The following is a 50,303-nucleotide window of genomic DNA, read 5'->3' on the forward strand; positions in this document are numbered from 1 at the left end:
CTAAGATCGTTATCCGCAAAACGGCGCGGCTGGCATCTTATTATCGCTCGCCTTGGATAGTACTTTATGTGCAAAGCAACAGCGAAAGCCTGGACAGGATAAAGCTGGACAAGCAGCGCCATCTGATCAATAATTTTAAACTTGCAACCGAATTAGGCGCCGAGGTTATTAAGCTGAAGAGCGACGCCATAACGCAAACCATTATGCAGGTTGCCGACGAAAAAGAAGTGACAACTATTTGCATCGGTAAACCACATTTAAATTTGTGGCAAGTTATACTGAGAACGGCTATCTTTAATGAACTACTAAATAAGATTGCCCGTACGGAAACTGATTTAGTTATATTATCATGAAAGTAAGAACAAAACTGCGGCTGGGATTCGGCTTTTTATTTTTAGTTGTACTGTTTTTTGGCGCAACGGCCTTGTTTTACATCCGCCAGATATCTGAGAATGCCAAGGGCATCTTAAAAAATAACTATGAGTCGTTAAGTTTCGCGCGTGAGATGCGCACCATATTAGACGAGAGCGATCTGCCGCTTAATGCGCCGGCCACGATAAAATTTGACCGCTACCTGCAACGCCAGGAAAACAATATCACCGAGCCTGGCGAGCGGCGTTTTACCGATAGTTTGCGGCAGGCTTTTGGTAAGTTGAAACGATCGGATGCAGATAGATTCAATACTGAGCAGGTAAGGGAAATAAGGCATTACCTGCGCGAAATTGAGCGGCTGAATATGCAAGCCATTGTCAGGAAAGACGATATTGCGCGGAAATCTGTAAGTCGAGCAACGCTTTTTTTGGGGTTGGTTGGTAGTTTTACCTTCCTTGTTCTTTTTAGTTTCAGCGTAAATTTTCCGGGCTTTATAGCCAACCCCTTACGGGCCTTGTTAGACGGGATTCGCGAAATTGGCCAGAAAAATTATAACAAACGCCTTCACTTTGATCATAACGATGAGTTTGCCGAGGTAGGTAACGCCTTTAACCTGATGGCTGCCAAACTTAACGAATGGGAAAACAGTAACCTTGCTATGGTGATATCTGAAAAACGCCGGATAGATACGATTATTGAGCAGATGCAGGATGCGATCATCGGGATAAACGAGAATGAAGAGGTGCTTTTTATGAACGATGCGGCACGGAAAACGTTGAATATACCGGCAGCTAACGTAATTGGCCAGAATGCAGGCCAGTTGTTAAAAAGTAACGACCTCCTGAAATCAATACTGCAAAACGATACATCTATAAAACCTTTTAAAATAGTGATCGACGGACGGGAGCTTTACTTCCAGCTGCAAAGCCGTGATATTATAGTGCCCAATTTGGTAGAAGGTACCGGTGCTTTACAGGTTGCAAACCGGTCGGCAGGTAAGGTGTACATTTTGCGCAACATTACCGAATTTAAAGAGCGCGATGAGGCTAAAACCAATTTTATTGCAACGATATCTCACGAATTAAAAACGCCTATTGCATCAATAAAAATGAGCCTTAAGTTGCTTGGCGATGAACGGGTAGGAACAATCAATGCCGAACAGCAACAACTGGTAACCCACATCCGGGAAGATAACGAACGCCTGCTGAAGATCACCAGCGAATTGCTGGAGTTATCACAGGTAGAAACAGGCAACATCCAGCTTAACTTTGTACCCGTTAACCCAGCGCAGATTGTTGATTACGCCCTAACTTCCATCAAGTTTCAGGCCGAGCAAAAGCAGGTGCAACTTAAGATTGTAAATGATAACAATTTGCCTCAAGTGCAGGTAGATATCGAAAAAACTGCCTGGGTACTGGTTAATTTTTTATCAAATGCTCTGCGTTACAGTGCCGAAAAATCCGAGATTATTATTCAACTGAGTTCTGCAAACGGTAAGGTGCAATTCTCGGTAAAGGATTTTGGAAGAGGAATTGATGAAACTTATCAAAAACGCCTATTCGACCGTTATTTCCAGGTGCCGACAGATGGGCAAAATAAGTCGGGTTCAGGATTGGGGCTGGCCATTTCTAAAGATTTTATTGAAGCACAAGGCGGCGACATCGGCGTTGAAAGTGAGATAGGGGCAGGCAGCCGGTTTTACTTTAACTTGCCAATAGTCCAGTAATAAGTAAGAGCGCTGCACATGTACTTTTAAAATTAATTTTGATAATCAGTAGTTAATAACAGGTTAACACGCGAATGCATTCTTTGCCGGTATGATAAAACGGCTATTGCTTTTGTTAATCCTTGTTAAATGTTTGCCCGCAATGGCCCAGTTTAACGGCGCCCAGCCTACTTATAAAGTTATCAGTGGCGATAATTGGGTAAAGGCGAAAAACTATTATCTGCTTACACTACTCCAGCAGGATAAACAGGTAGCTCAAATTGTATTTGCTGATGCAATACTGAATGATCTTGCCAAATCAAAAAGGCAATCGTTAAAAACATCGCTTACTGATTGTAAAGATGCCCTTTGCTTACCTGCTGTACTCAAATTCACTGATGACGAGATTAAAACGGTAAGTGACCGCCTTGCTGCCCTTTATAAAACCGGAAACGCATTAGATAAGCTGGTTAAAATGCATCTGATACCGGCAGGTACATATAATATGTATGCGGCCGAAACTCCTGTAAACCTTCTTGTTAAAGCCTGGCAACAGGATGCTGCGGCAATGAATCTTGCAATTAGTGTTTACGCCGAAGGCAAAAAGCCAAATTACCCGTTAATAGATTCAATCGGTTTCGAGGTGAAAAAACGTGGGTATTATACACTTATGTACGATTGCTCTGCCGAAGTTGCTGCGGTTGTTAACGGTAAATCTTTATTTTTCGAACCGACGCTACACGCAGCGCTTACTTATCTTGAAGTGAACGAACGCCTCAACGCCGGTGATTTTGAGCCTATGGGTACTACGGCCAATAAACTTGCGGTTTTGAGAGTGCCAACAGTAAAATGGAATAACTTTGCATACAGCCATATTGTAGTGCCCGGAGCAGGTCCGGATAATTTGACTACACCGTTAAGCGGTGAGGGCATGCTGCGCTGTAAAACTGCTGCACGCCAATACATGGCAGGCAAGGCACCATTTGTAGTAGTATCGGGCGGGAGCGTACATCCTTACAAAACCAGGTACAACGAGGCTATTGAGATGCGCACGTACCTGATCAACGTGCTGCACGTGCCGGCAAATGCGGTGATCATTGAACCGCATGCAAGGCATACTACTACCAATATGCGTAATGACGTCCGTTTGGTGTTCCGGTACGGAATGCCGTTTAATAAGCCAGGATTAATTGTAACCGACAAAAGCCAGAATGATGCAATTGTTAATATGGAAAAGCGCTGTATTAAAGAATTGGGTTATATGCCGTACAAATTAGGCAAACGCGTTTCTGAAACAGAACTTGAATTTTATCCGCTGATCGGCTCATTGCAGATAGATGCTGATGAGCCAATGGATCCCTAATATATCAACACTCCCGTCAAATGAAACCAAAGCATATTTTATTGATGCTATCAGCAGTTGTGGTACTATCTGCATTTGCTAAAAAGGAATTCGCCGTAACACTTGACCACGAGTTCACTGTAGATTCGTTAGGCGCCTGCCAGGGCGTATCCCGCCAGGGCAACCGCATTTTTCTATACGGCGACCGGGAGGTCGGAATGATACGGGAATTTAGATTGCAAAAGGACAGCTTAGTTTATACAAACAAGGAATATAAGCTTACGCTGAATAATGAGGATGTTATTGGGCACCCAACTGGAATTGCCTATAACGGCCGCGGTCCGGTTTTTATTGGTAATTCCATCCGGTTAAATAAAGAGGGAACACTTTGGAAAGCGGTGATATACCGGGTTAACTGGGCGGGGTTGCTTAAAACCAAGACACTTGATGGCAACCTGCTAAATACCATAGAAGATGACGCCTGCATCCAGGGAACGCGCCCGGAGTATGTTAAATACAATAACAAATGGTATGTTGCTACGGCAGATTACGGCAACAAAGCCAACGAAGTTCGATTGTATGATCCTGAGAAGCTGGCTAATTGCAAAAAGACTTCTGATCCCGGTGTGCTGTATAAAAAATTCACCTGCTCGCCATGGGTGCAAAATTTACATTGGGTGGCCGATAAAGGCGTCTTAGTGCTGATTCAAAACCAGATAGAAGGTCGTAAGTGGCGTTTCACTTATGTCGATCTCAAAAGATCAATTGAAGCAGGCACGATGCAGGTGACAGCACAAGCAGATATAAACAGCCGTGCCGACGAGCTGGAGGGATTTACATTCTTAAACGGTCATAAAGGTATTGCAGTGACGTCGTCCCGTAAAAATAATGTTAATTACACCAATACCATTTGGTAAACTTTGTTTACAATAGTTTAACTCAACCCTACTCTTCTTAATGAAAAGTTAATTTACTTGAGCATTTCGCTTAAGGTATTGCCGATACCTTTGTTGCCATTATAGTAAAAAAGCCCGCCGGGTGTTACTATATAAATAGTTTATGGTCGGTTTTTTTAACATCTGTTTATTTTAATTGCCTATGTAGCACTTCAACACTCTTTTAACACGAAAACCGGCGACTGCGCTAACAATTATCCGGTTTCGTGATGTTGTCAATCAACCATTTCCAGTTTCTTCAACAATCAATTTTTAAAAGTATGAATAAAAAGATTACCTCAGATCTTTTGAAGCGGGCTTTTAGTAGTATCAGCTTTGCTATACTATTGATCCTGTCACTCTCCGTCCAGGCTGCAAAGCCATTGGCCACGTTTGCATCGTTCGCTACTGTTACAGGTGTGGTAACCGATGAAAATAACCTGCCTTTACCTGGCGTTACCGTAAGGGTAAAGAATACAACTAACGCCACAAGTACCGATGCGACAGGCCGTTATACGCTTAATGCAGATAAAGGTTCTGTATTAGTATTTAGTTTTTTGGGTTATCTAACCCAAGAGTTTACAGCAGGCAGCGGTCCGCTTAATGTTAAAATGAAACCTCAGTACAACATGCTTAACGAGGTTGTTGCCATTGGTTATCAAACCATGCGCAAAAGCGATGTTACAGGAGCAATATCAAGCGTTAAGGCATCTGAATTAAACCTTGCAGCGCCAACCCTTGGGCAGGCGCTTGTAGGTAAAGTAGCGGGTGTGCAGGTGTCGCAAACCAGCGGTGCACCTTATCAAAGCACCAAGATCCGTGTACGCGGTGTAGGCTCATTTAACGCAAGTTCAGATCCGTTATACGTTATCGATGGTTATCCGGCTAATAACGATGTTTATATTAACCCGGATGATGTTGAATCTGTTGACATTTTAAAAGATGCTGCATCGGCAGCCATCTACGGATCTCGTGCTTCGGGTGGTGTTGTATTGATCACTACCAAACGTGGTAAAGAAGGTGCCGGTAAATTTGAATATGATGTGCAAATGGGAAGCGACCAGCTGGCACACAAAGTTAAGCTGCTGAATTCTGATGATTTTGCCCAATTGGTAATCGACGGACGCAACAACGCCTACCACGACCTTTGGGAAAATACCGGCCACGTTTGGAACGATGCCATGTATTCTGACGTTAATGCAACCCGCGTTACCAACGTAGGTAACGCAGGTAGCGTACAAATCCCTACTTACATTTATAACTTTCCAACTCAAAGCCTAATCCATCAAACCGTAAATACCGATTGGCAGGACGAGTTGTATCAGAATGCATTCTTTCAAAAACACACGCTTTCATTCTCTGGCGGCAGCAACGGTACCCGTTACTATTTAAGCGGCGGTTACCAGAACCAGAAAGGTATCATCGTGTCATCAGGACAGGAACGTTATAACTTCAGGGGTAATGTCGAGTCGGATGTGAACAAAAAGCTGCACATCAGTGCTAATATGGCATATACATCAAACTTTAACCGCGAAATACAAGAGGGTAGGTTTGATCACGGGCCGATATTGGGTGCGCTTATCTATATGCCGTACTTTCCGGCCTATAATGAAGATGGTTCACTGGCAACCAACAGAGCGGCGGCAGAGTCGGCTGCGTATGGCTACCAGAGCATAGAAAATCCGGTAGCGCTGGCTACCCGCACCAAGATCAGCAGAAAAGGTTACCGGACAAACATCAATGGAGCCATTAGCTACAAGATCATTGACGACCTTACTTTTAAAGCAAACCTTGGTACGAACACTTATACCGAAAAGTATGATTATTACTTGCCAACAAGTTTAAGTAACGGCGCTAACCCTCCCGGCTCACCCCAATCAATCGCAGCTGCTACGGCTACCGCCCAAAACACTACCATTGTTGATCAGCTGGCAGAGTTTACCCTTAACTACAATAAAACTTTTGGCAAGCACCGTATAGATGCACTTGGTGGTTACACTATTCAAAAGAACATGCGCGATGCTATTAGCGTTACTGCCAGAGGTTTTCAGAATGATAATATTCCAGAAATTACCGGAAAGGGTGCCGATGCTACCAATTTTATATTGAACGGCGGCCCTACAGGCAAATCGAACTTTACCTTATTATCGTACTTTGGCCGTGTTGGATACAACTACGGTGGTAAATATTATTTAACCGGTTCATTCCGTGCTGATGGTTCGTCGCGTTTTGGCCCGCAAAATAAATACGGTTACTTCCCATCTGTTGCCGCCGGCTGGACAGTGTCTGAAGAGCCTTTTTATCATAACCTGCTTGGCGAGCAATCTACCCTTAAGGTTCGCGCAAGCTGGGGCTTAAGCGGCAACTATAACATTGGTAACTATGGTTATCTGCAAACACTGGCAAGCCCAACAGGCGTAGTGTTTGGTAGCAATAGCGCTGTGTTATCTGCAACTTACGCCAACGGTATCACTGATGAGAAATTAAGCTGGGAATCAACCTCACAATATAACGTAGGTTTAGATATCGGCTTATTTAAAGGTCGTCTATCGGTTATCGCCAACTACTATTTAAGTAACTCTTACGATTTGCTTTATAACCAACCGATATCGGCAATATCAGGTAGTACTACCATTCTTACCAACCTGCGTAATTCCGAGATCCGGAACAAGGGTTTCGATTTTCAGTTGGATGGTCGTGCCATCAATGCAAAAGATTTTACACTTAATCTGAGCGGTAACATTTCTATCAATCGTAACAAAGTGACTAAGCTTAGCGGTAATAATACCATTATCATTAACGGTGCCGAGCGTTCTTACTTAACCAATATTACGCAACAAGGCCAGCCAGTTGGTATGTTCTACGGTTTTAAGGTAGCAGGTTTTGTTACCCCAGAGAATATTAGCAAAGTTGCACCGTCAAGCGCACAATCTAACCCGCTGCATGTAGGTGATCTATATTTTGAAGATACCAACGGCGACGGCAAGGTAACCGATGCCGATAAAACGATCATAGGCAACCCGTATCCGGATTTTACATACGGTTTTGCAGTGAACGCTACTTACAAAAAGTTTGACGTAGGTGCATCGTTCAACGGTTCGCAGGGCAACAGTGTGTTAGATGGCCAGGATTACTATCTGTACAACATGGAAGGCTCCGGCAACCAGTATGCTGATGTTGTTAACCGCTACCGCAACGCTGCCAACCCGGGCAACAGTACAGTATTCCGTGCTTCACGTGCAGGTACGCAAAGTAACAGCACCCGCTTGTCTACCTTCTACCTTCAGGATGGTTCGTTCCTGCGTTGTAACAACATTACCCTGGGTTATACTTTACCAAAATTACTTATCGGTAAGTTGGGGTTAAGCAATGCCCGTATCTATGGCAGCGTAGTTAACGCCTTTACCATTACTAAGTACAAAGGCTACAACCCCGAGGTTGATTATAACTTTAGCAGCGGCGCATCAAACAGTACCCAACCGCCCAACCTTGCCCCTGGTATAGATTACGGTGTATATCCGTTGGTACGTTCATTTAACCTGGGTATCAGAGCAGCCTTTTAATAATTTAATATTAACAAGATGAAAAAGAAAATAATATTGATTGCAAGCGTTGCGCTTTTAGCTTCTGCGATGCCATCATGCAAAAAGGATTTTTTAGAACAAACAGACCCTAATGCTATTGAATTAGGAACCAGTTTCCGGTCGGCTGATGATGTATTGGCCGCTGTTAATGGTATCTATCAGTCGTTACGCAGCAGCAATAACATTGGCGAGAACAGTGGTTTATGGACAGACGAACGCTCTGACGATACCGGCCGTAATGACAACCAGTCTAACGCGGGTGAGCCTTTTCAGTTTGGCGACTTTTCGATATTGCCAAGCAATACTTATTTAAAAAGCCACTGGGTATCACTATACAGCACTATTTCAAGGGCCAACGTTGTTTTGGCAAATATTGATCGCGTAACTTTTGCTGATGCCAATGTAAAGCAGCAATACGCTGCCGAAGCCAAGTTTTTACGCGCAGTTATGTACTTTGAATTGGTTAGGACCTGGGGTGATGTGCCTTTGGTTACCACACAGTTTAAATCTGCCGACGAAGTGAGCCAAAATACCTTCCGCGAGAAACAGGCGCTTGTTTACGCCCAGATTGTTGCTGATTTGAAAGACGCTTTGGCAAGTAACTTGCCAAACCTGCAAACAGGTGCGGGCATCGGCCGTGCGTCAAAAGCAGCCATTAACGCTACGCTTGGCCAGGTATATCTTACTATGGCTACCACTCAAGACCAGGCTTCACGCACCGCTAACCTTAACGATGCTAAAACCTACCTTACTGCTGCTTACGGCATGCGTACTTTCGGGTCGTTAACAACGGTACCTTATACCGATGTATTTGATGTTACCAAGAAAGCAACATGCCCTGAAATTATCTGGCAGATTGTAAACAAACAGGGCGATCCAACCTACAGTTCGTCTATCGCTGCAAACAACCAGGCAAAAGGAGAAACCATTAATTCACTTAAACCAGCATCAGGTTCAGGTGGTAATGTAACGCCTGATCTGATCAAGGAATACGAAACCGGCGATCCGCGTATGGCGTTTTCGGTTAAATTTGCCAACGATGCAATCGTTAAAGATTACTTTATTACCAAATTCAGGGATGCAAGTTCAGGCGCGTCAAACCTGGGTTATGGCGGTAATGATTGGATCCTGATCCGTTATGCAGATGTAATGCTGATGCTTGCCGAAGTAAACAACTACCTGGGCGACCGTACAGGCGCTATCACTTTGCTTGATCAGGTGCGTAACAGGGCAGGCTTGTCAACTTACGCCGCTACCATAGCTGCCAACCCAACATACGCTGCAAAATATGCCGACCTTCGTTTAGCGATTTTGCATGAGCGTAGGGTAGAGCTTGCATTTGAGCATCACCGTTGGTTTGACCTGCTGCGTACATTCAGTACAGACGAACTGGTTGCTTACTTTAGGGCAAAAAGCCAGGCAGATTTCGGTATACCTAAGCTTGCAAATTTCACTACTAAAGACAGGTATTTCCCAATTCCGTTTGATGAGGTTAAGCTAAATCCGGAAAAGATGTATCAAAATACAGGTTACTAATAGCACATTTAAAGGAGGAAGCAATTCCTCCTTTACTTTTATACAGAGGAATGAAAAAGATAATTACTTATTTACTGCCGTTATTGCTTACTTTGAATGCCAACGCGCAAACAAAGGTGATGGTTGCTGCCCATCGTGGCGATTGGCGTAACGCGCCCGAAAACTCGTTGCGCGCCTTTCAATATGCGGCGGCCATGGGTGTTGATATAGTTGAACTTGACTTAAATAAAACCAAAGATGGTGAGATCGTGATTATGCATGACCAAACCGTTGACCGAACTACCAACGGTAAAGGCAAACCGTCCGATTATACGTTAGAAGAGATCAAAAAATTCGGCTTAAGAAACGGTTTAGGCAGGGTTACCCGTAACAATATTCCAACTTTTAAAGAAGTTATGCTTGCGTTAAAGGGCAAGCCGGTAATGGTTAACCTGGACAAAAGCTATCCTTACTACCTGGAGGCGTTTGCTATCTTAAAAGAAACCGGCACCTTAAAACAGGCTATATTCAAGGCCGAGGCGACTTACGCTCAACTAAAAGAAAAATATCCTTCACTTATCGATAGTATCATCTATATGCCTATCGTGAACCTGGATAAGCCCGATGCCAGACAAATCATTAAAGATTATCAGCAGCGTATGAAACCTTTCGGGTTCGAGCTCAATTTTAAAACGGATACGTCTTTCATATTTAAAAATCCAAAGCTGATAACCGGTACGGGTTCTAAAATTTGGCTCAACTCGTTATGGGCCTCTCTTAACGCCGGCCATGACGATGATTTAGCAGTGGAAGAGGGTAACAAAAAAGATAGCTGGGACTGGCTCATCAACCACGGGGCGATGGTACTGCAAACCGATAGGCCAAAAGAATTGCTACAGTACCTTAAAACCAAAAGGCTGCACCAATAACATATGTTTGAGTTGCCGGCCATCATTTACCGGCAACTTAATTAATTTTGGTTATGCAATTTTTTGCTGACCCGCAACATCTGCATCGGTCTTAAACAGCTTAACCACTTTGCGCCTTACCGCTAACGACGGCGCATATAGGTTATCGGCCATTTCACGGCCGACATTTTTGCGCAGTTTGTTTCTTAAGGCAGCGCGCATGTGTATCCTCACTTTGTTTTTATGCGTTTCACCATCTTCCTTTACTTTGGCCAACAATCGTAAAGACAGCATAGCGAGCAAACCGCCGATGATGAAAAAGTAGTTCCAACCTTGCAGGTTAAGTATATGGATGTTAGATTCACCTTTTGCATCCTTAAGTTGCAAGTTCCAAAGCAGTTGGTGATCGGCAAAAAAATCGGCTAGCAATCCGCCTATCATGGGTGCAATGGTTGAAAAGAATGCCACAAACATATTTTTAGCTGATATATAAACAATGGCCTCATTTTTTGGTGCCAGTTTAATACCAATATTGCTCAGTGCCAGGTTAATACCAGCAGTTGATAACCCGCTTACAACATGGATAGCCACTAAGATGCTAATAGTTGCAAGTTGTGATGAAGGCATAGCTGTGAACGCAAAGGCAAGGATGCAGGCGATGTAAAGCGGCCCGCAAATGTTTATGATGGTTTTATTGCTAAACCGGTCGCTATAATTACCCCAAAGTTTAAGGAATGCAATGCTGCTTAACTGGCTGATAATTGCTAATCCTATTACATAAGATAAAGGTAAGCCAATTGTTTTGAGCATAAAAACAGCAAAAAACGGTGTGGCCAAATTTAAGGCAAATGCCCAGAGGGAGTTAAATACCAGCAGGTTCCTGAAATTTTTGTTTTTTAGTGATTTGCCAAAAAGGATAAATACTTTACCGTCCATTACGGCAGGTTCAGGCTCGGGTGTACGCAACAATAAAAATACGCTCAACATCCCCAGTACGCCACCAGCTAAAAATAGCGTCGTGTAAGCGGTAATTTCATGAGCCGGATAATTCGTTTTTACATAATCGATACTAAGCGCAGTGGCCAGGCTTAAGGTTACGTTAAGCGTTTGCGCCATGCGGCTGCGTTTACTGAAAAAGCTGCCCAGCCGTTCGCCGGGAATTAGATCTTTCATCCATGAATTCCAGCTGGCGCCTGCAATATCACCGAAAATGTGCTGAAAAAAGAGTAATACCAATAAAACCTGTATGGTAGTGGTGCCGCTAAACATTAAGGGGATAACGCCGATAGCAATAAGAGGCAGGCGAGCTAACAGGTTAAAAACGGAGGTAATTAGCTTACGGTTATTGAACCGCTGTACCAGCCATATAGATGCCAGTTGAAATATTGTTGTGAAGGTAGGTAGGGCGACAAGCAATCCTAGCTGAAAGTTAGTTGCGCCCATGTGAATGGCCATCGCAGTTAAAAAAGTGCCGCTGGTAAAAACAACCATAGCCTCTGCCGATAGGCCATCGGCAATCACGTAATTAAGGCCTCTGTTTAACTGGTTGTTGGTAATTTTTGATGAAGGACGTAAATTCATAATAATCTGCAGCTAATATTAACTGCACGGACTTTGCATTTAAAAAATAGTTTAACTAGGGTAGAGGTTGTTAACCCCCGCTTAAACTTTGCAAAATACTTGCCGTTGCATTAGCCTACAGAAATTAGGTATAAAGTACTGGTAAACAATTGATTACACGATAACTAAACTAAGCTTCTTTGAGGTAGTGTAGAAGCGTGCGGCACAAACTTCCGCAGTTTGTGGAAACGGTTGACCATTTTATCTAAACAGTATGTTAGATGGTTGTTGTTGTCATTTAAATGCACTATATATAATTAACATACAATTTAGTGTTAACAGAAGTAGACAGCGTATAGCGTTATGAAGTATGCCAAATAATGAAATTTTTATGAAATTCTTAAAAGTTGGTTCGTTTTAACCGTAGTAATTATAAATCTTATAAAGATATTAAGTTATTTATTAGTTAAGGAACGTTTGGCGTTGTTGTTGCTTTTACTGGGATGATCATTTATCTCACACATGCAAAACAGACTTAAGATTTTTACCTGGCATATCCATGGTAGCTACCTTTATTATCTATCTCAGGGCAATTACGACATATATATTCCAATAAAGGCCGAAAAAACTGAAGGTTACTACGGTCGTGGCGAAACCTTTCCATTTGGTGACAATGTAATTGAAATTCCGGCTAATGATGTACGCAACCAGGAATTCGACATTATCCTTTTTCAAACGAATAACAACTATCTGATTGATCAGCATGAAATCTTATCTGAGCAACAAAAAGAACTGCCTAAAGTATATATAGAGCATGATCCACCGCGGCAGCATCCTACAGATACCAAACACATTCTGGATACACCAGATGTTACACTAGTGCATGTTACCCACTTTAATAAACTTATGTGGGACAGTAACCGTACGCCAACCCGCGTTATTGAGCATGGTGTTACGGCTCTACAGGTTACTTACACCGGCGAACTTGATAAAGGTATTGTTGTGATTAACAACCTCCCTGCCCGTGGCAGGTTATTAGGGCTTGATGTGTTCCTGGAAGCGCGTGAGCAGGTAAAGCTTGATTTGGTTGGTATGGGCACCGGCGATTTGGGCCTTGGAGAAGTGCTGCACCCGCAGCTGCCCGAATTTCAAAGCAAATACCGTTTCTTTTTTAACCCGATAAGGTACACTAGTCTTGGATTAGCGGTTTGCGAAGCGATGATGATGGGTATCCCTGTCGTTGGTTTAGCGACCACAGAGCTTTCTGCGGTAATAGATAACGGGTATTCCGGTTTTATTCATACTGATATCCATTACCTGATAGGCAAAATGAACTTGCTTATTGCCGACCCGGAACTTGCTAAAGAGATTGGTGCGAACGGCCGCGAAGTAGCTTTAAAACGCTTTAATATCGACCGTTTTACTAAAGACTGGGAGCATTTGTTTAATGAAGTAACCAGTGCAAAAAATAAGAATTTAATATCAACCTAAACAACATGAAATATCAAAGTGAAAGGATCGCTTTAATCAGTGAACATGCATCCCCCCTTGCAAACCTTGGTGGCGTTGATACCGGCGGGCAAAACGTTTATGTAGCACAGCTAGCTAAGCATCTTGCTGCCGAAGGCTATCTGATAGATGTATTTACCCGTAAAGACAAAATAGAATTAGAAGATGTTATAGAGTGGGTTCCCGGTGTGCGGGTTATAAACGTTAGTGCAGGCCCTGCAGAAAATGTTATCAAAGAGGATCTGTTGCAATACATGGATGAATTTAAGGATAGTATGATCTCTTTTATCATCAAAGAACAAGTGCATTATTCATTGATCCATGCCAATTTCTTTATGTCGGCTTACGTGGCAATGGGCATTAAGCAGGAACTGGATATCCCATTTGTTGTTACTTTCCATGCGCTCGGCCATATTCGCAGAATTCATCAGGCAGAGCAGGACAAGTTCCCTGCAGAACGATTGCTGATCGAAGAGCAGGCCGTGCAACAGGCAGATCATATCATTGCCGAATGCCCGCAAGATAAAGACGATTTGATAACTTATTATAACGCCCCTGAGGAAAAGATCAGCATCATTCCTTGCGGCTTTAGTTCTAAAGAATTTTACCCGGTTGGCAAAACAACCTCTCGCAAAATGCTGGGATTGCCGCAAGACGAGCACATTATTTTACAGCTTGGTCGAATGGTTCCACGCAAAGGAGTAGATAATGTGATTAGGGCTTTAGCTAACCTTAAAAATAGCGACAAGCCGGTTAAACTTTTAATTGTTGGCGGCGAAAAAGAACAATTGACCGAAGATTGCTGCCCGGAATTTGCCAGGTTAATGAGCTTAGCACGTGAGCATGACGTCTTAGATTCGATAATTTTTGCAGGACGTAAAGATCGTCATCTGTTGAAATTCTATTATTCGGCTGCCGACCTTTTTATAACTACACCATGGTACGAGCCATTTGGTATAACACCTTTAGAAGCTATGGCATGCGGGACGCCTGTAATAGGTGCCAACGTAGGAGGGATTAAGTATAGTGTTGCCGATGGTGACACAGGCCTATTAGTTAATCCACATGATCCGGAAATGCTTGCCGATAAAATCAGTAAGGTTATAGGCCACCCCGAATTGTTAAGCCGTATGGGTGAAAATGCTATTTACCGTGTTAACACTTATTTTACATGGGCTAAAGTGGCTGGCAAGGTGTTAAATTTATACAATAGCCTTATAACAGCTACCCGGAAGGCTGTGCCAGCAATGAGCGAATCGCAAGCGGCATAATGGCAAATAAAGCGATTTTTTTAGATAAGGACGGAACGCTAATTCCTGACATACCCTACAACGTTGAACCTGAGTTGATCATGCTACAGGAAAATGCTGTAACCGGACTCAAAAGGCTTCAAGACGATGGGTATCTGTTGATTATTATATCCAACCAATCAGGAGTTGCGCGCGGCTATTTTACCGAGAGCGCACTAATTGCTGTCGAAAGTAAGATGAAATCACTATTTGAAGCGAACGGCTTGGTTCTGACCGGGTTCTATTATTGTCCGCATCATCCGCAAGGTATCGTTACAGGTTATGATATGCAATGCGATTGCCGTAAACCTGAACCCGGCATGCTCGTTAAGGCAGCAGCAGATCACGATATCGATTTTACCATTTCCTGGATGATTGGCGACATACTAAATGATGTAGAAGCGGGCAACCGGACGCGTTGCCGAACGGTGCTTATAGATAACGGTAACGAAACAGAATGGGAAAAGGGAGACTACCGAGTGCCTACTACTATTTGTAAAACCATTGATGAGGCTGCAGAGCAGATCTTGAAAATGAATTCCCATGCCTTGGCAGAATTGTAAAAATATATTGTGCATCCGCCCGGATAACATGGGTGACCTGATCATGAGCGGCCCGGCCATACGCGCTCTAAAAGAAAGCTTTGACGCAAAAATAACCGTTTTGACATCATCAATGGCCAAAGGTGTAACCAAACACATAGCCGAAATTGATGATGTAATCATTTATGATTTGCCTTGGGTGAAAACTGCGGCTGAGCCTGATGAAGGAACCTTTAACGCAGCTATAGCCGACATTAAATCGCGCCGGTTTGACGCCGCAGTTATTTTTACAGTTTATAGTCAAAACCCGTTGCCTACAGCGATGCTTGCCTACCTTGCCGGCATACGTAAAGTCTTGGCTTATTGCCGCGAAAACCCTTACAATTTAATTACCAACTGGGTGCCGGATAAAGAACCCTATGAAAGTATCAAACACCAGGTGCGCCGAGATCTGGACCTGGTTGCAACCGTGGGTGCAACTACCACTGATGAAAATTTAAAACTTATCATCGACGGCGGTTTGTGGCGACGGGTTTGTGAAAAGCTAACCGATTTAGGTTTAAAAATCAACAAGCCTTGGTTATTGTTACACGCCGGCGTGAGTGAAATAAAAAGGCAATATCCGGTTGAAAATTGGGTTGAAGCTGCCATGAGACTTATCCAAGATTTTGATTATCAGGTAGTTTTAACAGGATCATCAGCAGAAAAAGAATTGACTGATGAGCTGCATAGCATGATCGGAGCAGGCAGCTTTTCGGCAGCCGGGATTTTTAACTTAGATGAGTTTATCTGCCTGGTGAAACATGCACCAGTTATGCTGTCGGTAAATACCGGGACTATTCATATCGCGGCGGCGGTTGGTACGCCGGTTGTTGTTTTATACGCACAAACTAATCCGCAACATACACCATGGAATGTCTCTAACAAGGTGTTGCCGTTCGCTGTGGCGGAGCACTTGCGCAGCAAAAATGAGGTTGTTGCATATGTTAATAGTCAGGTATATAGCCAACCTATTTCAATGCCGACTGCTGCAGATATAATCGCTGCGGTCAATGATCTGATCAGCCTGCCAAACTCACCAGTTCCACCGTTTCACGAAACACAGAATGGAAATCGGGCGATTGCAGCCAGTTGATGGTTCGGTGAACACGGGTATCCAGTGGCCCCCATCGTTGCGGCTCACCATCCATACTGATAACGATACTTGGGGTTTTAAATGCTGATGCGATATGCGATACGCCTGTACAATTTGATATGAGCATAGCTGCGTTTTGTATTAATGCTCCCACACCACCCATGGAAGTTTTACCTGCAGTGTTAATGGGGTCGTAACGCATATGTTTTATCACATCGTCAATAATTGGGGCTTCGTCTTTGGTGCCGGTAATTACCGCTTTAAAGCCTTGTTCTACGCAGTAATCTGCCAGGGAGGCGAAGTACTGTACGGGCCACTGACGCCACGCGCCGCGGGAACCCGGGTGAATGCATACGTAATTTTTCGGTTCCAGGCCCAGCTTCAATTCGTCAAGTGAATTATAGTCGGCCGTAGTTAGTGGAAACTCCAGTTCGCTGCCTTGTGATGGTACGCCCAAATATTCCATCAGTAATAAATGACGGTCTATCTCGTGCCCATAATCGGGGTAGTGCATAAACAGGCCGTTGTCCGGAGCATAATGTCCATCTTTGGCATATCCTGCCACATATTTTGCCCCGAATAGTTCCATCATCGGGTTAATGACCGATCCGTTACCCTGCATTTGAATGGCCAGATCAAACTTTTCCTTTTGTACCAGAGATAAAAACTCCGTGAAGGCAGCAGGTTCGAACGGCTGCTCAGGTAGTCCGGGATATCCGGCAAATTTTATAAACCCGTCGAAATAATTGTTAAACCGCTCGGTGAGAGATTTTGCCCATGGCAGCCCTATTAGTACGATATCTGCATCTGGGTAAGCATGTCGCAAAGCTTTGATTGCAGGGATGGCGCAAAGCATATCACCTAATTGCAGCGCACGGAAAACGGCTATCTTTTTTATTTCGGAGGGAGGAAGTGTCATCATTTTAAATAAATAAAACCCTGTATTTTACAGCGCCATACCATTGCCAAAACACCGATACAAAAGGTATTACGAGAGAGGTAACAACCATTTCGCTTATATGGTTTAAAGATAATTTTGTGGTGTATAAACGTTTGGCGATAAAGTAAACGGTAGCACATAACCACGTCGCAAAACCTACTATAGTCAATTGATGACCTGAGGCGATGATCCCAGTCAGCGTCATTAAAACCCCGCTTAGGATAAGGTAGTAAAGGACCGGGGTTTTGACTTTGATTTTTTTATTATACAGTTCAGGGTGCTTTTTATAAAGTAAAGCGTTGTACATGGTTTTCTTTTGCTCGCTTATGCTTACGCCCCAGCGCGACTTACGCACGGGATGAACTACTAGGGCACTTTCCACTTTTTTAACCGGAATATTATTGTTTATCAACTTAAATTCCAGGTCACTGTCTTCCCGCCAGGCCATGCCAAATTGCTCATCAAATCCGCCCGCTTTAATCAGGGCGTTTTTTGTACAGGCGCAATTAGCTGTTATAAAGTCGGCAGTTTGCAGGTTTGCCGTATTTTGCTCATAATCTGTTGGCCGTTTACCAATGGGTACTGTTACCTTTCCGGTTAAAGCTATGTATTCGTTTGGGTTGCAATTGGCTACTAGCGCGTTAAGCCAATATGCATCAGGCAGGCAATCGTCGTCTGTAAAGGCAATAACTTTTCCATAAGCATTTTGCCAGCCGTAATTACGTGCTGCAGCAGGCCCTTTCTTTTTAGGCGTTTGTAAGAACCTGAATATAGGGCAATCGTATCCGGCAAATGCATCCAGGATTATTTTTGTTTCCGGGTCGGGGCCGTCACTAACAACTATAACCTCGTAAAGATGCCTGTCGAATTTTTGCAACAGCAAAGCCTTAAGGCAATTTTTTAAAAGGTCGGGCCGGCGATAGGTGGGGACTATTACTGATACTAACATACTATTTCTCGATAACAAACGAACCAATGACAAGGGCATCAAACGGCGAAGACCAGAAACATTCTATGGCATCGCGCGGCGTGCACACAATAGGTTTGCCGAGCGTATTGAATGATGTATTTACCAGTACGGGTACACCTGTTTTACGATGGAATGCTTTAAGCAGGTCATAGTAGTTTTTATGCTGGCCCTCATTTATTGTTTGGATGCGTGCGGTACCATCTGTATGTCTAACCGCGGGAATTTTGTCGGCCTTATCGGCTTTAACATCGTAAATGAATAGCATGAAGGGTGAATATTCGGCATTTTCAAACCAATCGCCGGCTTCTTCCTCCAATACTACAGGTGCCACCGGGCGGAAATCTTCACGGTCCTTCACTTCATTTAACCTTGCCTGCATGGCGGGATTAATGGGTGACGCCAATATAGAACGGCTACCCAGCGCCCTTGGGCCAAATTCCATACGGCCCTGGAACCAACCTATTATTTTATCCTGCGCCAGTATATCGGCGGTTTCTTCGGCAATATTAGTAAGCTTGCGGTACGGCACTTTCCAAAGCTTCATCGCCTTTTCAATTTCATCGTCGGTGTATTCAGGGCCCCAGTAACAATGATCCATTACAAAGGTTTTGCTGTTGCTTTTGCGCTGTTGTGAATCAACCCATAATGCGGCGCCCAACGCCGTACCATCATCACCTGAAGCTGGCTGTACCCAGATATTTTTGAATGCGCCTCTATCACGTATGCGGGCGTTAGCCACGCAGTTTAAGGCAACGCCACCTGCAAGGCAAAGATTCTGTTCCTGAGTTTCTTTTTGCAGCCACCCGGTTAGTTCAAGCATGCTTTCTTCCAGCACCAATTGCATGGAGTGGGCAATGTTGAAATGGAATGAGGTAAATTCTTCGTGCCTTAAGCGTTTAGGTCCAAATCGTTCCGTTAAATTTTGATTGTTGATGGTGTACTGGCCGTTGCTACCCAGTTGCACAATCTCCCTGAAATCTTTGACAAACTCGGGCTTACCGTAAGATGCAAGGGCCATCACTTTATACTCATCTGAAGAATGCAAAAATCCAAGGTGTGTGGTTACATCTTCATACAATAAACCCAGCGAATGTGGCATATTAACCTGGCCGATCCGATCTAATTGCTGACCATTACCGAGGTTGTAGGTAGTTGTTGCCAGTTCGCCGCGGCCGTCAACCGTCATTACTGCGGCAGTTTCAAATGGAGAACAATTGAAAGCACTGGCAGCATGCGATACATGGTGCTCAATAAAATGCCATTTATCGCGCTGGATATTGCAACCAAAAAAGCGTTGTTGCAGGTGGTGAGGATAACCATCGCGAAGTTGGCCGGGTGCGTTGATGATGGACGACAAAAACAGTGGCTCCCAGGGGTTGCCATATTCATCGTTGAGGTGTGAGTAACCTTCCTCGAAGGGAATCTCGATAGTCGATTTACCACGATGTTGCTCGGCAATAAGCAGGTATGGATCAAATGAGTAGGCAATATTGTCCACATCGTTGATGTGGATCCCCGCCACCTTTAAACAGTAATCTATTGCATGGAACGGAAGTTCCCAGGTAGAGAACGGTACCGGGCGTTTGCCATGTTTAAAATGCGTAAAACGTTCCTCTTCGGTAGCGGCAAGCAAAATGCCATCTTTAATAATACAAGCCGCCGAATCATGAAACACGGCGTTAATCCCTAATGTATACATACGTTAAATCGTATTTGTGATCAAATGAAAACTAATCGACGTACATAGTGTATTTAGTACGCCATTAATCAACAGGGTTAAAGCGTTATAGTTTTATGAAATAAAAAATGTTTTTAGTTAATGTTGCAAAGCGCACAGCTTGGAAGAGTGTTTGTCCTTTTGGCGACCTTTTGATAAGCCTTTTACCTCAGGTTACGCCTGTACAAAAATGGGATTAGGTGGGTGGTAAAGGTTATTTTAAACGAATCTCAATTGTGAATCTATTACCCATATCAGCTCTATTTACCAATCGCAAACTTTTACTTTGCAATTTTAATAAGTCTATCCTATTGCATCAGGCAACTGAAAGTACGCGCTAATTGGAGTGATCAGGGTATTAAGCGGTTCTCTACCATCAGGACATAACATAGCCAAATTGATCTCTCCGGGCATAACTCATTAGTCGACATCTTCAGCGTTAATTATACTGATAATCTAAATGAGTTTTTTTGCAACCTCGGTTGAAAATGAGCTGCCGATGGGTATATCTATTTTCCCGATTTCAATACGGGCGGCAGTCAAGGCGGTTATCTGGTTAACAGCGACAATGAAAGAACGATGAACACGGATGAAAAGATGCGACGGCAACTTTTCATTAAAATAACTCAGCGTTTGATAAGTAATGATACTTGCTGTAGTGGTATGCACTTTAACATAATCTTTTAGCCCCTCCAGGTAGGTAATATCTTTTAGCGTCACTCTAATCATCTTTTTTTCGGATTTAATGTAAATAAAATCAATGTCATTACCCTTCAATGATGGTGGTGTTGCGGGTATTAATGGGCTAACCTCAACTCCTGTGTTGCGTAAATATTTGTCGACAGCTTTTATAAACCGATCGAAAGAAATCGGTTTAAGCAGGTAGTCGGTTACATCCAGTTCATAGCTTTCTAGCGCAAAATCTCTATAAGCCGTTGTTAAAATTACGGCAGGAGGATTACTTACGGATTTCAATAACGAGATACCATTAAGTATTGGCATTTGTATGTCCAGAAACAACAGATCAACCTGACATGTTTTTAATGCCGTAAATACCTCAATGCCATTCGCACAGGTAGAAACAAGCGTCAAATTATCAACCTTATCAATGTAATTTGTAATCACTTCGCGCGCAAGCACTTCATCATCTGCCACTACACAAGTCACTTTTTTCATAATTGTATCACTAATTCAACTTCAAAACTATCTGCACCTTGGCGTATTTGTAATTCATAACGTGAAGGATAACTTAACTCCAGCCTTCGTTTCACATTAGCCAGCCCGAAGCCATTTTTTTTATTTAGGTAAGCTGTAGGACAGCTATTTTCGACCTTCATGAATAGCTGATTTCCGTTTACCTTTAAAGTGATCGTTATCCAGCCGGAATTATCGTCCAGCCCATGTTTGAAGGCATTTTCAATAAAAGGTAACAACAGTAACGGGACTATGCTCTTTCCCTGTATATCACCTGAGCACTGGAAAGATAAATCAAGCCTGTCTGCAAATCGCATTTCCTCAATGCTAATATAACTCTCTAAATGTTTGATCTCGTTCGCTAATAATACTAATTGGTCATTCGCTTCATACAACATGTAGTGCATCAGGTCAGACAAGCGAAGCACAACGGTTGATGCCAACTCCGAACCTTTCAGCGTAAGGGCATACAAACTGTTTAAGGTGTTAAAGAAAAAATGCGGATTGATTTGTGCCTTTAGTAATCTCATTTCTGCTGAATGTTTTTGCAGTTCTATTTCACGCAAAAGCTTTTCCTGTTGGTTTGCGTTACGCATCAGCTTAATTAACATGGTAACAGCTATTACCGGGTAGGCTTCAACGGCATTACGGAAGATACGTACAGGTATAAAGAAGTTTTTGTTTTCTGCATTATAAATTGCTGCGTCATGTATCTCATCCCATGGTACCCAAATAAGATAAGTGAAAAAACGCTCAGCGATCCCACCAGCTAATAATAGCAAAAGTAGCGTCAGCACATACCCTACATATCTACGTTTGTAATAAAAGTATTGGACGAGCAAATAAAGATTAAGGTAAGCCATTAGTATGGCTACAGGCACATCTGTTAAAAACTGTGGAACAAAATGAAATGATAATTCGTCCTTATCCATCCATCCTTCATGCAATGCCTGGTAAGCAATGTAGGCTAGCCAAAAAAGACTGTGCCTGATAATGTTTTTAAGATGCACGCGACTGCTTATAATCATATTTCAAAATTCGCAATTCGAAACAATGAAATAGTTGATTTTCGACGAAGACAACAAAATTTATCTTCAAAAAGACTTTTACAACCGCTAATAAACTCAGGGGCGGGAAACAGCTATTGAAGGCGAATCGACGACCTATCGTCTAATTTTTAAAAAAATCAACTATTGCCTTTCTTTATTTGATGCATGAAAACTTTGTCCCAGTTTGAAAAAAGCGTCGTCAGGCTTATCATGGCATTATTATTAGTTGCTTGTATTCACAAAAATGTTAGCGCACAGCAAATATTTGCACCGTTAAGTGAGCCAAAGCGGCCACACTTCGAAGCGGAACGGACAAGTGAAAAAATTGTTATTGATGGCTTCGACCATGAATCGGCCTGGCGGCAAAGTGGCATCGCTTCCAACTTTATTGTTGCTTATCCAAGGCAGGGGAGCAAAGCAAGCTATAATACACGGGTAAGGATGTTGTACGATGCAGACAACCTTTATATTTATGCGCAGTGTGATTTCCCTCCTGGTAAAAAATTTATTCAGGTACAAAATATGCGACGCGATTTTGGTTTTACGGATAACGAATTATTTGAAGTTTTGATAGATCCATTTAAGGATCCAAGGCTGCCGGTAATGGCTTTTTGTGTCACCCCGTACGGTACCCAAATGGATATCATGCATTACGCCGACGGGACTTATGATTACAAATGGGATGCCGTTTGGGAGGCGGCCAGTCAAATACAGGATAGTAGCTGGACGGTTGAAATTGCTATTCCTTTTTCCAGCCTGCGTTACCCAACAAACTCGACTGAATGGAGTATAAATTTCGTGAGGAATATCCGGCACTTAGGCGAGCTGAGCGGATGGTCATCCTGGCCATTAGCTTTGAACGAATCGCGAATGGAATACGCGGGGATAATAACAGGCATTCACCCGCCGGAGAAAAAAACTAAAATCAGGTTTGAGCCATACACGCTGGTAAACGCTAATAATAAATACCATTCAAGTACCGGTAGCAAAACCAAATTCGGAGGTGAAATTAAATATGCTATAAACAGCAGTACAATATTAACAGGAACTATAAATACAGATTTTGCACAAGCGGATATAGACAGACAAGTGATCAACTTAACACGCTCCAGCATCTTCTTTCCGGAAAAAAGGCAGTACTTCCTGGAAAATTCAAGTTTATTTACTGTCGGGCAAGCCGGGATTATCCAGCCGTTTTTCAGCAGGCGTATTGGTCTTAGCGAAAGCGGCGCACCTTTGACCATAAATGGAGGTTTGCGATTAGTACATCAGGACCAGAAAAAGGCGCTGGGTTTACTTGTCATTAAACAAAACGGTGATTCCAGTGAAAACGGGGCACTTTTCGGCGTCTTTAGATATAAAAGGAATATTTCTCGCAGTTTGCAGCTTGGTGGCATGGGTATATTGAGAGAAAATTTATCCGGGTTGGGTATGCCATCGTACCTTAACCCTGTTGGCGTATTAGACGCTTTCTGGCGGCCTAACCCCTCATTATTTGTCCGCGGGATGGGTTCTCTTTCCGGGAATACACTAACCCATCGAAATGGTTCTGCCGTTTTTAGCGAAGTGAATTTTGCTACAAATTCCTTTTTTGCAGATTGGTTCGAAACCATATCATCGAAAAATTACCAAGTGCAAACGGGTTATGCCGCACGTACTGATTTTGTAAACACACAACCTACTTTTGGGTATAATCTTCATAAAAACTGGTTTCCGAAAAGCTTAGCATTTTTTAACCCACAAATAACGGCCGATGTTTTTCACCAGGCCTCTACCGGTAATTTTCAGGAAGCTAATGTGAACATTGTTCCGCTAAGCTTTGTGTTTAAAAATTTGGCTCAACTAAATTTTAATATAACCTCCTCCTGGGAGAACTTGATCAGTGATTTTACTCCGGTGCGTGAAGTTAACATAGCCATGGGTAACTATCATTTTAAACGTTATGAATTATATGGCTTAACTAATCAGGGGGCACATTACAGTGCGGAAGCACGGTTTAGTACAGGTGGGTATTATCAAGGTGAACTTAATAGTTATTATCTTTCCTTAAGAGCGGCACCGCTACCGAAATTATCTTTGGTTGTAAGTTACACCCGAAACGACTTTAAAAATATAGGACCTGCCCGGTCTTCTATAACTACCCATTTGATCGCGCCTGAATTAAGGGTTGCTGCCAACCCTAAATTGCTGCTATCTACATTTTATCAATATAATACGGATGATGGGAATGGCTCATTTAATTCGCGGTTTTCCTGGGAATACAGGCCTTTAAGCTTTATTTATCTGGTGTACAATACGCTCGATAACTTTAACCGAAAACCTTTTGAACATCCTGTTCAGCAGCGTAATGGTATTTTAAAAGTTACTTATATACGGCAATTGTAATAGCCAACTATGTTCATTCCATCTTGGTAATAATGATTATGCCATCGGTTAAAATTAATTTTAACCGATTGGACTTGCAGATGAGTGTTATGTGAGTAAATTGTTGAGCAATCAAATATGCGTTATTTAATAGCAAGCTGTTTTGTTAATAATCAGATAAAAGCGTAACTTAAAACAATCACAAAATACAGTATGCATTATTACGAATATCAACCTGGAAAGCTATTGCGTGATTATGTTCAATGTTATTTTACCTGCGAGACAAACGAGGTTGTAACTATTCACGACCAGGTATTTGCTTCCGGCAGTATCGAGATCATGTTCAATCTTGGTGCCGAATCACCACAGACTATAATTAATTCAACTCGGGTCACGCAACCAGCTGTACAATTGTGGGGGCAAACTATTCAACCGTTATCATTTACAACTATAGGCAGACATAAAATGCTGGGAATTCGGTTTTTTGGGCATACTGCTGCTTATTTCTTCGACGAGCCCATAGCCAATTTTAACGACCACGTGATTGATCTAAAAGATGTTGCCGGCCAGGCTGTACGTATTCTTTATGATCAGTTACAATCAAGCGGTTCGCTGGTTGATAGAATTACGTTGCTTGAGCATTACCTGTTAGCGCAACTTGCCCGGCATGGGAAAAGTTCAAAACTCAAACTAATGTGTAGCGTTGTACAAGCATTGCAACGTGATGATTTTTTTGAAAATATCAATTCTGTCGCCCGTGACCATGGTTTGTCTTCCCGGTACTTGCAAAAGTTATTTTTAGCCTACTCCGGGCTTAGCCCAAAACTTTTTGTAAAAATATACAGGTTTCGTAAAAGCATAGAAATGGTTGCCGGAAACGACCTTTCGTTAACCGCGATTGCTTATCAGTGCGGCTATTACGATCAATCACATTTTATAAAAGATTTCAAATATTTTACAAGAATTATGCCCTCTCATTTCTGCCCTGAAAGTTCAACCGATCTTGCTGTTCCATTGAATTATTAAGCAGTTCCGATTTTTACAATTTCCGCTATTTGTTGCGTGATATATTTGTGAACACACATTTATTATCAAAAACATGGAGAAAAAAATCATCTGGAAAGCAGGGTTAATCCTGCTGTTATTGTCAAGTCAATTATCCTACGGCCAAAGCATGGGCGCAGTTAAAAAAGAGATCATCAAAACTAATTCACTTTATTTCGAGCTTTTTAAAAAAAAGGACCTTGCAATTGTTTCGCTTTATACTGATAATGGCTGGCTTTTGCCACCCAATGCGCCAGCAGTAAAAGGAAAAGCAGCGTTAATAAAGGATTTTACAAGTGCATATACTGATGCCAGCATCCAAAGTGTAAAATTCACCACGATCCAGGTTTATGGCGACGGCTCGGGCTATACTACCGAAGAAGGAATTTGGCAGGTATTTAATACTCAAGGTGTTATTATCGACCAGGGCAACTACATAAAACTATGGAAGAAGACTGGTAAAGCGTGGAGAATTTATCGGGATATTTTTAGCAGCGACCATAAGTCCGCTACAATGTGATTTAAATAACAAATTGAAATACAGTAGATTTTAACATATCCGGAGACCCAATGTAAAAAACCTGTCGATGTCTCCAGAGCGTTGGTCTATTTTGACTTCTTTAGAATTCGAATTTATAAAAAAACGCTATAAAACCGGGTTTTATAGCGTTTTGATTTTCTAGACCTGTAAGTGGAGCCGGAGGGATTCGAACCCTCGTCCAAACATGGTATAAGATATGCTTTCTACATGCTTAGCTGTTATTTAATTGTAGGGGCTATGGAAGGTTAACCGCTTACCTGTACCTTAGTCCTTAGGTGTTTTGTTTCGCTTGCTTACCACACCTTTAAGCAGGCTATTTCCGTTTTTCGATGCCCCGGATGCCGATCCAACAGAACAGAAAACCGGCGGGACAAAAGCTATGCTAATTCTAAATTAGGCAGCTAAGGCGTAGTTATTTTCGCCATTTGTAAGTTTGAGCGTTCAGATTTTAGCGCTAATTCACCCAACGCGCTGCATGCTTACACATTTATCTCCATCCTGTCAATTCCGGTCGACCCCATTTTGGTTTCGCATATGCCGGTGGGCAGTTTGCAGTTAACAAAGATACGGTTTTTTAGCCTTTGTGAAGTCTTATTTAGCAAATTCAACTTGGCAATATCCGAGTCCTGTCATCCAACAACATATTTTATTATCGGTAGTTTGCTCAAAATATAAATTAACAGCCATGAAAGCAGAAAGCAGGCTAATGCAACTAATGGTATGCTTAGCCAGGGATTGAAGATCTTGTAATTGATATCGTTCAGTTCTAAAACATCTAAAATAAGTGCGTGGCTTAAGTAAATTCCTAAAGTGTATTTGCTGGCATTGGCAATGATTAAAGAAAGTTTGGTTCCCAAGTTAATTATCAAATGCTTTGCAGCCATAAATGCCCCGGTTGCTAACACGATTACAAACGGACCAATGGGTTCATAAAAAAAAGTGCTTAACGTATGGTTGGCTACCTGCAAGTAGTAATTACCACAGGTAATCAGCACCACACATGCCGTAAATATTAATAATGATGGAAAAATAAGGTAGGGTATGGCAAACCGTTTATAAGCCAGATAATACCCTAAAACCAGGTAGCCAATATAACCGCTGAAATAACGCAACTCTACAGCCGTATTAACATAGCTGAGGTACGGCCGGCTAATCAGCGTGGTGAAAAACCATATCGCCAGGAAATAAAGCAGTTCCCGCTCAGTAGCATTACGAACAAACTTACCGAGAAAGGGAATAAACAGGTACAGGCCTATAAGCAAATAGATATACCATAGATGGTAATAAGTGCCTGTTTTTAGCTGGCGTATCACTATTAAAACATTCGCCCAAGCATCGCCATTGAAGTAAATAATTTCTTCATACCATTGATAACCCACGTAAACCAAACTCCAAAACAGAAACGGAACAATAAGCCTTCCGATACGCTTTTTGTAAAACCCAAAGATCTCAAATTCGCGATTAAACAATAATGCACCTGTTATCATCACAAATACAGGTACAGCAAAACGGGTTACAGAATTATATACATCACCTGCCACCCAATCAGATGAACGTACGCCGTTATAGTTCATCAGCAATGGCGATGCTGTATGCAATACAACTACTGCAAACATGGCAAGTAAACGCAGATTGGTTATCCAGGTAATACTGACGTTACTGTCTTGTACAATCGTATCGCTGAACTTCATGCTTGGTTGATGGTTTACCGATGGCTTGTTCAAGTTATTAACACCTTTGTAAACCGACGACGTTAATTGCTAACAGTCCTGCCAGGATAAGCTTTAAGCCCTTCGGCTAAGCAAACCATCGCTTTGTTAAGATCGTCGTTATTCAATACATAAGCCATCCGCACCTGGTTGGTACCTGCGCCGGGTGTGCTATAAAAGCCTGTTGCAGGCGCCATCATAACCGTCTGATTTTCGTAGCTGAAGCTTTCCAGCATCCATTGGCAAAATTTATCAGCGTTGTCTATAGGGAATTTTGCTACCACATAAAATGCACCGCCCGGGTTAGGACAAAATACACCCTCAATTTTATTAAGAGCGGTTACCAGTGTATCCCGGCGCTTCGTGTATTCTTTATTTACAGCAGTGAAATATTCATCAGGAGTATCAACAGCAGCTTCACCTGCAATCTGCTCTATCATCCCGGCAGATAAACGTGCCTGAGCGAATTTTAAGCCTGCTGCAATAACATCTTTGTTTTTTGTGATCAGACAGCCCAGTCTGGCACCACAGGCACTGTAACGCTTGCTTACTGTATCCATCACAATCACATGCTCATCTAATCCACTTAAATGCATCGGAGATATAAATGTACGGCCATCGTAACAAAATTCGCGATACGCTTCGTCACTAAACAGGTACAGATCATACTTTAGTGCAAGTTCTTTCAACGCGTCCAATTCCTCTTGCGAGTACAGATAACCGGTTGGGTTATTTGGGTTGCAGATGATGATCGCTTTTGTTTTATCGGTGATCAGCTTTTCAAACTCGCTGATAGGAGGCAGTGCGAAACCATTGTCGATATACGACAGGATAGGTTTTACGACTACATCTGTCTGATTGGCAAAGCCGTTATAGTTGGCGTAGAATGGCTCGGGGATGATCACTTCATCGCCCTCGTCCAGGCAACTCATCATGGCAATAGTGATCGCTTCAGATCCGCCTGTGGTAACAATGATGTTTTCGGGGGTAATGTTATATCCCAGTTTATTGTAATATTCGGTGAGTTTTTTACGATAGCTCAGCGTACCCTCGCTTGGCGTGTAAGCCCAAACTTTAAAGTCGATGTTTTTGATGGCATTGAGCATGCCTTCCGGGGTCTCGATATCCGGCTGACCGATGTTTAGATGATACACTTTTTTACCGTCCTGTTTTGCTTTATCAGCAAATGGCGTTAGCTTGCGGATAGGTGAAGCAGGCATCCGCTGCCCTTTTTGCGAAATTTTTGGCATGCGGTAAAATTAGTAAAAAAATCAGCGCTCGCTATAATTTCCCCGACAGGGATAATCAATTCAACAGAATTTAATCGGAGCCCCCGCCTTTAGAAAAGGCCGTAGTATGGTCACAAAAAAAGCCACCGCATTGCGATGGCTTCGATATTTTTTTTAAGCCTAATTCAGATCAGGTTTAAATGAAGCATTACCTGCTGCTTACAGCCGGCTTAGCTACAACCTCGCCTACTATATTCAAATATTTAGTAGGTGTTTTAGCGTTCGATGTAACTACAATAGTTTTGTTGAATGCTGATGCTACAGCTGCATTATAAGTGATCTTTATAGTACCCTTGCCGTTTTTAGGAACAGGTGTTTTAGTATAATCGGCAATAGTGCATCCGCATGTAGGCCTAACCTCTGTAAGGATCAAAGGCTCGGTACCAACGTTAGTAAATTCAAAAACGGTAGTTACCGGTGTACCCTGTGCTATCTTGCCAAAATCGTGCTTTTCCTCGTTAAATTTAAACTCGGCTTTTTGATCATCCTGGGCTGATGCGCCAAACGCAAACCCTAAGATCATGGTGCAGATTAATATTAGTTTTTTCATGTTTACTTGTTTGATTATTACAAATATAAAAGGTTTAATGTATATTCAAAACTATTGGTATAACTATATGTTTTATCCTCACCCATACTAAAATCAAAATAGAATTTTATAATTTTACCGCCTAAACAAAATTTTGTATGCCCGAAACTGTATTACGCAATGGCGACACAAAAAATGCTGCCGAACTCAGTTTTGACGATTTCAGGGAAATTGTAATCAGCGATTACCGCGTTGGCTTTGAGAGCAGGCAGGCTAGTATTATTGGCCGCCGCGAGGTGCTGACAGGTAAAGCCAAGTTTGGAATTTTTGGCGACGGTAAAGAGGTTGCCCAGCTGGCTATGGCCAAGGCTTTCCGCAAGGGTGACTGGCGCGCAGGCTACTACCGCGACCAAACCTTTATGTTTGCTACAGGCATGAGCAACCTTAAAGAGTTCTTTGCCCAGTTATACGCTAATCCCGATATCGAGAAAGATCCTGCATCGGCGGGCAGGCAAATGAATTGTCACTATGCAACGCGCTACGTAAACGCCGACGGCACTTGGGTTAACCAGGCCGAAACTATGAACTGCGCGGCAGATATATCTACCACCGGCGGCCACATGCCGCGTTTGCTGGGCCTGGCCTATGCATCAAAGTTGTACCGCCAGAACAAAGAACTGGAATACCTTAAGAATTTTTCTGTAAACGGTAATGAGGTTGCCTTTGGTACTATCGGTAACGGCTCAACATCTGAAGGGTTGTTTTTTGAGGCGTTTAACGCTGCGGGTGTTTTACAGGTGCCTATGGCGATTTCTATCTGGGATGATGCCTATGCCATATCGGTGCCCGCAAAACTGCAAACCACTAAAGAAGATATATCCGAAGTGCTTAAAGGCTTTCAGCGGGATGGCAATTCTAACGGATACGAAATATATAAGGTGCGCGGATGGGACTATGTGGCCCTTTGCGAAACCTATGAACGCGCTATAAAAGTTTGCCGGGAAGAGCATGTGCCGGTGTTGATCCACGTGGTGGAGATGACACAGCCGCAGGGACATTCTACCTCGGGCTCGCATGAGCGGTATAAATCAAAGGACCGGTTATCCTGGGAAGAGGAGCACGACTGCCTGGTCCAGATGCGCAAGTGGATGATCCAATCGGCGATTATAACTGCCGAGGATATGGATGCCCTGGAAGCTGAAGCTAAAAAATACGTTCGCGAGTGCCAAAAAGAGGCCTGGAACGAATTGGAAAGCGAGATCAAAACGGAGATGGCTGCTGCTGTTGGGCTGATCAATGCTGTTGCCCGCCGGTCGGCGCACAGCGAAGGGCTTATCGACTTAGTTGCCCAACTCCAGGCTTGCGTTGATCCGGGCCGGAGGGATACCATCGCTTGTGTACGTAAAGCCTTGCGGATCACCGTGGGCGAAAATAGCGCCGAACGCGATGCGCTGGTAAACTGGCTGGGAAAAGAGAATACAAAAAACAAAGAACGCTTTAACTCCAAGCTGTTTAGTGATACGCCACAGTCGCCGTTGTACGTACCGGTGATTGCGCCGGAGTATGCCGATGATGCCCGCATGCTGGATGGCCGCGAGGTGCTGAACGCCTGTTTTGATAAGAACTTTGAACGCGATAAAAGCATTGTTGCCTTTGGCGAGGATGTGGGCTCGATAGGTGATGTTAACCAGGGCTTTGCCGGGCTGCAAAATAAATATACCGACCTGCGGATAACCGATACCGGCATCCGCGAGGCTACTATAATAGGGCAGGGTATGGGCCTGGCGATGCGCGGCTTCCGCCCGATTGCCGAGATCCAGTACCTGGATTACCTGCTGTACTCTATCACTGTATTAAGCGATGACCTGGCCAGCTTAAGCTACCGCACCCGAGGAGGGCAAAAAGCACCGCTGATCGTACGTACCCGGGGGCACCGTTTAGAAGGTATCTGGCACTCCGGGTCGCCGCTGGGCATGATACTTAACTCTATGCGCGGTTTGCATATCTGCGTTCCGAGGGATATGACCCAGGCTGCCGGAATGTATAACACCCTGCTGCGCGGCGATGAGCCCGCCCTGGTGATAGAAAGCCTGAACGGCTACCGCTTAAAGGAAAAGCTGCCTGCCAATATTGGCGAATTTACGGTGCCTTTAGGCAAGGCCGAAATATTGAAAGAAGGCAACGACATCACCATAGTTACCTATGGGTCAACCCTGCGTATTGTGATGGAAGCTGCCGATGAGTTGGCAAAGATGGGCGTTAACGTTGAGGTGATAGACCCGCAAACTTTATACCCTTTCGATCTGGATAATACCTGCGGCCGGTCGTTGCAAAAGACTAATAAGCTACTGGTAATCGATGAAGATATCCCCGGCGGTGGCAGCGCCTACATCCTGCAAAAGGTGGTAGAAGCGCAAAATGGCTATTACTCTTTAGATGCCCAGCCACGCACCCTTTGCGGGGCAGAGCACAGGCCACCATATGGCTCGGATGGCGACTACTTCAGCAAGCCGTCCCTGGATGATGTGATCGAAGTGGTTTACAGTATGATGAACGAAGCCAACCCGGGTAAGTTCCCGTCGATATTTTAAAGAGGATATTAATTGCCTTTGAGTAAATTTGTAAAATGGAAACGCTAATCGTACAACCCAAAACCAAAGAGCAGCTGACGGCTTTAAAGGCATTCATCAAGGCTATGAAGATGGATTTCATCAGCAAAAAAGATCCATATGATCCCGAGTTTGTTAAAAAAATACAAGAGGGCAGGGAAGACATTAAAAACGACAAGGGCGTTAAAATCGCTATCGAAGATCTATGGAAATAATCTTCACACCCAGGGCTGTTGAAGACATTGCATATTGGAAAAGGTCTGGTAATAAAGTCATTCAAAAAAAGATCGAACAGCTTTTGATAGCTATTCAAGAAAACCCGTTTGAAGGCATAGGTAAGCCAGAGGCCTTAAAGTATAGTTTGTCAGGTGCATGGTCACGCCGGATTAATCAGGAACATCGTTTGGTGTACGAGATAAACGACCGCAACCAGATGGTAATATTAAATGTGTTATCTGCTAAAGGCCATTACTAAAATATTAACACACCACAAAAAGCCGCTTCTAAAGAGCGGCTTTTTGTGCTTTAAACCTTTGGGCTGGCACTCAATTTTGCCCGATTTAGCGAGGGGGTATGGTGGCAGATGAGCAATTAATTATCATCCAAAAAACGGTACAACTATTAACAAAGGTTTACACTTTTCAGAAAAATATTTGTTAAAATATTGTAAATCAATAATTTGTGAAAATCGTGGTTTAACACTTCTTTTAGGAATATACTAATTAAATTAGTAAATGCCGAAAATGTTTTGTATCTTTACATCTCCCATCTATTAACCCCATCTTTTATGCAAACCCAATCAACTGCTTTAACAGCAAATCGCACCCCTGTAAAAAAAAAGATCGAGCACATCCTGTCGCTTGATACCATTACCTTTAATGACCTGGAAGGATTAGACCACCACGAACGCCGCAAGCTTACGCTGGCAGCCAACAGAACTTTAAACAAGCTGAAAGGCGCGGAACGCGACGTCTTTCTGGCCAAAATTACACCGATATTACCGGCCGACTCCCGCACCCAGCTTTGGGAAAACAACCACGTGGTTATCACCACGGCCATTACCAGCTACATACATGAGTACGGCATCATGCCTGCTAAAGGTGCCATAGCCGAACAAACCGGCCTAAGCCGGCAAACCGTTGCCAAGCACTTTAACGACTATAAAACCCATCCCGAACTGCTGGCCGAAATGGAGCAATTTAAATTTATGGCGCCCAGGGTGCTTTCTACCGTATTCAGGTCGGCGGTTAACGGCGATATGCGGGCGGCCCGGCTTTACCTTGAGGTATCCGGCGGCATGGATAAGCAAACCACCGGCACCGTAGTAACCGAGCAGAACAATTACATCCAGATCAACAATACCATCCTGAGCCAGGAAAACCTGAAACAACTTTCCGCTGAGCAGCTACGGCAGATAGAAGATATTGTGAGGAAAGACGAGGGTGTCATTTTGAGGCAGATGTAGTTGTTTAGTGATGATAATCTATAGTGTGCTATCGAATAATAACAAAAGACCTGATAATTAATGTCTATAATCCCTGAGTAGGCGATGGGCTAATATCAAGATTCCTCGTCGCTGCGCTTCCCTCGGAATGACAATGGCGTTTAACTCGTAATGCTGTATGCTCAATCTCTCCAACCAATACTTTGCCCATGTCATTTCGAACGAGCGATAGCGAGGAGAAGTCCTCATGTTGTAGAAGATTCCTCCTCAGAATGACAATTATGTTTACCTAGTAATGCTGTATGCACAATCTCTCAAGCATTACGCCCCCCATGTCATTTCGAACGAGCGATAGCGAGGAGAAATCTGGTAACTAAATCTACTTGGGACAGATAAGAAGTTAAAATGATTGTTGTTATCTTTGAGTAACACTATTTAAAGATACCGAAAGGGGGATAATGACTATTGCTACGGGGTGCACCCGTTTAGTAATACGAGAAACCATCCCTGATTAGGTTATAACCTGAAAAAACCTTCTAATACCTCGACACATTTTTTTATTCTTTTAATACATAGTTCAAAATCGTTCTTTGTAAATGGTATGTGATTAATTCCATCTCTATAAGTTATCATTTTAAATTCTTTAGGAATTTTTTCGTCTTCTTGATAACCAACAAACATTGGTCTATGAGCAAATTTATTTCTCACCTCTTTCACATATCTAAGCTCTTTTATAAGCTTTTCCTTACGCTTAACCATTAGTGAATCTAAACTTCTTCTGTTAAGCAGTTCTTGAATAATACCTATCTTTTGGTCAAAAGTCATCCTATCCATAATCAACTCATGCATATCATTAAAGTGAGATGGCGACTGAGTAAAGTGCATTACTACAGATAAATCAATATCCTTTTCAAGTATAATACATTCATGGAGTATCTCGCCCCTATATAGTATAGAACGATTGATAAGCTTTGCAAGTTCTTCTGTCATATTTTTTAAAGGTAAGGCAACTAAATATAAATTATTAAAACTTATCTGTCACTTGCTATTCGAAGTCTCCGACTTCGGATAAATACGCCTGTAGTCTCCGACTACTGTAAAACCTTTCGGGCTGGAATCTACACATCCACCAATTTGCCTTCCGAAAACCGTTGAATCATCATCGCGGCAACGGTGTCGCCTGTGGCATTCAACAACGTGGCCACAGGGTCTATCAGGGTGCCAATGATGATGGCGGGGGGGAGTGCTTCGGGCGGGAAACCGTAGGCCGAGATAAAGAGCAGTTCGCCAATGTAACCCCCGTTAGGGATGCCGCCCTCAACCATGCTCACCAATACCGTCATCCCCAAAGCCAGCAGGATCACCTGCGGACTATCGAACCCTTTGCCGAACATGGCAAACACCACGGCCATTTTCAAAATGGAGGAGATGCTGGAGCCGTCTTTATGCAGGGTGCCGCCCAGCGGGATGGTTACGCCGGCTATTACATCGCTGATGCCCATTTTTTTGGCGGCATCTAAATTAGCCGGTATGGTAGCAATGCTGCTGCAGGTGGCCACAGCCGTTGCCGATGGAATGATGTTGTTTTTCCAGTAACGTTTAATACCGGTAACGCCGCCTGCTATAAAGGCGTAAATGCTGTAAAACACGGCGTATAAAAACAGGCTTACGCCATAACCTATGCCCAAAGTATGCGCATAGGTGCCAAACAAGCTCGGCCCGAAAACCGCCACCTGGTAGGCAAAGTAACAGCCAAGGCCAACAGGCCCGGCTTTCATGATGATGACGAATACCTGTTTAAAAACCTCGTTGCCCGAGTTTAAGAACGCGGTGAAGGTGTTGCCTTTGTTGCCGGCCCTTAACGCGCCAAAGCCAACCAGTATAGCAAAAATGATCATGGCCAGCATATTCTTACGCGATAGCAGGTTAAAGAATTCGCTGGTGGTAAACAGCTGGGTTACGGCATCGCCGGTAAGTTTTTTACCTGCTTCGGCACTTGCGCCCGCCGTTGCAGTAGTCGCGGTGGCTCCTAAGGGGAAGATCCATAAGGCAACGATGGTTAATATCGCCGCCACGATGATGGTACCCAGGAATACACCCGCCATAATGCCCATAATGCGGCTGAGCTTTTGCGTGCCCTGCAAATTGGCAATGGCCGATGAGATAGCAAAGAAAACCAGCGGTATCACGGCAACAAACAGCAGGTTCAGGAAAATATCGCCAACGGGTTTTAGTACTTCGGCCTTTTTGCCCAGTACAACGCCAACAATGCTGCCGATGATGATACCCGTTAAAAGCCAGATGATGCCGCTGTAATTTTTAAACCAGTTGTTCATACGCCTACCGCCAGATTAATGGCATGCGTGAAAGTAAAAATTTTATCGGAGTAAAAAGGCGTTATCGGCAAAGCTTACTAGCGGTTTTGAGATTTTTACACGAGCAAGCCATTGTGAGCATCTAAATTCTTATTTTTGGCGCTTCGCACATCAGCTAAACACAATTACTATGGATACTACATTTTCAGCAGTTGCTAACATTATAAAAAACCGCCGTACAATTAAGCCTTCTACCATGAACGGCAATAAGATCCCAAACGCGCATATCGCTTCTATTTTAGAGCTGGCCGACTGGGCGCCTAACCACGGTAACACCGAGCCATGGCACTTTATTGTTTTTGAAGACCCTAAAACTTATAGCGAGCAGCACGCCGAACTTTACAAAGCAGCCAACCCGGGCGAAAGCTTTAATCAAACAGTTTACACCAACCTGAGCAACCAGTTTGGCGGCGCATCGCACGTGATCATCCCTTATCAAAAACGCGGCGACCTGCCCAAGATCCCACAATTTGAAGAAGTGATTGCCGCATCATGCGCGGTACAAAACCTGCTTTTGGGAGCAACCGCCTTAAACTTCGGCGCATTTTGGAGCACCGGCGGTATGGTGTTAAAGCCTACTTTTTCCGAGCATTTTGGCTTAGGTGCCGAAGACACTGTGTTAGGTGTTTTATTTTTAGGCTACACCGAAACACAGCCGGAAGGCAAGCGTAAAACGCCGATTGAAGAAAAGATCACCTGGAATAAGTAAGCCATTTTAATGAAAGCTCTGCGTAAACCGCAGGGCTTTTTTTATATTAGCTTGCAATAACGATCCGCATGATTTAACTTTATTGAAAGAAAATTTCATTAAAGTATATCATTAGACTGCCGTGACAATAAATTTGCGATTTGTGCGTATATTTGTCTTAACGAATTCAGCTACTATAATATAATTAGCCGAATTGCACCCAATTAAACTAAACGATTAAACCCAATATTTTATGAGAAAACACTTTTGGTGGATCATTGGCGCTTTATTGTTATTTTCAATTTCGGTTATCAGTTGGAAACCGTCTAGCGCATCCAAATCTTTTAATAAAATAGCTAAGTCTTACACTGCAAAAGAATTATTTGCGCAGTATGTATCAGATATTTATCAAACTGCAAACCTGCAGCAAACCGGTTTAGATGTTAACGTTTTTCAGAAAGCGGTAACCGGTTACATGAACCTTAAACTGGCTAACAAATTACCTGCTAACAGTAACGTTATCACCGTGGTAGATTTCAACAAATCGAGCCGTGAAAAACGTATGTGGATAATTGACGTGTTAAACAAAACGCTGGTATTGAATACCTGGGTTGCTCACGGCCAGGGTAGTGGTGATGATATGGCTAACCGTTTCTCTAACAATAACGAGTCGCACCAGAGCAGTTTAGGTTTTTACCTAACAGATGGTGTGTACATTGGCAAACACGGCCGTTCGTTACGTTTAGACGGTTTGGATGCTGCTAACAGCGCGGCCCGTGCACGTGGTATTGTTGTACATGCAGCCGATTACGTTTGTCAGAATACGATTAACCAGATTGGCCGTTTAGGCCGCAGCTTTGGTTGCCCGGCTGTATCGCCAGAGGTTTCTAACCAGGTGATCGATACTATTAAAGGCCGTACGGTTCTATTCATCAACGGTAACGATAGTAATTATATGTCAAAATTGTTAGATGATACGTTGCCTGCAAACTTTATCGCTCCTGCTGCAGATACGATGCACACAGATAGCACAACGATAGCTAAATTGTAACTGATCATATAAAATAAAAAAAGCCTGCCTCACAAAATGAGGCAGGCTTTTTTATGCATTAAGGTAGCTTACAAAGCCGCCAGCTGATCGTTATTAGCCAGGAACCTTTGCAGGTGCTGGTAAAGCACTACATCTAAGCCGTAAACATCCGGGCGGTATTGCAGGGTGTTGGTTTCGTCGGCCCAGCAGGTAACGTAAGTAATATATACCGGCATCTTTTTAGGCACCGCGATGGTAGTAGGGTCTGGGTTATCTTCTGTCATCGCTTTCGAGATCTTGTCATAGGTCGGCCCTTCGCCAAAAACAACTTTAGCTAAAGCATCCGGGTCACCAAGGCGTACACAGCCGTGGCTTAAAGCACGCATGTTTTGTGAGAAACCGCTTTTTGCAGGAGTATCATGCAGGTAAACACTGCTTTTATTATTAAACAGGAATTTGATCTTACCCAGTGCGTTATCATCGCCGGGGCGTTGTTTAAACTCATATTTGTCCTTAGGTGCCGATGCCCAATCGATGGTTTCCGGGTCTTCTACCTTTTTGCCGTTTTGGTAAACATCAATGTTCTTGTTATCCAGGTAGTAAGGGTCCTTAGCGGCCTCTACCATTATCTCTTTACTGGCAATACTTTGCGGAATGTTCCAAACAGGGTTTACCTGTACGCTGTGGATTACGCTGTTTAATTGCGGCGTTTCGCGGGTAAATGGCCTGTCAACTTTGTCGCTTTCGTCATAGTCAACTAAGGAAATGTTGTTGTCGATATTCCTGCCTTCGCCCACTACAACTTTCATATTCAGGATAGATTTGCCGTTTTGCATTACATCTAAACGGTAATCGGGTATGTTAACAATAACATATTCTGGTTGGGTAGGCTTGTTTTTCCAACGCAGGCGCTCCATATTCACAACCAGGTAGCGTGTAGTTTCTTCCTTAGTCATGCCTTTTGCGGTGCCACCTGCCAGTAATGCTTTTTGCAAAGCCAGGTACTGCGGGTTTTTTGGCTGGATGCTGTCCAGGTAAGCGCGCATATTGCTTATGGTGAAGATGCGCGACATGCCTAAACTGTCCGGGCGTTTAGTTTCGGTATAGTAACGCTGGTAAATTTTACGTGGACTTAAAATGCCATATTGTAAAGCGTTTGAGTAGTTGATCAGCGAGTTAGCTGTTAAGATCTCCAACTCGGCAATATCGTGGTAAGCTTCATCCAGGGTTTTGATACCCTTTTTATCCTGAAATTTATCAACCAGCGCTTTTATCTGTGCTGCTTTGAACATTTTAGGGTCCAAACCATGCTCGCCGGCTTTTTCAAAGTAGTTAGCGGTAAGGTCTACATCACCATTAAAAATATGGTCCATTACAAAGGCAGGGTCATAATTGTTCTGCTCATAGTAAGCGGTGATCAGTTTCGGGTTATCCATTTTAGATTTTTCGTCTGCCAGCACTTTTTTGAATACTTCGGCAAGGCCTTCGGGGGTAACATCTTTAAAAACCTTGTTCTTGGTTTTTTGGTACAGTACTTTGCCCATATCCGACCGGCTTTTTTTACAGCTTTGGAAGGTTAGCGTAAATACGGAGAACAGGGTAATTAAGATCGGAACAAGGGATCGTTTGAAAGTAAGGGGTCGTATCATCTTTATATGTTTTGACCGATAAATACAATCTGCATACCACAAATAGGAATTACAGCGCAACCCTTATATTTGGGCATGGAAAATAACAACCAGCCCGAGGTTTGGCTGCGCGGGCCGCTGCAAAATGTACCTATGCTTTTACAACCAGTGGCGCATGCGTTGATGCAGGCAAAAGAGGAATTGAACATGCTGATGCTCAACTTTCAGGATGAATTGCTTTGGCAGGGTGTTGCCGGCATGGCGTCGCCGGGCTTCCATTTACAGCACCTGGCGGGGGTGCTGGATAGGTTGTTTACTTATGCACAAGCTAAACCGCTCACAGATGAGCAGTTAAAGTATTTAGCGGATGAGGGCAAACCGACCAAAATAACCTACACTACCGATGACCTTGTAGCAACCTTTAACAGGCAGGTTGATAAGGCCCTGGCGCAATTAAGTAAAGCAGATGAAGCAACGCTTACAAATTACCGCGGAGTTGGCCGCGGGCAGCTGCCATCTACCGTTTTAGGTTTGTACGTTCACAGTGCCGAGCACACCACGCGCCACCTGGGCCAGCTGATTGTAACGGTAAAGGTGCTGATGGAAAGAAAAACTACCGGTCAATTTTAAATACCTGGTGGTATTTTCCCTTTTCACATCATTTCAAAATGAATGGGTTTAGTTCTCATTCAATAATACCCGCAATGGCTTTATAGTCTTTACCGCGGTAGGTTACGTTGGCATGGGGGTATTTGTTCTCCGGATCGAACAGAAAGGTGTCGATGCCTAATTGCAGGGCAAATTTAATTTCAGATTCCGGGTCGTCGCCAATAACCAGTACATCGGCAATGCTATACCCGTTTTCGGCCATGATCTTCGTAAACACATCGCCCTTGTTTTCGTTGGATTGCTGCGGGTCTACCACGTATGCCTTTTTGAAATCGCCTTCTATCTGCAGCATCTTCACTTTGCTGAACTGTAACTTAGTAAAGCCGGTAGTCACCAGGAATTTATCGATATCCAGCTTGCGGATTTCTTCGAATTCGGGGTAGCACTGCATTGGCTTGTCGTACTCATAGTTTTGCAGCACTTCAATTCCCTTGCGTTTCAGCTCGTCGCTAAAGCCGTGCTCATCTGCCACGAATTGAAACGGACGGCGCGTAAGTTCATGTTTGGCCATAGCCGCTGCCTGGTGATCTTTTTTCCCCAATTCTTTATCTATCAACTCGAACAGGTGCGCAAACATATCATCAGCTACCGAACTTACCGGGTAAATGGTATTATCAAGGTCTAAAATTAAGGCACGTTTCATATCAATTAATTAAGATTGCCATTGGCCGGTTGTTTGACCAATGCGCTCTTTTTTGTAAAGTAAAAAGTAACCAGCAGCTGTTAGCAGGCTTAAACCACCTAATAACCACCACAATAGGCTGAACCCCGAATGTTCAATGACCTGACTACCCAAAGCAGGTGCCAAAACCTGCGCCGCCGACCACGATATGGTATACAATGCAGCATACTGGCCGCGATTGTGATTGTTGGTTCGCGAGATCCAGTAGGCATTCATAAAGGGCATGCTCATGATTTCGCCAATGGTTATCAGCACAACTACCAGTACGGCAGTAGCCACCCCGGGCGGCAGGATATTGAGCAGTGTAAAACCGAAACCCGTGATCAATACACCTGTAACAATGTACACCAGCCCGTGGCGCTTGCCCTCTAATGAGTGGATCAGCACCATCTCGACAGCTACAATAATAAGACCGTTAGCTGCCAGCAGCAGCCCTATCAGCCGTTCGCTAAAATGCCATTTGAGCCTGTAAAAAACCGGTTCCATAATAAAGAACTGGAAGAAGCACAGACCAAATAGTGTAGAAAGTAAGATAAATGCCAGGTATGCCTTATCGCGGTAAGGAGATGCCACATTAACAAACTGATCTTTTACGGCGGCTAATTTTACAATAGAGGAACGGGGGATAAGTTTAAGCAGCAGCAACGCGGCCACAATGTTGGTGCAGCCATCTACCCAGAACAGGAAACTGTAGTTGATAGATGCCAGGTAGCCGCCAAGTCCGCCGCCGAATGCCCAGCCCAGGTTAACCGCAAGCCGGTTGAGCGAGTAGGAACGGGTTTTATTTTCGGGCGTGCTGTAATGCGCAATGGCGGTTGAGTTTGCCGGCCGGAAAGCTTCATTGCAAAAACTTAAGGCAAATGTGCCTAAGCCCAACGTTATAAATGTATGCTGACAGCCTAACAGGATAAAGAGTAATCCCCCGCTGATAAGGGCACCCACCTGCAGATCGTAAAAACCAAATTTATCGGTTAGCCGGCCGCCTATAAACGCACCAAGTATAGCGCCGATGCCAAACAATGCCATAATAAAGCCGGCCTGCGTGATGCTGAAATGCAGTTTTTCAATACAGTACAGGCTAAGGTAAGGAACAACCATAGTGCCGCTGCGGTTGATGAACATTACCAGGCTCATTAACCAATTGTTACGCGACAAGCCGGTGTAGGCATTTTTATATAGCGTGATAAGGTTAGGCATTTCACAAATGTAGGGTTTAGCCATGGAAAGTGCCGGGCATTTACAACACTTCCTGCAAATTTTTGGCAGCGAAACGCTACTTTTAATTATTAAACTCAACCCCGATGACGGTTAAAGATATTATGGCGGTGCTGCAAGCCAACGGCAGTGAAAGTGTTAAAAAGATCTTAGTAAAACATGGCGTTAAAGAGCCATTCTTCGGTGTGAAAATAGCCGACCTGAAACCGATTCAGAAAAAGGTCAAAAAGGATTACCAACTCGCCAAAGATCTGTTTGCTACCGGTAATGCCGATGCTATGTACCTGGCAGGCTTAATTGCCGATGATGAACAAATGACCCGCGCCGATCTGCAATTATGGGTACGGCAGGCCGTATCTACCAATATAGGCGAATACACCGTTCCCTGGGTAGCGGCAGGCGGGCGTTACGGGTTTGACTTAGGTTTGGAATGGATAGATAGCCCTGTTGAGCACATTGCCGCCAGCGGATGGGCAACGCTAAACAACGTAGTCGCTCTTAAACCGGATAGCGAATTGGACTTAGATAAATTGCTTACATTATTGATAAGGGTGGGCCAGCAGATCCCACCTTCAGCCGGAAGAGTGGCTTATATGATGAATGCCTTTGTAATAGGCGTAGCATGTTACGTAAGGCCGTTGGCCGATGAAGCAATGGCTATAGCCGTTAGTATAGGTGCAGTAACCGTAAATATGAACGGCACCGCCTGCAAAGTACCTTTAGCGACAGATCACATTAAAAAAGTTTGGGATAAGCGTGGCGGTGTAGCGCCCAAGAAGACAAATGTAAAATGCTGATAGCGGCGCGGCAAGGGCCAATAATTAAATTTGTCAGTCGGAGTTTGTCGGAGACCTTTGCGGTAAGTGGTTCGACAGGCTCAATTATTTGTCAGTCTGAGCTTGTCGAAGACCTGTTCGGTTAGTGGTTCGACATACTCACCATGACAGATTTTGTTTAGTTTGGAAAATCCCTGCGGCTTAGTGGTTCGACGAGATACTTAATTTTGTCAGTCTCAGCTTGTCGAAGACGTCTGCGGTTAGTGGTTCGAAAGGCTCACCAACCATGACAGGTTTAGCGAAGACCTGTTCGTTAATGGTTCGACAGGCTCACCATGACAGGTTGGGGCGAAGTTCTCTCTGGCTTAAAGCCGAGTTTTAACTACAGCTTCGAATTCCGGTTCCTTAACCAATGGTCTGCCAGTACCAATGCCGCCATCGCTTCAACAATGGGTACGGCGCGGGGGACAACACAGGGATCGTGACGCCCCTTTCCGGTAATCTCTGCCGCGTTACCTTCGCTATTGATGGTTTGCTGGTTGTGCATTATGGTGGCTACCGGCTTAAAGGCCACGGTAAACTCAATAGGCATGCCGTTACTGATACCACCCTGGATACCGCCCGAAAAATTGGTGCGGGTACCTACTTCGCCGTTGGTATTTTTAACGAAAATATCATTATGCTCTGATCCGCGCATTTCACTGCCGCTAAAGCCGGAGCCGAATTCAAAACCGTGTACGGCATTAATGCTTAACATAGCTTTGCCCAGGTCGGCATGCAGTTTGTCAAATACGGGGTCGCCAAGACCTGCCGGGCAGTCTTTAAGATAACAGCTTACCTTACCGCCAACCGTATCGCCCTGCTTGCGGATATCGTCTATAAAGGCGATCATTTCTTCGGCAGTGGCAGGGTCTGCACATCTTACGATATTCTTTTCCCTTTCGGCTATAAATTCATCAACATTGTCAATGAAAACATTTGGTGCGTTTATTTTACCCACACTGCTTACATGGGCGACAATTTCGATCCCCTGAGTTTTCAGCAACAGTTTTGCTAACGCACCTGCCGCAACACGTGCCGCGGTTTCGCGCGCGGATGAGCGGCCGCCGCCACGATGATCGCGGATGCCGTATTTAGTCTGGTAAGTATAATCGGCATGCGAAGGGCGGAATACATCTACATTATGGCCATAATCCTTAGAGCGCTGATCTTCGTTCGGTATGACCATAGCGATAGGCGTACCGGTAGTTTTACCTTCAAAAGTTCCGGACAGGATCTTAAAGGTATCGCTTTCTTTACGCTGCGTTGTGATCTTGGACTGGCCGGGCTTGCGTTTATCCAGTTCTCCCTGGATGTAATCCAAATCGACCGTTAAGCCTGCCGGGCAGCCATCTATAATCACGCCTATCGCTTCGCCATGCGATTCGCCAAAAGTTGTTATCCTGAATAATTGACCGAATGAATTGCCTGCCATAAGCCCTCTCTAATCTCCCCCCGGCAGGGGAGACCTTATTAAAATGTTTATAAATATTGTTCTTTAAAACCCTCCATTCCGGGGAGGGTTGGGTGGGGCTATTTCAAACCCCGCCTTTTCCAGGTCCTTCCAAAACGCCGGGTAAGATTTTTCAACCACGTCGGCGTCCTCAATTTCCAGTTCTGGTATCAGTAAGGCCAGCGGCGCAAAGGCCATAGCCATGCGGTGATCATCGTAAGTGCTTACAAACATACGCTGCGGAATTTGCTTTTCGCTGCAATCCAGTTTGTAAACCTGGCCCTTTTCTACCAGTTTTACACCTATTTTAGCCAGTTCTGTTTGCAGCGCCAGGATGCGGTCTGTTTCTTTGATCTTTAAGGTTTCCAAACCGGTAAAGCTGGCATCGTGACCCAGGGCCGCGCACACTACAATCAGCGTTTGCGCAAGGTCCGGACATTCTTTCAGATCAAAGATCTTCCTGAAGATTGGCTTAGGTTCTTTGGTTAATTGCACACCGCCATTTACAAATTGCGAAGTAATGCCAAAGTTAGCCATCAGTTCGGTTATCACACTGTCGCCTTGTAAACTGTATGAGGTTAATCCGGGTAAAAATAATTCGGCTTCGTCGCTTAAAGCAGCAATGGCGTACCAGTAGGATGCAGCGCTCCAGTCCGGTTCAATATGCAGGGAAGTGTCAGCAAAGTCCTGATGTTCTATTGTTATAACGTTCTCCTCCCAATGATGCTGAATGCCGGCTTGGCGCAGCATGGTCAGGGTCATTTCCACATAGGGGCGGGATGTCAGGTCGCCTTCGATATGCAGCTCTAACCCTTGCGGTAATTTGGCAGCAATGAGCAGCAAAGCGGTGATGTACTGGCTGCTGATGTCGCCTTTGATGCTGATGCGGCGTGTTCGCTGCTCAAAGTTCCCTTTAAGTTTAATCGGCGGGTAGCCATCCTTCTCTTCAAAATCTATATGCGCACCCAGGCTGCGCAGCGCATCTGCCAATATACCGATCGGCCTTTGCTTCATGCGTTCGCTGCCTGTAAGTATCACCTCCTGATCGCCAATGGCGTAATAGGCCGTTAAAAAGCGCATAGCCGTACCGGCGGGGCCGATGTTTATGAGTTGCGGGTTGGCGGTGGCGAGGTGTGAATTTTTATCAATGCCTTTACCGTTTTCCGCTCCAAAATCTCCGCTCTCTCTTAGTATTCCCGCAAGGGTTACCGTATCTGCTGCGTCAGAAATATTTTCAACTTTTACCTTACCGTTGCTCAGCGCCTCGATAACCAGGGCCCGGTTACACTCACTTTTTGAACCGGTGAGCTGTACCGTACCGTTTACCGTTTTGCCTTTTTTGGTAAGAATGATGTTATGCTTCATGATAAAATCTTAAGCCCCTCTCTTTCGGAAGAGGGGTTTGGGGTGAGGCTTACGCGTGCGTTAATTTTTCTGCCGCCTGGCCTGCTTCGCTTTTATTCATGATCTCGGTTTGTTTACGGATAGATTCACTGTGCATCAGCTCCAGTAATTTCTCGGTAAACTCCGTGCTCAATTTTAACGCTTTAGCATAGCTGGTGCGTTTGTGTAAAATCTCGTCCCAACGGTTCACCTGCAAAATGGTGATATTGTTATCTTTCTTATAATTACCGATCTTTTCTACAATCTGCATACGCTCGGCCATTTTCTGGATCACAAGGTCGTCAATTTTGTCTATCTGGTTACGCAGTTCATGTAACTTGTCGTTCAGCACTACATCTTTCACTTCAGGTTTACGCAACGCAAGGTTATCTATTATGTGCGATAAAGCATCTGGTGTAACCTGCTGCGCAGCATCAGTCCAGGCAACAGTAGGGTCAATGTGCGATTCGATCATCAAGCCCTGCATATCCAGGTCTAACGCTTTTTGCGATACATAACCGATCAGATCGCGGTTACCTGTGATGTGGCTTGGATCGTTAATGATAGGCAGGTGAGGGGCAAGGGTTTTAAGGCCGATAGCCAGGTCCCACATCGGTTCATTACGGAACGCCGATTTTTCGTACGATGAAAAGCCGCGGTGTATGGCTGCCAGCTTGGTAATGCCCGCGTTATTGATACGCTCTAAAGCGCCAATCCATAACGAAAGATCGGGGTTTACCGGGTTTTTAACCATAACAGGTACATCAACGCCACGCAGGGCATCAGCAATTTCCTGCACAGTAAAAGGGTTAACGGTAGAGCGGGCACCGACCCAAAGGATGTCGACACCGGCCTTTAAGGCTTCTTCAACGTGTTTGGCGGTAGCTACCTCGACAGCGGTAGGCAAGCCGGTTTCTTCCTTAGCGCGTTTTAACCATTCCAAACCGATGCTGCCGATGCCTTCAAATTCACCCGGGCGGGTACGCGGTTTCCAGATACCTGCACGCAGTGCGCTGATCTTTCCGGTTTTTGCTAATAAGTGGGCAGTTGCTACCAACTGGTCTTCAGTTTCGGCGCTGCAGGGGCCTGCAATTACTAATGGTTGCTTGCCTGTTTGGTTGATCCACGAGTTGAGTGGCTGTATGTTTAAGTTCAGTTTCATATCGTTGTTGTTTTGTCCGAATGCCGGCATGACCGAAAATCCGGAAGTTGTTTTTTGCTTGAGTTATTTAATTATTATGGTTTGATATTTTTGTCTTTCTGACTTTCCGACTTCCCGTTGTCCGACTCTGTCTATTCGTTCAGTTTTTTTACGGTAATGTAGCGCCTGTTACCTTCGGGCTTTAGTGCCGGCTTAGGAGCATTGCTTTCTTCGTAACGTTCATACTCGCCCAGTATATTAAAATTGTGTGTGTATTTTAAGATCTGGCGGATGGCGGTGTCATAATGCCTGGTGTCATCCCATTCAATGTCTACGTAAAAGTTGTATTCATTACGTTTACCCAGTACCGGCATGCTTTGAATTTTGCTCATGTTCACGTTTTCATTAGCGAAAATATTAAGTACCTTGGCCAGCGATCCCACCTCGTTGTTCACCTGGAAGCATAGGGACGCTTTGTTTGGCGTTGCTTTTTTGCGGGCATACTCATGCGTGGTCAGGATCAAAAAGCGGGTAAAGTTCAGTTTGTTAGATTCGATACGGCGCTCTAATACATCCAGGCCGTAAAGCTGTGCGGCTAAGGTATTGGCTATAGCAACAGTATCGGTAAGCTGCTCATCACGAATGCGTTTGGCACAGGCAGCTGTATCATTACTTTCTACTATCTTGAGGTTAGGGTACTCGTCGAAAAAATCAACGCATTGCCTGATAGCGATAGGATGAGAAGTAACATACTTGATCTGATCGAACCGAACACCGGGCAAAGCCATCAGGTGCAGTTGGATGGGAACATACACTTCGCCAACTACCGGGAAACTGTAGCTCATCATCAGCGAGTAATTAGGCAGGATGCTGCCTGCAATACTGTTCTCTATCGCCATTACCACATAATCGGCCTCTTTATTCTGCAGCGCTTCGAACGTTTGCTTAAAAGAATTGCACTCAATGGTCTCAATCTCCTCGCCAAAGTATCTGAACGCCGCCTCTTCGTGGAACGATGCGCGGATACCCTGTATAGCAACTCTTGGTCTGTCGGTTTTCATAAATGTATTAAAGCAAAAAGTCCCTGCCTTTTCGGGCCGGGACTTTTCAGTTTGTATGTTTTGTTAGTACATATCAGTCCCGGCTCTTACCGCTAAAGTAAAAGTAGAAACCATAAAAATATGCACGTGAATTGTTCATTGTGTTTGTTATGCTGTAAATGTACAAGTAAAAATCATTTTGTCAATAGATAATTTTATTTTTTATAAAATATTTAGGCCGAAACAAATTTTATTTGGTTCGAAGGCGGTTCGACCTCTTGTATTATAATTGTGACTGTTCTTCTGTTAATAAAACAGGCTTATAGATACCTTGCTTTTTATAGTTCTCTTTATTCATTTCAAAATGCATGGTGGACATTTGGTTTAAATAATTCTCAATTGATGGCAGCCCGACCTCTTTACGGCGTTTATTAACCGTTAAACTATCAACAAGCGGTTTGGGTATAGCCTGGCAGATCCTGGTATTATAAGTCACCTGTGTTGCATAGACCTGCTTTTTACCTGTGTTTAAATTCACCCTATCCGTAAGGTATGCAAAGTTTTTGCCGTCTGCATTGTTTTTATTCATTTCCACTTTCATGGCGGCCAGTATCTTCTGTTGAAAATCCGGCCACTTGTCGCAATGCTGCACCATTAGCCAAAAGTTGTTCGATCCTTTTTTACCGACTAAATCAAAGCCCGGGTAGCCGTACTTATTGAAAATGTTGTCTAGAATTTTCTGATGATCAGAAAAAACACTGTCTTTAAATTTCAAATTGTTCCGGCGTATGCTTTTTGTATTCGCCGGTTGGGATGTAGGCAGCTACCTGATCAACAACTACTAACTTTTCAAGTGAATCGGCCAAAGGCTTGTTAAACTTTTTTTGCTGAGCATTGGCAACAGCGGCAAAAACCATGCACAGGCAAATGATCCGGATTTTTTTCATAGGTTCAAGTTAGTAAAAGCTGAATGAAATATTTAATAATCCCGGTGTTAATGCTGCCAGGGGTTTAGTTCTCACTTTTTTGATTGGCGTACTTTTTAATGATCCGGGTGGATTTTTCCGTTATCTGCGCGATGATCCCGTCTAATTCATTTGCAGATAGGCGCAAATAGCCCAGAATCTCGTCCCGTTCTGCATCATTTGCGGCATTGGGCAACATCGGCAGCAGTCCCATTATACGTGCTAATGGAGCCCGTACCAGGTGTGATTGTGCCCAGGAGATTTCCCTGAAAGTTTTATTTTGCTCCTCTACAGACCGTAAGTATAGTTTCCGTGCAGTTACGTCCCGGCCGGTTATGGAAGCACCTACAACGCGCTCTGCTTCACGTACCGGGGTCAGGGTGTATCTAATCCAGCTGACTGCACCGCCTGTGCGGAACATCCGGTCGTAGTCTACCGTTTCTCCCTGATAAACTTTGGCGATGATCTCCCGGAAATAAGACAGCCGGGAAGTTTCGACATAGTCAAAAATGCTGCGCCCCGCCTCGAAAGAATTCTGATCGCGATTGAATTTCATAGCCTCCGAAGCTTTAGGATTAAATAATTTAATGATGCACTTTTCATCCAGTAAAACAAATCCGTCAATAGCGCTGTCGAACAGCGCACGTAAGTTAGACTCTGATTCATTCACCCTCCGGTTGGCCTCGTAAACCTCGAGCTGATGCTCTAATTGGGTTGTAATATCAGTCGCCTGTACCAGCCGCACCTGACGCCCATCCAGGTGTAATAAATTACTTTCGATCTGCACATAGATCAGTTCCCGGTTTTTGGTCAAATGCTGAGAAACACCTCCGTAATATTCTCCGGATATTTTGTTCGCCCGGACAAGTTCTTCGGTTTGGGCAATACTTTCTGATGGTCTGATGTCCATAATAGACATGTTCAGAAATTCAGCTTTAGTGTAACCATAGTTGTTAAGCGCAGCTTCGTTGACATCGAGAAACATAAAATTGTCCGTGTCAAACAGCCACATAGGTAACGGGCTTTTATAAAAGATCTGCTGGTAGCGCTCCTGCAGCTGGGTTTTATTGGTGATTTTAAATTGAAGGCCCTGAAATATCTTGTCGATCAGCAGCACAATAACAATACTGGCGAAGACAAGATTTGCACTGAAAGCTATCCATTTACCAACACTATATTCGGTAATAAGCACAGAATAGAAAAGTTGAAAGGCGATGATGCAAGCGAATATGACCAGCAGGATTACATTCGATACCACCGAGAAATAAGCGTATCGGATTGGAAATATAAGTGCAGCGAGCACTGTATTAAATAAAAGGTAAAAGACACCAGGGCCGATATAGCCAAGCGTATTGATCAGGAACACTGCCAACACGTAAAAAACGGTCATTACGCCAACCTTCCTATAGCGCAGTTGCACGTTT

General features: G+C 43.9%; 42 protein-coding genes, 1 other RNA gene and 1 pseudogene. 22 read left to right on the forward strand and 22 right to left on the reverse strand.

Annotation, left to right across the window (positions count from 1 at the left end):
• The 7 genes and pseudogenes from ACE5CV_RS06870 to ACE5CV_RS06900 form a co-directional block, all read left to right on the forward strand.
• Positions 1-353: pseudogene (locus ACE5CV_RS06870) on the forward strand (sensor protein KdpD); the annotation flags it as partial.
• The gene (locus ACE5CV_RS06875) at positions 350-2,098 is read left to right on the forward strand and encodes an ATP-binding protein (protein WP_374949428.1); all 1,749 of its coding nucleotides are present in this window, start codon (positions 350-352) and stop codon (positions 2,096-2,098) included. The pseudogene ACE5CV_RS06870 and the gene ACE5CV_RS06875, both read left to right, overlap by 4 nt.
• Positions 2,099-2,240: 142 nt before the next feature.
• Positions 2,241-3,440, forward strand: a complete 1,200-nt coding sequence (locus ACE5CV_RS06880; protein WP_374949429.1) for a YdcF family protein — start codon at positions 2,241-2,243, stop codon at positions 3,438-3,440.
• Positions 3,441-3,460: 20 nt separating this feature from the next.
• A complete protein-coding gene (locus tag ACE5CV_RS06885) occupies positions 3,461-4,336 on the forward strand; it encodes a hypothetical protein (protein WP_374949430.1) in 876 nt (291 codons plus the stop codon).
• 299 nt (positions 4,337-4,635) lie between these two features.
• Positions 4,636-7,917 (forward strand): SusC/RagA family TonB-linked outer membrane protein, encoded by a 3,282-nt coding sequence (locus ACE5CV_RS06890; RefSeq protein ID WP_374949431.1) that lies wholly within the window; start codon positions 4,636-4,638, stop codon positions 7,915-7,917.
• An 18-nt stretch (positions 7,918-7,935) separates the two neighbouring features.
• Positions 7,936-9,474, forward strand: a complete 1,539-nt coding sequence (locus ACE5CV_RS06895) for a RagB/SusD family nutrient uptake outer membrane protein (RefSeq protein ID WP_374949432.1) — start codon at positions 7,936-7,938, stop codon at positions 9,472-9,474.
• Between the two features lie 50 nt (positions 9,475-9,524).
• Positions 9,525-10,382 (forward strand): glycerophosphodiester phosphodiesterase family protein, encoded by an 858-nt coding sequence (locus ACE5CV_RS06900; RefSeq protein WP_374949433.1) that lies wholly within the window; start codon positions 9,525-9,527, stop codon positions 10,380-10,382.
• A 51-nt stretch (positions 10,383-10,433) separates the two neighbouring features.
• Here ACE5CV_RS06900 and ACE5CV_RS06905 read toward each other — a convergent pair whose 3' ends face one another.
• Complete coding sequence (locus tag ACE5CV_RS06905) at positions 10,434-11,942, reverse strand: MFS transporter (RefSeq protein ID WP_374949434.1); 1,509 nt, start codon at positions 11,940-11,942, stop codon at positions 10,434-10,436.
• 501 nt (positions 11,943-12,443) lie between these two features.
• Between ACE5CV_RS06905 and ACE5CV_RS06910 the strand changes: the two genes are divergently transcribed.
• The 4 genes from ACE5CV_RS06910 to ACE5CV_RS06925 are packed head-to-tail and all read left to right on the forward strand — an operon-like array spanning position 12,444 to position 16,396.
• On the forward strand, positions 12,444-13,412 hold the full coding sequence (locus tag ACE5CV_RS06910; protein ID WP_374949435.1) for a glycosyltransferase family 4 protein: 969 nt from the start codon (positions 12,444-12,446) through the stop codon (positions 13,410-13,412).
• A gap of 5 nt (positions 13,413-13,417) precedes the next feature.
• Positions 13,418-14,701, forward strand: a complete 1,284-nt coding sequence (locus ACE5CV_RS06915; protein ID WP_374949436.1) for a glycosyltransferase family 4 protein — start codon at positions 13,418-13,420, stop codon at positions 14,699-14,701.
• On the forward strand, positions 14,701-15,282 hold the full coding sequence (locus tag ACE5CV_RS06920) for a D-glycero-alpha-D-manno-heptose-1,7-bisphosphate 7-phosphatase (protein WP_374949437.1): 582 nt from the start codon (positions 14,701-14,703) through the stop codon (positions 15,280-15,282). Before ACE5CV_RS06915 ends, ACE5CV_RS06920 begins: the two co-directional genes overlap by 1 nt.
• Positions 15,263-16,396: a glycosyltransferase family 9 protein gene (locus ACE5CV_RS06925; protein WP_374949438.1), complete on the forward strand. Its 1,134-nt coding sequence runs from the start codon at positions 15,263-15,265 to the stop codon at positions 16,394-16,396. The genes ACE5CV_RS06920 and ACE5CV_RS06925 overlap by 20 nt, the downstream gene beginning before the upstream one ends.
• Here the strand turns inward: ACE5CV_RS06925 and ACE5CV_RS06930 are convergent.
• The 5 genes from ACE5CV_RS06930 to ACE5CV_RS06950 all read right to left on the reverse strand — a co-directional run bounded on the left by ACE5CV_RS06930 (position 16,323) and on the right by ACE5CV_RS06950 (position 22,245).
• Entirely contained in the window at positions 16,323-17,318 is a 996-nt protein-coding gene (locus tag ACE5CV_RS06930; RefSeq protein WP_374949439.1) for a glycosyltransferase family 9 protein, read from the reverse strand. The genes ACE5CV_RS06925 and ACE5CV_RS06930 overlap by 74 nt on opposite strands.
• Before the next feature lies 1 nt (position 17,319).
• Complete coding sequence (locus ACE5CV_RS06935; protein ID WP_374949440.1) at positions 17,320-18,285, reverse strand: glycosyltransferase family 2 protein; 966 nt, start codon at positions 18,283-18,285, stop codon at positions 17,320-17,322.
• 1 nt (position 18,286) lies between these two features.
• On the reverse strand, positions 18,287-20,005 hold the full coding sequence (locus ACE5CV_RS06940; protein ID WP_374949441.1) for a carbamoyltransferase: 1,719 nt from the start codon (positions 20,003-20,005) through the stop codon (positions 18,287-18,289).
• Positions 20,006-20,479: 474 nt separating this feature from the next.
• Positions 20,480-21,199, reverse strand: coding sequence for a LytR/AlgR family response regulator transcription factor (locus ACE5CV_RS06945; RefSeq protein WP_374949442.1), 720 nt, complete (start codon positions 21,197-21,199; stop codon positions 20,480-20,482).
• Positions 21,196-22,245, reverse strand: coding sequence for a sensor histidine kinase (locus ACE5CV_RS06950; RefSeq protein ID WP_374949443.1), 1,050 nt, complete (start codon positions 22,243-22,245; stop codon positions 21,196-21,198). The genes ACE5CV_RS06945 and ACE5CV_RS06950 overlap by 4 nt, the downstream gene beginning before the upstream one ends.
• A gap of 231 nt (positions 22,246-22,476) precedes the next feature.
• Here ACE5CV_RS06950 and ACE5CV_RS06955 point away from each other — a divergent pair, with 231 nt between their 5' ends.
• From ACE5CV_RS06955 to ACE5CV_RS06965, 3 genes are all read left to right on the forward strand, one after another.
• Positions 22,477-24,651: a DUF5916 domain-containing protein gene (locus ACE5CV_RS06955; RefSeq protein WP_374949444.1), complete on the forward strand. Its 2,175-nt coding sequence runs from the start codon at positions 22,477-22,479 to the stop codon at positions 24,649-24,651.
• Between the two features lie 192 nt (positions 24,652-24,843).
• Positions 24,844-25,656 (forward strand): DUF6597 domain-containing transcriptional factor, encoded by an 813-nt coding sequence (locus ACE5CV_RS06960; RefSeq protein WP_374949445.1) that lies wholly within the window; start codon positions 24,844-24,846, stop codon positions 25,654-25,656.
• Between the two features lie 73 nt (positions 25,657-25,729).
• A complete protein-coding gene (locus tag ACE5CV_RS06965) occupies positions 25,730-26,194 on the forward strand; it encodes a YybH family protein (protein ID WP_374949446.1) in 465 nt (154 codons plus the stop codon).
• A gap of 169 nt (positions 26,195-26,363) precedes the next feature.
• Here ACE5CV_RS06965 and ssrA read toward each other — a convergent pair.
• The 4 genes from ssrA to ACE5CV_RS06985 form a co-directional block, all read right to left on the reverse strand.
• Positions 26,364-26,734: a transfer-messenger RNA gene (gene ssrA / locus ACE5CV_RS06970) on the reverse strand.
• A 110-nt stretch (positions 26,735-26,844) separates the two neighbouring features.
• Positions 26,845-27,906 (reverse strand): acyltransferase, encoded by a 1,062-nt coding sequence (locus tag ACE5CV_RS06975; RefSeq protein WP_374949447.1) that lies wholly within the window; start codon positions 27,904-27,906, stop codon positions 26,845-26,847.
• A gap of 62 nt (positions 27,907-27,968) precedes the next feature.
• Positions 27,969-29,174 (reverse strand): pyridoxal phosphate-dependent aminotransferase, encoded by a 1,206-nt coding sequence (locus ACE5CV_RS06980; RefSeq protein WP_374949448.1) that lies wholly within the window; start codon positions 29,172-29,174, stop codon positions 27,969-27,971.
• Positions 29,175-29,361: 187 nt separating this feature from the next.
• Positions 29,362-29,763, reverse strand: coding sequence for a DUF1573 domain-containing protein (locus ACE5CV_RS06985; protein WP_374949449.1), 402 nt, complete (start codon positions 29,761-29,763; stop codon positions 29,362-29,364).
• Positions 29,764-29,900: 137 nt separating this feature from the next.
• On the opposite strand from ACE5CV_RS06985, the gene ACE5CV_RS06990 reads away from it, so the two are divergent.
• The 4 genes from ACE5CV_RS06990 to ACE5CV_RS07005 all read left to right on the forward strand — a co-directional run bounded on the left by ACE5CV_RS06990 (position 29,901) and on the right by ACE5CV_RS07005 (position 33,816).
• On the forward strand, positions 29,901-32,333 hold the full coding sequence (locus ACE5CV_RS06990) for a thiamine pyrophosphate-dependent enzyme (protein WP_374949450.1): 2,433 nt from the start codon (positions 29,901-29,903) through the stop codon (positions 32,331-32,333).
• 35 nt (positions 32,334-32,368) lie between these two features.
• Positions 32,369-32,566: a DUF2683 family protein gene (locus tag ACE5CV_RS06995; protein ID WP_374949451.1), complete on the forward strand. Its 198-nt coding sequence runs from the start codon at positions 32,369-32,371 to the stop codon at positions 32,564-32,566.
• Positions 32,557-32,826: a Txe/YoeB family addiction module toxin gene (locus ACE5CV_RS07000; protein ID WP_374949452.1), complete on the forward strand. Its 270-nt coding sequence runs from the start codon at positions 32,557-32,559 to the stop codon at positions 32,824-32,826. The genes ACE5CV_RS06995 and ACE5CV_RS07000 overlap by 10 nt, the downstream gene beginning before the upstream one ends.
• Before the next feature lie 312 nt (positions 32,827-33,138).
• Positions 33,139-33,816 (forward strand): hypothetical protein, encoded by a 678-nt coding sequence (locus ACE5CV_RS07005; protein ID WP_374949453.1) that lies wholly within the window; start codon positions 33,139-33,141, stop codon positions 33,814-33,816.
• A gap of 495 nt (positions 33,817-34,311) precedes the next feature.
• Here the strand turns inward: ACE5CV_RS07005 and ACE5CV_RS07010 are convergent, their stop codons facing one another.
• Together ACE5CV_RS07010 and ACE5CV_RS07015 are read right to left on the reverse strand one after the other, a co-directional pair.
• Positions 34,312-34,785 (reverse strand): hypothetical protein, encoded by a 474-nt coding sequence (locus ACE5CV_RS07010; RefSeq protein ID WP_374949454.1) that lies wholly within the window; start codon positions 34,783-34,785, stop codon positions 34,312-34,314.
• A gap of 128 nt (positions 34,786-34,913) precedes the next feature.
• Positions 34,914-36,131 carry a dicarboxylate/amino acid:cation symporter gene (locus ACE5CV_RS07015; protein WP_374949455.1) on the reverse strand — a complete coding sequence of 406 codons (1,218 nt, stop codon included), beginning with the start codon at positions 36,129-36,131 and terminating at the stop codon, positions 34,914-34,916.
• A gap of 169 nt (positions 36,132-36,300) precedes the next feature.
• On the opposite strand from ACE5CV_RS07015, the gene ACE5CV_RS07020 reads away from it, so the two are divergent.
• On the forward strand, positions 36,301-36,879 hold the full coding sequence (locus ACE5CV_RS07020) for a nitroreductase (protein ID WP_374949456.1): 579 nt from the start codon (positions 36,301-36,303) through the stop codon (positions 36,877-36,879).
• Between the two features lie 232 nt (positions 36,880-37,111).
• Positions 37,112-37,909: a murein L,D-transpeptidase catalytic domain family protein gene (locus tag ACE5CV_RS07025; protein ID WP_374949457.1), complete on the forward strand. Its 798-nt coding sequence runs from the start codon at positions 37,112-37,114 to the stop codon at positions 37,907-37,909.
• A 68-nt stretch (positions 37,910-37,977) separates the two neighbouring features.
• On the opposite strand, the gene ACE5CV_RS07030 is transcribed toward ACE5CV_RS07025, so the two are convergent.
• Positions 37,978-39,537, reverse strand: coding sequence for a L,D-transpeptidase family protein (locus tag ACE5CV_RS07030; protein ID WP_374949458.1), 1,560 nt, complete (start codon positions 39,535-39,537; stop codon positions 37,978-37,980).
• Positions 39,538-39,612: 75 nt separating this feature from the next.
• Here ACE5CV_RS07030 and ACE5CV_RS07035 point away from each other — a divergent pair, with 75 nt between their 5' ends.
• On the forward strand, positions 39,613-40,146 hold the full coding sequence (locus ACE5CV_RS07035) for a DinB family protein (protein ID WP_374949459.1): 534 nt from the start codon (positions 39,613-39,615) through the stop codon (positions 40,144-40,146).
• Between the two features lie 55 nt (positions 40,147-40,201).
• On the opposite strand, the gene ACE5CV_RS07040 is transcribed toward ACE5CV_RS07035, so the two are convergent.
• Together ACE5CV_RS07040 and ACE5CV_RS07045 are read right to left on the reverse strand one after the other, a co-directional pair.
• Positions 40,202-40,828 (reverse strand): HAD family hydrolase, encoded by a 627-nt coding sequence (locus tag ACE5CV_RS07040; RefSeq protein WP_374949460.1) that lies wholly within the window; start codon positions 40,826-40,828, stop codon positions 40,202-40,204.
• A gap of 9 nt (positions 40,829-40,837) precedes the next feature.
• Positions 40,838-42,064: an MFS transporter gene (locus ACE5CV_RS07045; protein WP_374949461.1), complete on the reverse strand. Its 1,227-nt coding sequence runs from the start codon at positions 42,062-42,064 to the stop codon at positions 40,838-40,840.
• A 104-nt stretch (positions 42,065-42,168) separates the two neighbouring features.
• Here ACE5CV_RS07045 and ACE5CV_RS07050 point away from each other — a divergent pair, with 104 nt between their 5' ends.
• Entirely contained in the window at positions 42,169-42,879 is a 711-nt protein-coding gene (locus tag ACE5CV_RS07050) for a DNA alkylation repair protein (RefSeq protein WP_374949462.1), read from the forward strand.
• Between the two features lie 361 nt (positions 42,880-43,240).
• On the opposite strand, the gene aroC is transcribed toward ACE5CV_RS07050, so the two are convergent.
• The 7 genes from aroC to ACE5CV_RS07085 all read right to left on the reverse strand — a co-directional run.
• On the reverse strand, positions 43,241-44,332 hold the full coding sequence (gene aroC, locus ACE5CV_RS07055; protein WP_374949463.1) for a chorismate synthase: 1,092 nt from the start codon (positions 44,330-44,332) through the stop codon (positions 43,241-43,243).
• A gap of 63 nt (positions 44,333-44,395) precedes the next feature.
• Positions 44,396-45,715, reverse strand: coding sequence for a 3-phosphoshikimate 1-carboxyvinyltransferase (aroA, locus tag ACE5CV_RS07060; RefSeq protein ID WP_374949464.1), 1,320 nt, complete (start codon positions 45,713-45,715; stop codon positions 44,396-44,398).
• A 49-nt stretch (positions 45,716-45,764) separates the two neighbouring features.
• A complete protein-coding gene (locus tag ACE5CV_RS07065; protein WP_374949465.1) occupies positions 45,765-46,895 on the reverse strand; it encodes a chorismate mutase in 1,131 nt (376 codons plus the stop codon).
• Positions 46,896-47,026: 131 nt separating this feature from the next.
• Complete coding sequence (locus tag ACE5CV_RS07070; protein ID WP_374949466.1) at positions 47,027-47,935, reverse strand: prephenate dehydratase; 909 nt, start codon at positions 47,933-47,935, stop codon at positions 47,027-47,029.
• 262 nt (positions 47,936-48,197) lie between these two features.
• Positions 48,198-48,689, reverse strand: a complete 492-nt coding sequence (locus ACE5CV_RS07075; protein ID WP_374949467.1) for a DUF6624 domain-containing protein — start codon at positions 48,687-48,689, stop codon at positions 48,198-48,200.
• Entirely contained in the window at positions 48,679-48,861 is a 183-nt protein-coding gene (locus ACE5CV_RS07080) for a hypothetical protein (protein WP_374949468.1), read from the reverse strand. Before ACE5CV_RS07080 ends, ACE5CV_RS07075 begins: the two co-directional genes overlap by 11 nt.
• A 64-nt stretch (positions 48,862-48,925) precedes the next feature.
• A partial coding sequence (locus ACE5CV_RS07085) for a PAS domain-containing protein (protein WP_374949469.1) occupies positions 48,926-50,303 on the reverse strand: 1,378 nt, incomplete at its 5' end.

The organism is Mucilaginibacter sp. (genome assembly GCF_964263795.1).
Taxonomy (GTDB): Bacteria; Bacteroidota; Bacteroidia; order Sphingobacteriales; family Sphingobacteriaceae; genus Mucilaginibacter.

Bases quoted from the DNA above. Each gene is read 5' to 3' on its own strand.
- ACE5CV_RS06950 (WP_374949443.1), bottom strand. From the start codon at position 22,245: ATGATTATAAGCAGTCGCGTGCATCTTAAAAACATTATCAGGCACAGT.
- ACE5CV_RS07005 (WP_374949453.1), top strand. From the start codon at position 33,139: ATGCAAACCCAATCAACTGCTTTAACAGCAAATCGCACCCCTGTAAAA.
- ACE5CV_RS06890 (WP_374949431.1), top strand. From the start codon at position 4,636: ATGAATAAAAAGATTACCTCAGATCTTTTGAAGCGGGCTTTTAGTAGT.
- ACE5CV_RS07000 (WP_374949452.1), top strand. From the start codon at position 32,557: ATGGAAATAATCTTCACACCCAGGGCTGTTGAAGACATTGCATATTGG.
- ACE5CV_RS07040 (WP_374949460.1), bottom strand. From the start codon at position 40,828: ATGAAACGTGCCTTAATTTTAGACCTTGATAATACCATTTACCCGGTA.
- aroC (WP_374949463.1), bottom strand. From the start codon at position 44,332: ATGGCAGGCAATTCATTCGGTCAATTATTCAGGATAACAACTTTTGGC.
- ACE5CV_RS07030 (WP_374949458.1), bottom strand. From the start codon at position 39,537: ATGATACGACCCCTTACTTTCAAACGATCCCTTGTTCCGATCTTAATT.
- ACE5CV_RS07070 (WP_374949466.1), bottom strand. From the start codon at position 47,935: ATGAAAACCGACAGACCAAGAGTTGCTATACAGGGTATCCGCGCATCG.
- ACE5CV_RS06955 (WP_374949444.1), top strand. From the start codon at position 22,477: ATGGCATTATTATTAGTTGCTTGTATTCACAAAAATGTTAGCGCACAG.
- ACE5CV_RS07035 (WP_374949459.1), top strand. From the start codon at position 39,613: ATGGAAAATAACAACCAGCCCGAGGTTTGGCTGCGCGGGCCGCTGCAA.
- ACE5CV_RS07015 (WP_374949455.1), bottom strand. From the start codon at position 36,131: ATGAACAACTGGTTTAAAAATTACAGCGGCATCATCTGGCTTTTAACG.
- ACE5CV_RS06885 (WP_374949430.1), top strand. From the start codon at position 3,461: ATGAAACCAAAGCATATTTTATTGATGCTATCAGCAGTTGTGGTACTA.
- ACE5CV_RS06945 (WP_374949442.1), bottom strand. From the start codon at position 21,199: ATGAAAAAAGTGACTTGTGTAGTGGCAGATGATGAAGTGCTTGCGCGC.
- ACE5CV_RS07010 (WP_374949454.1), bottom strand. From the start codon at position 34,785: ATGACAGAAGAACTTGCAAAGCTTATCAATCGTTCTATACTATATAGG.
- ACE5CV_RS06935 (WP_374949440.1), bottom strand. From the start codon at position 18,285: ATGTTAGTATCAGTAATAGTCCCCACCTATCGCCGGCCCGACCTTTTA.
- ACE5CV_RS06960 (WP_374949445.1), top strand. From the start codon at position 24,844: ATGCATTATTACGAATATCAACCTGGAAAGCTATTGCGTGATTATGTT.
- ACE5CV_RS06880 (WP_374949429.1), top strand. From the start codon at position 2,241: ATGGCCCAGTTTAACGGCGCCCAGCCTACTTATAAAGTTATCAGTGGC.
- ACE5CV_RS07025 (WP_374949457.1), top strand. From the start codon at position 37,112: ATGAGAAAACACTTTTGGTGGATCATTGGCGCTTTATTGTTATTTTCA.
- ACE5CV_RS07020 (WP_374949456.1), top strand. From the start codon at position 36,301: ATGGATACTACATTTTCAGCAGTTGCTAACATTATAAAAAACCGCCGT.
- ACE5CV_RS07080 (WP_374949468.1), bottom strand. From the start codon at position 48,861: ATGAAAAAAATCCGGATCATTTGCCTGTGCATGGTTTTTGCCGCTGTT.
- ACE5CV_RS06910 (WP_374949435.1), top strand. From the start codon at position 12,444: ATGCAAAACAGACTTAAGATTTTTACCTGGCATATCCATGGTAGCTAC.
- ACE5CV_RS06985 (WP_374949449.1), bottom strand. From the start codon at position 29,763: ATGAAAAAACTAATATTAATCTGCACCATGATCTTAGGGTTTGCGTTT.
- ACE5CV_RS07065 (WP_374949465.1), bottom strand. From the start codon at position 46,895: ATGAAACTGAACTTAAACATACAGCCACTCAACTCGTGGATCAACCAA.
- ACE5CV_RS06980 (WP_374949448.1), bottom strand. From the start codon at position 29,174: ATGCCAAAAATTTCGCAAAAAGGGCAGCGGATGCCTGCTTCACCTATC.
- ACE5CV_RS06925 (WP_374949438.1), top strand. From the start codon at position 15,263: ATGCCTTGGCAGAATTGTAAAAATATATTGTGCATCCGCCCGGATAAC.
- aroA (WP_374949464.1), bottom strand. From the start codon at position 45,715: ATGAAGCATAACATCATTCTTACCAAAAAAGGCAAAACGGTAAACGGT.
- ACE5CV_RS06920 (WP_374949437.1), top strand. From the start codon at position 14,701: ATGGCAAATAAAGCGATTTTTTTAGATAAGGACGGAACGCTAATTCCT.
- ACE5CV_RS06965 (WP_374949446.1), top strand. From the start codon at position 25,730: ATGGAGAAAAAAATCATCTGGAAAGCAGGGTTAATCCTGCTGTTATTG.
- ACE5CV_RS06940 (WP_374949441.1), bottom strand. From the start codon at position 20,005: ATGTATACATTAGGGATTAACGCCGTGTTTCATGATTCGGCGGCTTGT.
- ACE5CV_RS07050 (WP_374949462.1), top strand. From the start codon at position 42,169: ATGACGGTTAAAGATATTATGGCGGTGCTGCAAGCCAACGGCAGTGAA.
- ACE5CV_RS06915 (WP_374949436.1), top strand. From the start codon at position 13,418: ATGAAATATCAAAGTGAAAGGATCGCTTTAATCAGTGAACATGCATCC.
- ACE5CV_RS06975 (WP_374949447.1), bottom strand. From the start codon at position 27,906: ATGAAGTTCAGCGATACGATTGTACAAGACAGTAACGTCAGTATTACC.
- ACE5CV_RS06875 (WP_374949428.1), top strand. From the start codon at position 350: ATGAAAGTAAGAACAAAACTGCGGCTGGGATTCGGCTTTTTATTTTTA.
- ACE5CV_RS07045 (WP_374949461.1), bottom strand. From the start codon at position 42,064: ATGCCTAACCTTATCACGCTATATAAAAATGCCTACACCGGCTTGTCG.
- ACE5CV_RS06995 (WP_374949451.1), top strand. From the start codon at position 32,369: ATGGAAACGCTAATCGTACAACCCAAAACCAAAGAGCAGCTGACGGCT.
- ACE5CV_RS06900 (WP_374949433.1), top strand. From the start codon at position 9,525: ATGAAAAAGATAATTACTTATTTACTGCCGTTATTGCTTACTTTGAAT.
- ACE5CV_RS06990 (WP_374949450.1), top strand. From the start codon at position 29,901: ATGCCCGAAACTGTATTACGCAATGGCGACACAAAAAATGCTGCCGAA.
- ACE5CV_RS06895 (WP_374949432.1), top strand. From the start codon at position 7,936: ATGAAAAAGAAAATAATATTGATTGCAAGCGTTGCGCTTTTAGCTTCT.
- ACE5CV_RS06930 (WP_374949439.1), bottom strand. From the start codon at position 17,318: ATGATGACACTTCCTCCCTCCGAAATAAAAAAGATAGCCGTTTTCCGT.
- ACE5CV_RS06905 (WP_374949434.1), bottom strand. From the start codon at position 11,942: ATGAATTTACGTCCTTCATCAAAAATTACCAACAACCAGTTAAACAGA.